This is a genomic window from Lentzea sp. NPDC051208 (assembly GCF_040682435.1).
Taxonomy (GTDB): Bacteria; Actinomycetota; Actinomycetes; order Mycobacteriales; family Pseudonocardiaceae; genus Lentzea; species Lentzea kristufekii.
Genome location: NZ_JBFBAW010000014.1, coordinates 112,310 through 169,980, shown reverse-complemented (window position 1 = coordinate 169,980; position 57,671 = coordinate 112,310). Strand labels below are relative to the sequence as shown.

Sequence of the window (57,671 nt, the reverse complement as noted above, 5' to 3'; positions counted from 1 at the left end):
ATCTGGTTCAGCGTCGGCGGGCACAGCGTGGCGGACTCGGCCGCCAGCACCAGCTTCTCGCGGACAGCGTGCGGAGCCAGCACCCAGCCGACCCGCAGACCGGCCGCGAACGTCTTCGAGAACGACCCGAGGTACACGACGTTGTCCGGGTCCATCGACCGCAGCGCCGGGTAGGTCTGCCCGTCGAACCCGAGCAGCCCGTAGGGGTTGTCCTCCACGACCAGCACGCCGTAGGTCCGGCAGATCTCCAGGATCTCGGCGCGCCGCGACACCGCCAGCGTCACGCCGGCCGGGTTGTGGAAGTTCGGGATCGTGTAGAGGAACTTGACCCGCTGACCGTTGCGCTTGCACGCCTCGAGGGCCTCTCGCAGCAACGACGGCACGAGCCCGTCGGCGTCCATCGCGACGTGCACGACCTGCGCCTGGTACGCGGTGAACGACCCCAGGGCGCCCACGTAGGAGGGTCCCTCGGCGATGACGACGTCACCGGGGTCGCAGAAGATCCGGGTGACCATGTCGAGGCCCATCTGCGAGCCCACGGTCACCACCACGTCGTCCGGGTGGCCGTTGATGCCTTCCAGTGCCATCACGTCGCAGATCTGCTCGCGCAGCATCGGGACGCCGTGCGCCGAGCCGTACTGCAGGGCCACCAGGCCCTCGGTGGCGACCAGCTGACCGATCTCCGCGGACAGCGACTCCAGGGGCAGAGCGGCCAGGTGGGGCATGCCACCGGCCAGCGATACGACCTCGGGACGGGACGCGACTGCGAAAAGTGCCCGGATCTCCGATGCCGTCATCCCTGCCGTGCGCGCTGCGTAGCGGCGGAGGTGGGGGTCAAGGCTTCTGGGGCCCTGCTTCGCGGGCTGTCCGGGCACAGTCATGTGGGACTCCTGTATAGGAAATGTCCCGAGCGAGTGTAACCGTCGTCCCGTTCAGGGCACGCGCCTTCCGGGTTCCGTCACATTCGCCTACCCTCGTATGGGTTCACTGTGTGTGTTAACGGGTGGAGGTCGGGGTGTCCCGTCGCGTCGTGGGCGTCACGCTGGACAACCTGGAGCATCTGTCCAAGCACAGCAGGACGTGCGTTTTCTGGGAGTTGGCTCCTCACCTGCGTGAACAGGCTGAGGAATACGGCGACACCGAATTCGAGAAGGAAGCCTGGGTCTCCAGCGTCCTGCTCGAGTGGGGTTCGTGCGGCCGCATCATCTACTGCGACGGCATCCCCGCTGGTTCGGTCTTCTACGCACCACCGGCCGCCGTTCCGCGCAGCTCCGCCTTCCCCACGTCTCCGGTGAGCCCGGACGCGGTCCTCATGACGTCGCTGGACGTCCTCCCGGAGTTCCGAGGGGGCGGACTCGCGCGAGTCCTCGTGCAGGCCGTGGCGAAGGATCTGACGCGTCGTGGCGTGAAGGCCATCGAGGCGTTCGGCGACATGCGCCCGGACGACGAAGGGGCCAGTTGCGTCACGCCGGCCGACTTCCTCACGAGCGTCGGCTTCAAGACCGTGCGGCCGCACCCGCGCTGGCCCCGGTTGCGGATGGAGCTCCGCAGCTCCATCACCTGGAAGGAAGACGTGGAGGCCGCTCTCGAACGGCTCCTCAACAGCGTCACAGTCTCCACCGCGGAACCCAGCTTCCGCCCGGCCTGAACCGCACGCGGGGCCCTTTCGTACTGACATGCAGTACGAAAGGGCCCCGCGTGCATTCAAGCAATCAGCCCTTGGCCATCTCGTAGCGCAGCAGGTCGTTGAACGTGAACGTGCCCGTCGGCTGGTCGTCCTTGCCGAGCAGGTAGAGACGCTTCACGGCCACGAGGATGCCCTCGGCCACGATGTCGCGGAACCCGGGAGTCGCCAGCCGGGCGCGGTCCTCCGCGTTCGTCAGGTAACCCACCTCGAGGCGGACGGCCGTGCAGCGGGTGAGCCGCAGCAGGTCCCACGTCTTCGGGTGCGAACCGCAGTTCGACATCGTCGTGCGGGCGGTGACCTCGCGCTGGATGAACCCGGCCAGCGCCTCACCGACCGTGGACGACGTGCCGTTGCCGGTGCCGTAGTGGAACGTCGCCACGCCCTGCGCGTTCGGCGACGAGTTGCCGTCGACGTGCAGGGAGAGGATCAGGTCGGCGCCTGCCTCGTTCGCGAACCGGGCGCGCTCGTTCTCGTCCGGGCAGTTGTCCGGCCCGCGCGTGAGCAGCGCCTCCATGCCGGTGGCGGCCATCTTGCCTTCGAGGCGACGGGCCAGGTCCAGCATCAGGTCGGCTTCGGACAGCCCGTCCACGACCACACCGCGGTCCTGGCCACCGTGGCCGGGGTCGATGACGATCCGCTTGCCGGACAGGCGCGAGCCCGCCCCGCGGAGCTTCTCCTGCTCGCGCAGCAGTTGCGGACGGCCGCCGCGGACCTTCGGCTGGAGCTGACGCAACGCGCGCACGGTGTCCGGACCGCACATGCCGTCCACGATCAGTCCGTAGTCGCGCTGGAAGTTCTTCAGCGCCTGTTCGGTCTGCTGGCCGAACACGCCGTTGGCGCGACCGGCGTCGTAGCCGAGCTCCAACATGCGTTCCTGCAGTGCCAGCACGTCGTCGCCGGTCGTCGGCTGCGACATCAGGAACGCGAGCGGCCGGTCCCCCAACCGGAACGTCGCGTCACGCAGCGAACGGTAGGTCGCCGGGCCGACGATGCCATCGATGATCAGCCCCCGCTGCTGCTGGAACGCGCGCACTGCGTGCTCGACCTGCTGGTCGAACACCGGCGGCGCCTGTGGGTCGGCCGGCGGAAGCAGTCCGAGCCTGGTCAGGGTCGACCGGATCTCGGCAACATCACTTCCGACGTCCCCGCGGCGGAGCAGCTGCATGCACCCTCGCTCGACTAGGGCGCCGAACTTGGTCGGCGCGTCAGTTGGGAAGCCTTCATTGTGCCCTGCTGCGCTAAGTGATCGATGCAGGGCTACTCACAGTTGTACCGAGGTCACGTTCACGGCCACGAAAACGAACGTGACCCGCCCGTCTTATCGATAGACGGGCGGGTCACGTTGCGCGTTGCAGAGAACTTCTCGTCCTCTGCAACTCCTCGGCTCAGGCCAGGACGTCCGACAGGTCCTTCAGCAGCGCGGCCTTGGGCTTCGCGCCGACGATCTGCTTCACCGGGCGACCGCCCTGGAACAGGATCAGCGTCGGCACGGACATGATCTGGTAGTCGCGGGCGATCGACGGGTTGGCGTCGATGTCGACCTTGGCGATGGTGATCTTCTCGCCGTGCTCGGCCGCGATCTCCTCCAGCACCGGGGCAACCATCTTGCACGGGCCGCACCAGGTCGCCCAGAAGTCGACCAGCACGGGCTTCTCGCTGGTCAGCACGTCGTCCGCGAACGACTTGTCGGTCACCGTGACGGTGGCGCCTGCCATGTTGATCTCCCTAAAAGACTCGCAGAAGGAACTTCAGTTGCTCTTGCCGTAGCCGCCACCGACGGCCTCGGCGGCGATCTCGGCCTGCTCGGTGCCGTGCTCGGCGAGCCACCGCTCCGCGTCGATCGCAGCGCTGCAACCGGAGCCGGCGGCGGTGATCGCCTGACGGTATTCGTGGTCGACCAGGTCGCCGGCGGCGAACACGCCGTCGAGGTTCGTGTACGAGGACTTGTCCTTGGTCAGGACGTAGCCCTCCGCGTCGAGGTCGACCTGGCCCTTGACCAGCGCCGAGCGCGGGTCGTGGCCGATCGCGAGGAAGAAACCGGTGACGGGCAGCTCGGACTCGGCGCCGGTCTGGGTGTCCTTGATCTTGATCGACGACACGGTGCCGTCACCGAGAACGTCGGTGACCTGCGTGTTCAGCTGCCACTTGATCTTCTCGTTGGCGCGGGCGCGCTCCAGCATGACCTTCGAGGCGCGGAACTCCTCGCGGCGGTGGATGACCGTCACGGACTTGGCGAAGCGCGTGAGGAACGTCGCCTCCTCCATCGCCGTGTCGCCGCCGCCGACCACGGCGATGTCGTGGTCGCGGAAGAAGAAGCCGTCGCACGTCGCACAGGCGGACACACCGCGGCCGAGCAGCTCCTGCTCGCCGGGGATGTTCAGGTACCGGGCCGCGGCACCCATCGCGAGGATGACTGCCTTGGCCTCGTACTCGACGCCGTTCGCGACGACCTTCTTGATCTCCCCGGTCAGCTCGACCGACTCGACGTCCTCGGCGCGCAGCTCCGCACCGAAGCGGGTGGCCTGCTCGCGCATCTGCTCCATGAGCTCGGGGCCCATGATGCCGTCGCGGAAGCCCGGGTAGTTCTCGACCTCGGTCGTCGTCATGAGGGCGCCGCCGTACTGCGAACCCTCGAAGACCAGGGGCTCCAGCTGCGCGCGTGCCGCGTAGACCGCCGCGGTGTACCCCGCCGGTCCCGATCCAATGATGATCACGTTGCGCACGCTCACGGCTCTGCAACTCCTCGATCTCGTCGTCTGACTGGCTCAACGGATCGTAGGTGCAGCTAATTCCGTGACTTGAGCGACTACCTCTGGCCCACGGTCGTGTCCGCGAGAACGCCCTCCGGCTTGTCCGGTCCGCAGGTCGCCGGGTCCAGCACGACCAGCCGGTACTTGCCGAGTCCGGCGGGCAGGATCGCCATGACCGCGGACTTGCCCTCTAGTTCGACCGGGCTGATGCCGAGCGGGTTGCCCGAGCTGGTGATGCCGCCGCCCTTCAGGCAGCCGGCCAGCCGGTCGGGGGTCTCCAGCGGGCCGTAGTTCTGCGCTTTGAGCACCTCACCGACCGCGGAGCCCAGTTCGTCGCGCTTGAGCGCGAGCGGAGGCGCGGCACTCGGCTTGCTCGTCTGCGCAGGCGGCGCGGCATCGTTCGCGGGCGGCTGCTGCGCGCCCGGCGACACGGCCAGCACGATGCCGAACGCGGCCGCGGCGGCGACCAGCACACCGGCGCCGCCCATGCCAAGCCGGCGGTTGCGGCGCTTGCGCGCGTCGTTCAGCGACACGACCGGTGCGAGGCCGGGACGGGCCTCCGCGGCCAGCGCGGCGTCGATCCGCGCGGCCACGTGGTCGGGCATCGGGACGGGCGGCAGCGAGTGCAGGTCCTCCAGCGTGGCGTCGAGCGCCCGCAGGATCTCACTGGCCTCGGCGTCCGCCTCGACCCTCGGACGCAGCTGTGCGGCGACCTCAGGGGGCAGCACGCCCGCGTGCAGGTCCGCGATGAGGTCAACAGACCACGGCGGACCCATCGGCACGCGCTCCATGCCGGTCATCGGCCCTCCCACTGACGTTGCTCTTGCACATTCACACCGTCAGCTGGGACGTTCGCATCTGCGATTCGGTTCCTGAGGTGCCCGAGAACTTTGGCCAGCTTGGCGCGACCTCGCGCGCACCGGCTCTTGACCGTGCCTTCCGCGATGCCGAGAAGCTTCGCCGTCTCGGCGACGGAATAGCCCTCGACGTCGACCAGCACGATGGGCGCCCGCTGCTCCTCCGGCAGCTCCATCAATGCCTGCTGCACCATCAGGCTGGTCTCGCGGTCGCTCATCGCGTCACGGGGCGCGACGGGTTCGCCGGGACCGGCCTCGGGCAACGGCACTGTGGGTCTTGTTTGTCGGCGTCTCATCCGGTCGAGACACGCGTTCACCACGATCCGGTGAAGCCAGGTGGTGACCTGTGACTCCGCGCGGAACGACGACGCCGCCCGGAAGGCCGAGATGAACGCCTCCTGCAGCGCGTCCGCGGCCTCTTCCGGGTCACGCAGCGTGCGCAACGCCACCGCCCACATCCGGTCGCGGTGCCGTTTGACCAGCTCCGAGAACGCGTAAGGGTCACCTGCGGCGTGGGCCGAGATGAGATCGGCGTCCGAGCTGGCTGCGGCGGTCACGGAACGCACTTTAGCGAGCGTGATCACAGATCACCCGGACAGGGCTACCCAGAGTGCGGCAGTAGTTCTACTCGGAGTTCTACTGCGCTCTCGTGTAGAGCACTTCGCGGATCTCCGACTGGTTCTTGCCGCCGCCGGCGCTCGTCAACTGGGTGATCCAGATCAGCACGTGACCGGTCGGTTCGTGGTCGTTGAGCTGGATCTGCGTCTGCCCGTCGGACAGGTCGGCGACCCCGATGACCTTGGTCTCCTCGAGCGGCGCGTCCAGCGCGGACGCGGACCTGATCTCGACGTGCGTGCCCTTGCTGGGCGAGGTGATGGTGATCGAGGCCAGCTTCACCGGCTCCGCGAACGAGGCCATCAGCCCGATGCCCGGCTTCAGCGTCGGGAACGGCTGGAAGTAGTTGTCGGTCCGCCAGAACGTGCCCGCGTTGTTGTCGGCCGCCCGGCTCGCCTGGTTCGGGTTGTCGGGCTTGTTGGTCACGTCGTAGACGCCGATGGCCGCCGGCTGCACCGGCCCGGCGGGTGCGGGTGGCGGCGCGCTCTGGCCGTTCGACCCCGGCTGGTTGATCACCACGGTCGGGCCGCCGCCCTTGGACGGCTCGTCGCTGAAGAACCCGACGATCTGCACGCTCAGCCAGACGATCACGGTCAGCGTGGCCACGGCGAGCACACCGACGCTGATCCACAGCTTCTTCTTCTGCTGCTTGTCCTGCCGCGGGCGCTGGGTCGTCCACACGACCTGGTCGTCGTCATCGCGGGTCGACGTCACGGGCGGGATCAGCGCGGTCTGGGCTTCCTCGGCCGCGATCTGGTCCAGCACCTGCAGGATCGCGGCGGACGTCCGGATGCCGCCCACCGAGGTGTCCTCCAGCGACCGCACCGCGACGGACGACAGGTCGTGCGGCAGGTACGGGTGCAGCGCGTTCGGGGCGACCACGGACCCGTCCGGCCCGGTCGGCGCGACCGGCACGCCCTGGGGGCCGCCCGGCAGTGCCCACCGGCCGGTGAGCAGCAGGTACAGGATCGCGCCGAGGCCCTTGACGTCGTCGCGCGCGATCGCGTCCGGCCGCGGGCCGGGGAACGCGAGGCGCAGGCGGCCGTCCGAGGTGACCCGGATGCGCTGCGGGTGGTCGGCGCCCAGCACGAGACCGGCGTGGTGCGCGCCTTCGATGGCGGCACCCAGCGGTTCGAGCAGGCGGGTCGCGGCGCCCGCGGGCAGCGGGCCCTCCGCGATGAGGTCCATCAGGTCGGTGCCCTGGGTCCACTCGGCGATGACGATGCCGAGGATGCCCTCGTCGGGACGGATGCCGGTGCCGGGAGTGAGCACGTCGATCACCCTGGACACGCCGGGGTGCGTGAACGACGACGCGTGCATCGCGCGTTCGACCGTTCGGCGGGCACGGGCGGCGGCCTCGTTGTCCGCGAGGTTGCCCAGCAGGACCGTCAGCGCCACGTCCCGGTTGAGCTGACCGTCGCGCGCTCGCCACAGCTCCGCGTTGGACCGCGCGTCCGCTCCGGACTTCGCGAGCAGCCGGTAGCGGCCGTTGCCGATGACGCCCCCGGGATTCAGGGCGGCGTGAACTCCGCTACTCACGGACACGAGGGTACGGGACGGCGCTCACGGACTGGAGTCACCTTCGCCGCACCAAACGGTTGATCTTGGCGATCACCGGCTTCATCTCGGGCACCCGGAACGCCGCCAAAAGGCCGAACGCGAGCGGCAGGCCGATCGCCGTGACCAGCACGACCTCGATCCAGGCCGCCACGATCGGGCTGATGGTTCCGAGCATGCCCAGGACCAGCCAGTTCGCGCCCTTGGCGACCGCGAAGGCCAGCGAGGAGGCGACGACGGTGAGGCAGACCGTCCAGATGGTGAAACCGGTGCGCAGACGGCCGAGGCGGATCCGCAGCCACACCTGGCCGACGATCGCGCCGAAGACGAAGCTCAGCGACATCGCGAGCGACACGCCGACGGCGAGCTGCGACGCGTCCCCCGGCGTGGCCACGGCGAGGAAGAGGTAGAGCAGCCCGATGCGCACCGCCACGATCAACGCCTGGATGAGCGTCGGTGTGCGGGCGTCCTTCATCGCGTAGAAGACCCGCAGCTGCAGCAGCGTCACGGCGTAGGGCACGAGACCGAACGCGGAGAGCGCGAGCGCGAGACCGATCCTCGTGCCGCCCTCGACGCCGGAGTTGCCCCAGGCGAAGGCGGCGAGGCCGATCGCCAGGCCGGACACCGTCATCAACGCGCTGAACGGCATCAGCAGGATCGCCGACATCCGGTTGCCGAACAGCAGGTCGCGCACGATCGACTCGTTGTCGTTGTTCGCGGCCGCCCGGCTCATCTTCGGCATCAGCGCCGTCAGCAGCGAGACCCCGAGAACGCCGTACGGCACCTGGGCGATCAGCCACTGGTAGTTGAACGCCGTCAGCGTGCCCTCTGCGCTCGTCGCCACGTTCGTCAGCACCGTCATGCTGGCCAGGCCGAGGCCGACGTAGAGCAGCACCCAGAACGCGAGGCCGCCGAACTCGGAGAGGCGCGAGTCCCAGCCGAAGCGCCACTTGAAGCGGAACCCGGTCTTCTTCAGCGCCGGGAACAGCACGGATGCCTGCACGGCCACACCGAGCGCGGTGCCGAGACCGAGCACCAGCAGGTGCGTGTCGGTCATGCGGACCGGGTTGAGCGTGAGTTCGCCGGGCAGCAGCGCGTAGACGACCAGCACGACGATCACGACGAGGTTGTTCAGCACCGGAGCCCACGTGGGGATGCCGAACACGTGCCGTGCGTTGAGCACGGCGCTGAGCAGCGCCGTCAGGCCGTAGAACACGATGCCCGGCAGCACCAGGTAGGCGAACGCGGTGACCAGCTCCGGGTTCGCGTTCTGGGAGTCGGAGATGTAGAGGTCGGTCAGCAACGGCGCGCAGGCCATCGCGATGACCGTGCCGACGCCGAGGATCAGCGTGCCCATGGTGATCAGCCACTGGGCGTACGACTCGCCGCCGTCCCCGTCCTCCTTCTCGGCCCTGACCAGCAGCGGGATCGCCACGCTGGTCAGGATGCCGCCGAGGAGGAGCTCGTTGATCATGGTCGGCAGCGTCGACGCCGCCTGGTACGAGTCGCCGAGGACCTCGGCGCCGATCACCGCGATGAGCAGCACCTTCGACAGCAGGCCGGTGCCTCGGCTGACGATCGTCGCGATCGCCATCGAGCCGCTCGCCCTGGCGACCGATGGTGCTTGGCTCTGCTGCTCTGGCTGGGTGGTCGTGGCTGACTCGCTCACGCGCTCGACTTCTCCGGTGTGACGTTCTCGATGGACGGTGCGCCGCCGTTCTCGCCGTTGCGGGCGCGGACCCGCTTGTAGATGCGCCGCCCGGAAAGCAGGACGAGCGCGATCCCGGCGATCACGGTGATGATCACCGTGATGGTGCCGTAGGCGGACGACGACACCTCCAGCTTGACAGTGTCGCCGAGCGGGACGCCCTCGGGAGTGGTCAGCCGGACGTTGACCGGGAACCGGCCGGACCGCAGCACCTCGACGGGCACCCGCACGACGCGCTCGCCGCGGGCGGGAAGCACCTGGTCGGCGAGGTCGAGCTTGCGGATGCCGGGGGTGTCGGCGAGGTTGATCCGGACCGTCACGCGGACATCGAGCTTGTTCGTGATCGTGACCGGGATCGGGCTGTCGCCGGAGCCGAGCAGGATCGGGCTGTTCGGCTGCGTCACGCCGACCATGCCGGTCAGCGAGTTCAGCTCGTTCTGGCTGACCTCGGCCGCGGACCGGGCGCCCTGCTCGTTGCCCCGCCACGCGCCGGACATCGCCCGCAGCAGCCCCAGCCACAGCGGGTCGGCCAGGTCGGCGGGCGACGCGTGCGCGGTGTCCTCCTGCTGCATGGCCGCGACGAGTCCGTTGAGCTCGACGCTCTGGTTCGTCACGGAGTCCGAGATGATCGCCGAGATCTCCCGCGCACCGGCCTCCGGCGGGTAGGCGACCTTGGCGTTCGTCACCGCGGGCGTGGCCCCGGTGAGTTCCTCGAGCCCGGTCTGGGTCGCGTAACCGCCGGTCAGCAGCTTCTGGGCGGTGGTGAGGAACTCGGTCATCTCCGAGAGCGGCGCGTGCCAGCGACGCGGCGGGGCGACCAGCACGTTGCGGCCGTCGCCCTGCCAGCCGGCGCGGAACACCAGCACCGCCAGCGCGTTCTGCACGGACACCGGCTGGCTCTCGACCGGCGTGGTCACGCCGGACAACGTGCGCGGGCGCGACTCACTGCCCTGCAGCGCGTCCGAGACCATCGAGTCGATCTTCACCGCGGTCACCGGGTTCTTGCCGGCGACGACGACGGGCGCGGTGCCCGGCGCGTCCGCGAGACCGGTCGGGTCGAGCAGCAGCGACTTCACGCCGGGGTAGCCCTTGTCCGGCTGCGGGGTGACCAGCTCGTCGAACGTCGACTGGTCGAGCACGCCGTCCTCGGGCCACACCAGGTCGGGCAGCGGCCGCACGGACAGGACGTCCTGGATGAGCTTGGGGCCGTCCGTCACCGCGAGCGTGCGCATGGTCGCGAGCTTCGCCCTGTTCAACGCCACGAGGTCGGCGTCGGCGTACGGCAGCGCGATGACGCAACGGCCGGTGACGGCGAGCTTGAGGCGGTCGAGCCACAGCTTCGCCTCGATCCTGCCCTTGCCCTCGGCGCCGCCACGCAGCCTGTAACCGGTGCTCATGGCCTGCACGGTGCGCAGCAGGTCCGGGTCGATGGCCAGGCACATGGCCGTGCTCATCGACGGAACCGCCTGCTCGTAGGCCTGCAGCAGGCCGTACAGCCGGCCGTTGACCGAGAGCGACGCCGCGAGGTCGTCGTCGATCAGTTCCGACTGGCCCTCGCCGCCGAGCCGGACCAGCCGCGGGCGGTCGGCGATCGGCCACAGCACCGTCAGCTTCGAGCCCGCGCCCGGCTTGCCCTTGGTCTCGCCGCCGGGCACGCCCAGCACCGGCAGCAGCGTCGACAGCGCCGCGAGCCGTGCCTGGCCGCCGTAGTCCGGCCTGCCGTTGACGTTCGCGAGGATCGGGTAGATGCCCGGCCGCTCGACCTCCAGCGAGGTCGGCTCGGTACCGCGCAGCGGCACCTCCAGGGTGAAGTCCTTCTGCTGGCCGGCCTCGAGCTCGCCGGTGACAGGCGTGAACTTGGGCTGCACGGCCTCGGCCGCCGCCGGCTCCCGCAACGCCTTGCGCAGGTCGTCCTCGGATTCGAGCGGCTCACCGCGCTCCAGGCGCAGCACGATGTCGGAGACCTTGCGGTCGCCGACGTTGACGATCTTGCCGGTGATCCTGACGGTCGCCGGGGAGTCGCTCGTGACGAACCTGGGGGTGAGCTGGTCGATGTCGAGCCGCAGGAACTGCGGCTGCGCCTGACCCGGCTGGGCGGAGAGCGATCTGGTCGCCCACACCTGGGTGGCGGGAGCGGGCATGAACGGCAACGCGTCGACCTCGTCCGGCTGCGCCTCCCGCGCGCCGGCGGCCGGCGCTGTGAGCACCACGAACGCGGCGACAGCGGCTGTGCAGACGAGCTTCTTCAGGCTCACGCCGACTCCGCCCCGTTGTGGCAGCGGCCGGAGAGCAGTTCGGCTGCTCGGCGGACCAGGCGGCGCTCGTCGGCATACGCGAGTCGCTCGTCCAGTTCGCCGAGTGGCACCCACGCCACCTCGGTGACCTCCACGTCTTCGTCGGAAAGCTCTCCCCCCGTCGCTTCGAGGAGGAAGTGGTGAACCGTCTTGTGCACCCGGCGGTCGTCAGCGACGAACCAGTAGTCGATCGACCCCAACGGGCGCAGCACCCTGCTATGAATACCGGTCTCCTCGGCGACCTCGCGCACCGCGGTCTGCTCCGCGGTCTCGCCGGCCTCTATGTGACCCTTGGGCAAAGACCACAGCAACCGGCCGCGCCGGTCAAGTCTGCCGATCACCGCGGCCCGCCGCTCTCCGTCGAGCACCAGGCCACCTGCCGACGTCTCGTCGACGGTCTCGAGCCTCCGGCCCCGGCGCCGCTTCCGGCGCCCCGGCTTGGGACTCCCGGAACGTGCGGCTGACGGGGGCATACGGCCGATCGTACTTACGAACCTTAAGTACGCTGGTTTCTCGTGTCTCGATCGCTCCAGCAGAATGCGGTGGTGGAACCACCCGCCATCACACCCGTCGTCGCCGAACTCGCCGCTCGGTTCGCCACCGCCGGCAAGCGCCTCTACCTCGTCGGTGGAAGTGTGCGCGACGCCGTGCTGGGGCGCCCGACGAACGACTTCGACTTCACCACGGACGCGCGACCTGCGGAGATCCAGAAGCTGCTGAGCGGCTGGGCCGACGCGCAGTGGGACACCGGCATCGCCTTCGGGACGGTCGGCGCGTCGAAGAAGGGCGAGATCATCGAGATCACGACCTTCCGCGCGGACGTCTACGACGGCGTGACCCGCAACCCCGAGGTGACCTTCGGCGACTCCATCGACGGCGACCTGGTCCGGCGCGACTTCACGGTCAACGCGATGGCGTTCGACATCGCCGCCGGTGAGTTCGTGGACCCGACCGGCGGTCTGCAGGCGGCGCGCGACGGCGTGCTGGACACCCCGGCGACCCCGCAGGAGTCGTTCGGCGACGACCCGCTGCGGATGCTGCGCGCCGCCCGGTTCGTCTCCCAGCTCGGCTTCACGGCCGCACCTCGGGTGATCGAGGCGATGCGGTCGATGGCAGGCCAGCTCACCCGCATCACGCCGGAGCGCGTGCAGGTGGAGCTCTCGAAGCTCCTGTGCGGCGCGCACCCGCGCCGCGGCATCGAGCTCATGGTGGAGACCGGGCTGGCCGACATCGTGCTGCCCGAGCTCACGGCCATGAAGCTGGAGATCGACGAACATCATCAGCACAAGGACGTCTTCGACCACTCGCTGGTTGTGCTGGAACAGGCAATTGATCTTGAAGAAGTTGATCAATCACCCGATCTGGTGCTGAGGATCGCCGCGCTCCTGCACGACATCGGCAAGCCGGCGACCCGGAAGTTCGAACCAGGCGGCGGCGTCTCGTTCCACCACCACGAGGTCGTGGGCGCGAAGATGGTCCGCAAGCGCTTGCGAGCCCTGCGGTACTCGAAGGAGATCACCGAGGACGTCGCGAAGCTCGTCTACCTGCACCTGCGCTTCCACGGGTACGGCAACGGCGAGTGGACCGACTCGGCCGTGCGCCGGTACGTGACGGACGCCGGTGATCTGCTGACGCGGTTGCACAAGCTCGTCCGTGCCGACTGCACGACGCGGAACAAGCGCAAGGCGAACCTGCTGCGCAAGACCTACGACTCTCTTGAGGAACGCATCGCGCGCATCGCAGCCGAGGAAGACCTCGCGCGCGTGCGTCCGGACCTCGACGGCAACGAGATCATGAAGCTCCTCGGCCTGCCGCCGGGCCGCGAGGTCGGCGCCGCGTGGAAGTTCCTCAAGGAACTCAGGCTCGACCGCGGGCCGCTGGACCGCGACGAGGCCGAGGCCGCGTTGCTCGACTGGGCTCGTGAGCAGGGCATCACACCGCCCGCTCCGTAACGCATCGTGAGCGAATGGAATCCCCGCGTTAGCGAAGTGTCAGCGGGGGGATGCACCATGGTCAGTGCGCCAGGGGGGCGCATGGGGGTGGTGCAGATGTTCACTTGGGGACTTTCCGCACGTCCTGCGGTGCGGGACCTGGACGTGCTGACCGATGACCAACGAGCCGTGCTGAGGTGTCTCGCGCGTGGTCACGCCGACCACGAGATCGCGCGCGTGCTCGGCATCGGGCAACAGCGGGTGGCCGACGAGGTGGCCGAGATCCTGAGGCGCCTGGATCTAACCGATCGGGTGGCGGCCGTCGTCTTCGCTCACGAGGCCGGGATGCTGCACCTGCCGTTTCCGCGCTGACAGGAGCAGGAACGCGCCGAGCCCGACCAGGTAGAGGCTCGCGGCGACGAGGAGGAGGCCGGGCGAACGCCCGTCCAGGGGGACCACCATCGCCGTGATCGACACCGCGGTGACCTGCGCGATGTTGAAGAGGGTGTCGTAGAGGGCGAACACACGCCCGCGCACCTCGTCACCGACGTCGTGCTGCACCGCGGTGTCCACGCAGAGCTTGACGATCTGACCGGCGAAGATGATCACGAAGCTGGCCAGCAGGATGGACGGCAGCGTCATCGGCAGCCCGAGCCCGACCTGGGCCGCGGCCGTGAGCAGCAACGCGCCGCAGATCGTGCGCTTGACGCCGTACCTGTCGACGATGCGGTCCGTCAGGATCCCGGCGAGCAGCACACCGGCGCCGCCGGCGACCGCGACCTCGCCGAGCCCGCCGATGCCCGCCTTGAGGATGCCGAAGTCCTCCAGGCTGTAGCGCATCAGCAGCAGCGTGATCATGAGGCTCATGCCGAACGCGGCCCGGTGCGCGAGCAACGCCGCCAGCCCGGCCGTGACGCTCGGCGTGCGCCAGGTGGCCTTCGCGCCGTCCAGCAGACCGCGGGCGACGGCTGTGATGGCGTTGTGCGGCTCGTCGACCTCGTCCGGCCCGAGCACGCCCGCCTTGAACCGGCTGGCGATGAACGCGCTGAGCAGCAACCCGACCACGGCGATGCTGGTGGTCCACGCCGAACCGCCGTCCCCGGCGCCGAGCAGCGTGCGGAACCCGATCGCGCAGGCCGCACCGATCACGGCCATGACCGCGCCGGCCGTCGTGGTCAGCGCGTTCGCCTCGACCAGGTGATCTTCGTCGACGACGTGCGGCAGTGACGCGCTCAGGCCGGACCCGACGAATCTGCCGATGCCCATGACGACGAGCGCGGAGACGTAGAGAGGCAGCCCGCTCAGCCCCGCACCCACCGCCAGTGCGGTGAGCAGGACGAACACGGCCCGCGTGACGTTCGCGACGACGATGACCTTCTTGCGGTCCCACCGGTCGAGCAACGCACCCGTGAACGGTCCGATCAGCGAGTACGGCAGCAGCAACACCGCGAACCCGGCCGCGATCGCCGCGGGATCGGCCTGGCGCTCGGGGTTGAACAGCACGGCACCGGCGAGCCCGGCCTGGAAGAGACCGTCACCCCACTGGGAGGCGAGCCGGGTGGCGAGGAGCCTGCGGTAGGCGGGGATGCCGAGGAACCGGCGTGATCCCCAGTGGTGCTTCTCCACCGCAAGCGTTGTCACCGTTGCACTCTATGCGCGTCTCGGTGAAAACCACGAAAGCCGGACCTCGCGGTCCGGCTCCCCTGGTGCCGGATGCCAGGTCGCCTCACGGCGCGGTGCACTACGCGGCTCCAGCCGAACGGTATTCCGCGAAGGCGGTTGTCTGTTGAGCCCGGGGGACACAAAGACATCCGACACCTCAGTCTAACGGGACGCGGGCCTGAGTTGTTCCGGCGATCACGGGTGATTTCATGGTGACGTGCGTCCCGATGACGAAGTCGAAGTCGAGCCAGGCTCCCTGTTGGTTGCCGCTCCGAGCCTGAACGACCCGAACTTCACGCGCACAGTGGTCTACATCATCGACCAACGTCCAGAGGGGACCCTCGGCGTCGTGCTGAACCGCCCCTCCGACGTGGCGGTGCACGACGTGCTGCCGCCGTGGGGTTCGCAGGTCACCAAGCCGCAGTGCATCTACATAGGCGGCCCGGTCGAGCAGAAGACGGCGTTGTGCCTGGCAGCCCTCAAGGCGGGCACCGACCCCGCCGCCGTGGAGGGTCTGGTCAGCGTGCAGGGCCCGGTCGCGCTGGTCGACCTCGACGCCGAGCCGGACGACCTGATGCCGCTGGTGCGCGGCCTGCGGGTGTTCGCGGGCTACGCGGGCTGGGGCGAGGGCCAGTTGCAGGGCGAGATCGATCGCGGCGACTGGATCGTCGTGACCGGACTGCCCGACGACGTGCTGGCCGGCGCGAACGCCGACCTGTGGGGCAGGGTGCTGCGCCGGCAGGGCATGCCGCTGGCGCTGCTGTCGACCTACCCGAAGGACGTCCGAGACAACTGATTCACGTGAAACTTCGGATTACAGCCCTGCGAGCGGGGAGCAACCGCCACCGCCGCAAGCGCAGCCGCCGCAGCCCTTGGGCTTGACCGGCTCCGGCACGAGAGCGGCCGCCCGGCTGCCCATCACGCCACCGGCGAGAGCGATCGTCAGCGCACCGACCAGTCCGATGATCCCAGCGGTCACCGCCAGGTCGGCCATGACGAACGCCATCGCGCCCGACACGACGGCGACCACACCCGCAGCGACGTTCGGCACGCCCGCGACCCGGTTGGCCAGTGCGAACGTCTCCTCGTCACGCAGGGCGGCAGTCGTGCGCACGCCGACGAAGCGGTTGCGGCGCAGCCTGCCCTGCAGACCCAGCAGACCGACCGCGCCGAGAGCGACGCCGAGCACACCCAGGACGACCGACAGCACGATGTTCACTCCATGAGGGTAGGACGAATCCTCAGTTCACCCGGCAGTCACCCCGGTCAGATGTGCTGTGCGCCATGCTCAGACGACTCCTGCTCGTGCCCGTGCTGCTCGCCCTGTTCGCGGTTCCCGCTCAGGCGCACGGCGCTGATGTCCGTTTCCTCACCACGTTCGTCGTGCCGAAAGGCCTGGTCGTGGGCGGCACGACGGTCGGCGGCATCTCCGGCCTCGACTACGACCGGCGCACGAAGAAGTGGATCCTGATCAGCGACGACCGGGTCGCGCCCCGGTTCTACGAGGGCAGGCTCGACCGCGAGGCCGTCGAGTTCACGGCCGTCCGCTCGCTGCTGGGTCCCGGCGGCCCGTACGCGCCCGGCACCGTCGACCCCGAGGACGTCCGCGTCGACAAGTGGACCGGCGACCTGCTGTGGAGCCAGGAGGGTGACCGCACGCCGACCACGCTCATCGACCCGTCCGTCCAGTTCAGCAGGAAGGACGGCAGCTTCAGGCAGGCACTGCCGACGCCGGACGCGCTGAAGATGAAGCCCGAGTCCGGCCCGAGGCAGAACCAGGCGTTCGAAGGCCTCACGTTCGCTCTGAACGGCACCCTGGTCGTCACCGCGCTCGAAGGCCCGCTCCTGCAGGACGGCCCGCCGGCGACCGAGGCGAAGGGCGCGACCAGCAGGGTGGTCGTCCAGACCCGTACCGGCCGACCGGTCGCCCAGTACCGCTACCAGCAGGAACCGCTGTTCGCACCGGACGCGAGCACCGGCGTCACGGCGATCCTGGAGAAGTCGCCCGGCGTCTACCTGACCCTCGAACGGTCCTACAGCCCGACGCTCGGCAACAAGGTCCGCCTGTTCGAGTACCGCCCGCTGCAGAACAAGAAGCGCCTGCTCGCCGACATCGGTCAGTTCACGAAGCCGGACAACCTCGAAGGCATGGCGTGGGGGCCCGACGGCACGTTGTGGCTGGTCTCGGACGACAACTTCTCTCCCACGCAGGTCACCCAGTTCATCGCGCTTGCGCTGCGCTGATACCGTTGACGACATGAGCACGGCCCGCCTGCTCCTTATCTAGCCGCGACGACCTCTTCGGAAGACGGTCGGCGCGGCCACCCTCCATGCCCGTCTGGGCTGGGGGGTTTCGTCATGTCAGGGGCAGGAACAGACGTGAGAGGGACCTTGAAATGAGCACGGACGCGGCGGAGATTCCCGCCTACCGCTACACCGCCGAGCTGGCGAACCAGATCGAGGAGCGGTGGCAGCGGTACTGGGAGAACCACGGCACCTACCACGCGCCCAACCCCGTTGGCGCGCTCAAGGGTGACGTGCCCGCCGACAAGCTGTTCGTGCAGGACATGTTCCCGTACCCGAGCGGTGCCGGCCTGCACGTCGGCCACCCGCTGGGCTTCATCGGCACGGACGTCTTCGCGCGGTACCACCGCATGAACGGCCGCAACGTGCTGCACACCATGGGCTTCGACGCGTTCGGCCTGCCCGCGGAGCAGTACGCGGTGCAGACGGGTCAGCACCCGCGCAAGACCACTGAAGACAACATCAACACCTACCTGCGCCAGATCCGCAGGCTGGGTCTGGGCCACGACGAGCGCCGCCGCATCTCGACGATCGACCCCGAGTACTACAAGTGGACCCAGTGGATCTTCCTGCAGATCTTCAACTCCTGGTACGACCCGGACGCGCGCAAGGCTCGCCCGATCGCCGAGTTGATCTCGCAGTTCGAGTCTGGTGAGCGCGACGTCGAGGGCGGCCGCACGTGGTCTGAGCTGTCTTTTGCCGACCAGCAAAGGATCTTGGGCGAATATCGTCTGGCCTACATGTCGGAGGCGCCCGTCAACTGGTGTCCCGGACTGGGTACTGTCTTGGCGAACGAAGAGGTCACCGCGGACGGTCGCAGTGAGCGTGGCAACTTCCCGGTGTTCAGGAAAAGCCTGCGCCAGTGGATGATGCGCATCACCGCGTACTCGGACCGGCTGATCGACGACTTGGACCGGCTGGACTGGCCGGACAAGGTCAAGGCCATGCAGCGCAACTGGATCGGGCGCTCGCATGGTGCCCGTGTCCGATTTGCGGTGGGAGACGAGAACATTGAGGTCTTCACGACCCGTCCGGACACGTTGTTCGGCGCGACCTACATGGTCCTGGCACCGGAACACGAGCTGGTGGACCAGATTGCGGCGCCCGATCGCGTGGCAGACATCGCCGCGTACCGGCGCGCCGCGTCCCTGAAGTCCGAACTGGACCGTCAGGAGAACAAGGAGAAGACCGGCGTCTTCATCGGGGCGTACGCCACGAACCCGGTGAACGGCAAGGAAATCCCCGTCTACATCGCCGACTACGTGCTGATGGGCTACGGCACGGGCGCGATCATGGCCGTGCCCGGCCAGGACCAGCGCGACTGGGACTTCGCGAAGAAGTTCGACCTGCCGATCATCCGCACGGTCCAGCCGTCGGAGGGCTTCGAGGGCGAGGCCTACACCGGCGACGGTCCGGCCGTGAACAGCGGCTTCCTGGACGGCATGGCGATCGACGACGCCAAGAAGACGATGATCGGCTGGCTGGAGGAGAACGGCCACGGTCACGGCACCGTCCAGTTCAAGCTGCGCGACTGGCTGTTCAGCCGCCAGCGCTACTGGGGCGAGCCGTTCCCGGTCGTCTACGACGAGTCCGGCACCGCCATCGCGCTGCCCGAGTCGATGCTGCCGATCGAGCTGCCCGAGGTCGACGACTACTCGCCGCGCACCTTCGACCCGGAGGACGCGGACACCGAGCCGTCGCCGCCGCTGTCGCGCGCGACCGAGTGGATGACGGTCGAGCTGGACCTGGGCGACGGCCTGAAGACGTACCGCCGCGACACGAACACCATGCCGAACTGGGCGGGTTCGTGCTGGTACCAGCTGCGCTACGTCGACCCGGTCGAGACCGAGCGGTTCGTCAACCCGGAGAACGAGCAGTACTGGCTGGGCCCGCGCACGGCCGAGCACGGCTCGACCGACCCCGGTGGTGTCGACCTGTACATCGGCGGCGTCGAGCACGCGGTGCTGCACCTGCTGTACTCGCGCTTCTGGCAGAAGGTCCTGTTCGACCTGGGCCACCTGTCCGGTGACGAGCCGTACCGCCGCCTGTTCAACCAGGGCTACATCCAGGCGTACGCCTACCGCGACCCGCGTGGCGTGCACGTGCCCGCGGACGAGGTCGTCGAGGCCGACGGCAAGTACCTGTACAACGGCGAGGAAGTCACTCGTGAGTACGGGAAGATGGGCAAGAGCCTGAAGAACGTCGTCACGCCGGACGAGATGTGCGAACGGTACGGCGCCGACACCTTCCGGTTCTACGAGATGTCCATGGGCCCGATGGATGTGTCACGGCCGTGGGCGACCAAGGACGTCGTGGGCGCGCAGCGGTTCATGCAGCGTCTGTGGCGCAACCTGGTCGACGAGACCGACGGCTCGCTGCGCGTCACGGACGAAGAGCCGTCCGTCGAGGCGCTGCGGCTGCTGCACAAGACGATCGCCGGCGTCCACGACGACTACGCGAACCTGCGCTACAACACGGCGGGCGCGAAGCTGATCGAGCTGAACAACTACGTCACCAAGCACTACTCGTCCGGCACGCCCCGCGCGCTGGCCGAGGCCCTGGTGCTGATGCTGGCTCCGCAGGCCCCGCACGTGGCCGAGGAGCTGTGGTCGAAGCTGGGCAACGAGGGCTCGCTGGCGCACGGCCCGTTCCCGAAGGCCGACGAGCAGTACCTGGTCGAGGACACGGTCGAGTACCCGATCCAGGTCAACGGCAAGGTCCGCTCGCGGGTGGTCGTGTCGGCGTCCGCGGCGCAGGACGAGATCAAGGCCGCCGCGCTGGCCGAGGAGAAGATCGCCGAGCTGGTCGCCGGTGGCGAACCGCGCAAGGTGATCGTCGTTCCCGGCCGCCTGGTGAACATCGTCCTGTAGCGACGAGCAGAGCTGGCGCGGTCACGGCCGCGCCAGCTCTTCCAGCACCTGCTCCACATCCAGCGACGGGTCGGCCACGCCGGCCGCCCGCAACGCTCCCGCGAGCACGGTCATGAGCATCTCCACGACGAGGTCCACGCCGAACGGGTGTGCGCTCGTCAGGTAGTCGCGAGCCAACTGGTCGGCCGCTGTCGTGTACATCCGCAGCACGGCCCGCACCGCCGGCCGCTCGAAGTCCAGTCCCAGGTTCTCGCACAGCCGGCGGTTTCCGTCGTCCCGCACCTGGTCGAACGGCTCCTCCGCGCCCCACGGCCGCAACACCAGGTTCAGCGCCAGGTCGCGATGCGCCGCCAGATACGTCAGGTGCGCCGCGTGCGACTGGCGGATCCGCTTCCCCAGCGGCACGTCCGGGTCGTCGACGTGCAGGTCCAGCACCTCGCGTCCGATCGAGCACAGCACCTCGTTGTAGAGCCCCTGCTTGCTGCCGAAGTGGTGGAACACCAGCCCGTGCGCGACTCCGGCCGCTCGGGCGATGTCGGCTGCCTTCACGTCCTCGTACTTCGACGTGATGAACAGCTCTCGGGCCGCTGCCAGGACTTTCTCCTTGGTGGCGGCTGCGGTCGCGGCACGGGTCATGGCATCACGCTAACAGTTCGTTGACTCCGAGTCAGTGAAGGAGTAGTTCTTGATTAAGAGTCATTGACTCAAAGTCAACGAGGGGATTCGGGATGACGAAGACACTGATCATCGGCGCGACCGGCACCGTGGGCGGCCTGGTGCTCGCGGAAGCCGTGCGCCGAGGTGTGGACGTGCGCGCGCTGGTGCGGAACAAGGAACGGGCGAACCTGCCCGACACCGTCGAGCTGGTCGAAGGAGACCTGGCCGATCGCGACGCCGTGACCGGTGCGTTGAGGGGCGTCGACTCGGCGTTCTACGTGTCGCCGCACGAGACCAACGAGGTCGAGATCGCGACGATCTTCGGTCAGGAGGCTGAACGAGCCGGCGCACGCCTGGTGTTCGGCGGCTTCCACATCGAGGACGACGACGCGCGCGAGGCGGCGGGCAGCGCGATCCCCGCCTACATCCCGAAGCTGAAGCTGGCGGCGTTCCTCGCGAGCACCGACACCAGGCCCGCGATGGTCAGCATCACCAACTTCGCCCAGAACGACGAGGTCTTCCGCGCCGACATCGAGGCGGGGACGTTCCCGACGCCCCTGCACCCCGGCGGGGTCAACCGGATCGACCTGCGCGACGCGGCTGAGGTGCTCACCAACGCGCTGGTCGACGTGAGTTTCTCGGCTGGCTCCTACCAGCTCGTGGGCCCCGAGTCGTTGAACGGCGAGCAGTCGGCGCAGATCTGGGCGGAGGAGCTCGGCCGGCCGGTCGTCTACACCGGTGGCGACCCCGAGTGGCGCAAGGCGTTCGAGCGCAGGTTGTCAGGCCAGAAGCTGGTGGACTGGATCCGCAGCTTCGAGCTGCTCAGCGCCGCGCCGATCCCCACGACCGAGGCCGAGGTCGCGACCATGACGAAGCTGCTCGGGCACGCGCCGCGCACGTTGCGCGACTACGTGCGCGATTCCGTCAGCTGATCTCGGAGTCCTCGAAGCCGATGTCCGTGAGCATCTGGTCGAGCATGCTGTCGAACATCGGCTCCGGGTTGCTCACCGCGAACGGGAACCGCCCGAACACCTCCAGCGCCACGTGCCCGTACAGCCGCACCCACGACTGGACGACGTGGTAGATCTTGCCCAGGTTCAGGACGTCGTCACCGACCGTCACACCGTGCTCCGACACCGCGTCCACCAGGACCTGCTGGAACCTGACCAGGTCCTCGTGCAGCACCTCGGGCACGGCGTCGTCCGCGTGGGTGGCGACCAGGTTCGACGCGATCAGCTGCCCGGCCAGCTGCAGGAACACCGAGCCGAACTGGTCGGCGCCGATCGGGTCGCGCGGCGAGGCGAAGACCAGCGCGAACTCCTGCGGGTGGGCCAGGGCCCAGCGGCGGAAGGCGTGGCACACCGCCCTGACCTGGCATCCCACCTGGCCTGAGGTGTCCGCGGCGAGGTTCGCGTAGAGCGCTGCCGCCATGTCCGCGCAGATGTCGTCGCAGAGCTGCCGCAAGAGCGCGTCGTGCGAGTCGTAGTAGCGGTAGAGCGCCGGCGCGGTGATGCCGAGTTTGCGTGCAATGGCACGCAGGGTAACCGCATCGCGGCCGCTTTCCACCAATAGGGCGCGGGCCGCCTGCCGAATCTCACGCTCGGTCTCGGCGCGGAGCCGTTCTCGGCGAGTGGCCTCGGTCATATGTCACTCCATCGGGTTGTAGACCCCGTCCACGGCCCCGTACGGTTTTAGTGAACGGTGTTTACAAGAGTTCACGGGATTAACAGCACGGTAACCCAGGAGGCCGTCGTCGATGTTCGCGAAGTGGGGATCCATCGCTTATCGCCGCCGGTGGGTGGTGCTGATCGCGACCGTACTGCTCGCGGTCGTCGGCGGTGTGTGGGGCATCGGCGTGTTCGACAAGCTCAGCCAGGGTGGGTACGAGGCTCCTTCCAGTGAGGCGGCGCGGGCCGACAAGGTAGCCGAGGAGGCGTTCGGGCGGCAGAACGGTGACGTGATCGTCATTTATCGCGGCGACTTCGCGAACCCGCTCGAGCTGAAGAAGGTCGCCGACCACATCAGCGGCTTCCCCAAGGACGACGTGCTCAAGGCCGTCGGGCCGGTGCCGTCGGACGACCAGCAGCAGGCTCTTGTCGCGATCACGCTGAACAGCGGTGACTCGAACGAGCAGATCAAGCAGCTCCAGGACATCCAGCCGCAGCTGAAGGTCGACGGCTTCACCGAGCAGATCGGTGGGCTCGTGCCCACCCAGAAGGCCATCAACGACATGTCCCAGGAGGACCTGACGCGCGCCGAGATGTTCTCGCTGCCGCTGGTCCTGCTGCTGCTCGTGATCATCTTCGGTGGTCTGGTGGCGGCGTCCCTGCCGGTCGTCGTCGGCGGTCTCGCGATCATGGGCTCGCTCGGCGTGCTGCACGGCGTCGCCCTCGTCACCGAGGTCAACTCGTTCGCGGTCAACGTCGCCTCGCTGCTCGGCCTGGGCATGGCGATCGACTACGGCCTGTTCATGGTCGGCCGGTTCCGCGAGGAGCTCGCACAAGGCCGCACGACCGAACAGGCCGTCGCCCGCACCGTTGCCTCCGCCGGCCGCACTGTCGTGTTCAGCGCGACGCTGCTGGTCATCGCGCTGGCCGGGCTGCTGCTCTTCCCGCACGGCTTCCTGAAGTCCCTCGCGTACGGCGGCGTGTCGGCGGTCGCGATCGCGGCACTGGTCTCGGTCACGTTGCTGCCCGCGCTGCTCGGCGTGCTCGGCCACCGGGTCGACAAGCTCGCGATGCCGTGGCGCAAGAAGGAGCCGAGCGAACGCGGCTGGCGCAAGCTCAGCGGCAAGGTCATGAAGCGGCCCGTGCTGATCGCCGTGCCGATCGTCGGCGTGCTGCTGGCGCTCGGCTCGCCGTTCCTCGGCGTCCAGTTCGGCCAGGTCACCGAGAAGGTCCTGCCCGAGGGCAACACCGTGCGCGTGGCCACCGAGAACATCAACCAGAACTTCTCGGCGCTCTCCGACACCGGCTTCAAGATCGTCGTCAAGGGCGGTGACGAGGCCGCGGTCCAGGCCTACCTGGGCAAGGTCAAGGACGTCCCCGGTGTCGGCGAGGTCCAGCCGACAGGTGCGGACAAGGGCGTCACGGCCGCGATGGCCGGGCTGGAGAACGACGCGCTGAGCGAGGAGTCGAAGCAGGCGCTCAAGGACGTCCGCGCGCTGCAGCCCCCGGCCGGCGCCGAGGTGCTCGTCGGCGGCAACACCGCGGTGGTCAGCGACTCGCTCGACGCCATCGCGGACGGTCTGCCGCTGATGGTCACGCTGCTGGTGGGCGCGACGCTGATCCTGATGTTCCTCGCGTTCGGCTCGGTCGTGCTGCCGATCAAGGCCGTGGTCATGAGCGCGCTGTCGCTGTCCGCGACGTTCGGCGTGCTGGTGTGGATCTTCCAGGACGGCCACGGCGCCGACCTGCTGGGCGTCACGCCAGGCCCGCTGGAGTCCGGCATCGTCGTGCTGATGGCGGCCATCGTGTTCGGTCTGTCGACGGACTACGAGGTCTTCCTGCTCTCCCGCATGGTCGAGGCCCGCGGTCAGGGCGCGACGACCGAGGAGGCGGTGACCACCGGCCTGGCCAAGACGGGCCGGGTGATCACGTCGGCCGCGCTGCTGCTGATCGTGGTGACCGGTGCGTTCGCGTTCTCGCAGGTCGCGATGATGCGGTTCGTCGGCGTCGGCATGATCCTCGCGCTGGCGCTCGACGCCACCGTGGTCCGGATGCTGCTCGTGCCGGCCGTGCTCAAGCTGCTCGGCAACGCCGCGTGGTGGGCGCCCGGTCCGCTCAAGAAGATCCAGGAACGCCTCGCGCTTCACGACGAGCCGGTGGACGACCTGGACGACTTCGACGACGAGGTCCGCAGGCCGGTCCCCGTCGGCTGACCGGGCGGGAAGGCGATCATGGCCGCGTCGAAGTGGCGCGGCCTCGCCTCCAGCTCGCCCAGCTTCATCCGGTACGTGGTGAGCACCGCGTTCGTGCTGTCCAGGACCGTCGTCGTCGCGCCGGTGGCGAGGAAGACCCTCGTGTCACCCGGCGCGATGGCGACGCTCGGCGAGTCGATGCGCAAGCGTTCGCGCACTGCCATGGTCGCTGCGTCGACGACCAGGACCGACCGTTCCTTGGGCAGCGTCAGGTAGATCGTGGCGCCGTCCGGGGTGACGGCGATGCTGCCCGCTCCCCTGCCGACCTCGGCCGCGCCGACGACCTGGTTCGTGGTCGTGTCGATCACCGACAACGTGCCGGGCGTGGAGTCCCCGAGGCGCATGCTGCTCACGTACAAACGCTTGCCGTCCGGTGAGATCGCCAGGTGCTGCGGCAGTCCGCCGACCTGCACCGTCGACGTCTGGAACGCCGTCGCCGTGTCGACCAGGCCGACCGTGCCGTCCTGGGAGTTGGCGACGTAGAGGATCTTGTTGTCCGGGTGGACGGCGAGGCCCTGCGGCTGCCCGCCGGCCTTGATCACCGCGACCATCCGGAAGGTCTCCGGGTTCACCACCGCGACGCCGCCGCTGGCCGAGACGTAGAGCCGCCGACCGTCCGGGCGCATGACCGCGTGCGAAAGCTGGACCTGTGTGAAGAGCCGGTCGAGGATCTCGCCGGTGCTCGGGTCGACGACGGTGATCGCGCCGGTCCACCCGTTGATCACGTAGAGCCGGCGCGCGTCGGGTGACACCGCGACGCCGGTCGCGCGGCCTGCGGTGTCGGCCTGCACGAGAACGGCACCGTTGCGGGTGTCCACGACCTGGACGAGACCGGTCTTCCCCACCACGTACGCAAGCGGCGCCGCTGAAGCGGAGGAAGTGGTCGTGTACTCGTGCCCCTGGTGGACACCCGTCGCCGCGAAGGCCGCTGAGAGCGCTAGAACCGCGGCCACGAGGCGTGGCTTTGCCATACGCCCGATGGGAACACTTCCGGGTGCTTTCGATCCACTTCAGTCACTCGGCCGAGTGAAAGCTTTGCCCGGACGTAGTACGGCTGTCGTCCGCGACGGCGGTGCGGACGACAGCCGTCCCACTAGTAAGAGGGCGGAACCACTGGTTTGGATTCATATGACTGAGGATTCTTCGCGGATGTCACCAGTTTGGCGTAACGGGTGCCCGCGGTGAGCAGGACCAGACCGGCCCCCAGGAACGCCAGCACGCGGGCGACACCGTCGAGCGCGGAGAGGTCGAACAGCACCAGCTTCACAACCGCGGCACCGACCAGGATCAGGCCGGAGATCCGCAGCGCCTTGTTGTTGATCCCCCTGACCAGCAGGAACAACGCGGCGACCGTCCACGACACCGTCACCATCGAGTGCCCGAAGAGGAACCCGGTCTCGTTCGGCGACATCAGCAGCGCCGCGCACAGCACCGCGCCCGCCGCGCCGTAGAGCAGCACGAGCCCGGAGACGATCCACGGGAACGGGTGCCTGGCCGGCTCGCGCAGCACCTGCATCTTCAGCGCGGCCCACGGCAGCATCGCGGCGAAGACGCCCAGCACGACCGCCGTCACCAGGCCGGCCGCGTAGTCACCGGGCTTGACGTAGGTGAAGTAGCGCGGCTCGTCGACCAGCCACGTGATCGGCACGGCGATGCCGACGGTCATGATGAACCCGACGAAGCCGAACGCGATCGAGCCCACGAGGGCGCTCTTCTTGTTCAGGCGCGCCGCCAGGAACGCCAGCAGCACCGCCTCGGCCAGCACGATCGCCGTGCGGACGTTGCTGTCGAGCGCGACCACCGTGGTCTGGAACAACGCGAGCATGCCCGCCGCACCGGCCGCCGCCGTGAACCCGCGCGGCAGGTCGGGCACCATCCAGATCGCCAGCAGCACGGCCGCGACCGCACCGGCGAGGATCGAGTTGGCCGGGTTCTCCAGCAGCGTGGTCGCGAACAACGCCGGCAGTGCCGACCCCGCGATCAACGCGATCGCGACGATGTCCTCGGGACGCTTGCGGATCGTCAGCAGGGCGACCGCGATGCCGACGACGGTCGTGGCCGCGGCGATGCCGACCACCGTCCACTCGTAGGAGCGCGGGATGGCGTTCGCGGTGGTGAGCAGCGAGGCGAGGATCGGCGGGAAGCCGCCGGCGATGGCGAGGCCCGGCCAGTCGCGCTTGATCTGGACCGGCGTGCTGGCCATCTTGAGCACCAGCAGGAAGCCGACGAGCAGGACCGTGAAGCCCTCGGTGATGATCGGCGAGCACAGCGCACAAGCTGCGACGACGGTGACCGCGAGCGCTTGCGACTCCCACTTCAGCGCGAGCAGGACACCGACCGCGGCGACGGCCAGCCCGACGACTAGTCCCACGCTCTCGGGCAGGTATCCGTACAGGCTCGTGGCGGCGATGACGTCGAGGTAGAGCCCGGCGAAACCGGTGAAGGCCAGCGCCATCGCCCCGGTGCGCCCGGCGGGGTTGCGGTGCAGCCACATGCCGATGCCGACCAGCGCGCCGCTGAACACCGCGCCGCCGATGACGCGCGGCAGCGGGCCGAGCCAGCCGCGCTGGACGGCCAGGACCAGCAGCAGCACGAAGCCGAGCACGGTGATCGCGCCACCGACCCACGCCAGCAGCTTCGCGCCGGCACCGTCCTTGCCGAGCTTCTCGAACAGGGTCTCGCGCGGCTGCGGCGCGGGCCACTGCTGCTGTTGCTGCGGGTGGGGCCACTGCCCCTGGCCGGGAGGCGGCAACTGCGGACCGGGAGGCGGCATCTGTGATCCCGCGGACGGCGGCATCTGCGGTCCTGCGGAAGGCGGCACCTGGCCCGACGCGGCCTGCTGCGACCACGGATTCGGCTGCTGCGGCACACCCAAGTGCTGCTGCTGATGAGTACGCGGGGCGCTTTCGTACTCTCCTGGGGTACGCGGCGTCCCCGCGTGCGGCTGCGAAACGGCGGCCGGAGGCGTCGGGACGGTCGTGGCCGGCGGCTGCGGCACCTCGCCGGGCCGCGCCACCTCAGGTGCCTCGATCACCGCGGTCGCGGTCGAGGCGGAGCGCTCGCGCATCTCCGTGCTGATCGTCGTCAGCCGCTGCCCGATGGCCGCGAGCTCCAGCGCGAGACGCTGCTCGTCTCCGAGGCGATCCTGTCCGTCCATGCGATCAGCGTGAGGCAGAGCACGCCCAGTTACATCCGTACACCTACTCATCCGCTTGACTGGATACATGTGTAATCGATTAACTACTGCTCCGTGACGACCATGAAGGACGTCGCGCAGCACGCCGGCGTCTCCACGGCCACCGTGTCGCGCGTGCTCAACGGCCATGCCGCGCCGACGCCCGAGACCCGTGAGCGAGTGCTCGCCGCGATCGAGGAACTCGGCTACCGGCCCAACGCCCTGGCGCGATCCCTCAGGACCACCAGCACCCAGACCCTCGGTCTGGTCATCAGCGATCTGCTGAACCCGTTCTTCGCCGAGATCGCGCGAGCGGTCGAGGACGAAGCCCGGTCACACGGCTACTGCGTCGTGATCGGGAACGCCGACGAGAGCGCCGAGCAGGAAGCGACCTACGTGCGCACCCTGCTCGACCGCCGGGTGGACGGCCTCCTGCTGTGCCCCGCGACCGACGACCCGAGTCTGGTTCGCGAAGTGAGCGCAGGCGGCGTACCGCTAGTTCTGCTCGACCGGACGGTCAGGGGCGCCACATGCCCCGTCGTCCGCGCTGACGGCAGCGAGGCGTTGACCGCGCTCGCCCGGCGGCTCGTCGGCGCCGGCCACACCCGCATCGGAGTGATCGCGGGTCCGCCGAACACCTCCACTGGAAGAGAACGAACCGACGTGCTCACGGGGTCGCTCGGCGGCCTCGCGCAGGTCGTGCACGGCGACTTCCGCCAGGAGAGCGGCAGTCAGGCCGCCGCGAGGCTCATCGACGACGGCGCCACCGCGCTCGTGGCGATGGACAACCTGATGGGTCTCGGCGCGCTGGGCGAGGTCCGGGCGCGCGGCCTGCAGATCCCGCACGACATCGCGTTCGCGGTGTTCGACGACCAGCCGTGGTTCCCGCTGCTCGACCCGCCGATCACGGTCATCGCGCAGCCGACCGTCGAGATGGGCAAGGCCGCCGCCCGCAGCCTGCTCGCCCTGATCGACGGCCGCCAGCCCGACGACGTCCGCCTCACCGCGAAGCTCGTGCTGCGCGGTTCGCTCGGGGAGGCCGAGCTGTGAAGACCCTCATCACCGCCCGCGGCATCACCAAGCACTTCGGTGCCACCAAGGCGTTGGACGGCGTCGACCTCGACATCTTCGCGGGCGAGGTCCACGTCCTGCTCGGCGAGAACGGTGCCGGCAAGTCCACGCTGGTCAAGGTCCTCGCGGGCATCCACGGCCACGACGCCGGCACGATCGAGGGCCACGCCAGCCTCGCCGTCATCCACCAGGAACTGGCGCTGGTGCCCGAGCTCAGCGTCGCGGAGAACCTGTTCCTCAACCGCCTCCCGCGCCGGTTCGGCTTCGTCGACCGGGCCGAGATGCGCCGCAGGGCACCGGAACTGCTGGACCGCGTAGGCCTCAATGTCGACCCGGACGCCAAGGTCCGCGACCTCGGCATCGCCCAGCAGCAGATGATCGAGATCGCCCGCGCGCTCGACAAGGACGCCGGCGTGCTGATCCTCGACGAACCGACCGCGGTCCTCACCGAGACCGAGACCGACCGGTTGCTGCAGATCATGGCCCAGCTGCGCCAGAACGGCGTCGGGCTCGTCTTCATCACCCACCACCTCGACGAGATCCAGCGCATCGCCGACCGCATCACGGTCCTGCGCGACGGCCGGAGCGTCGGCGTCCTCGGACCCAAGGCCACCACCCGGCACATGATCGAGCTGATGGTCGGCCGCCCGATCGACGAGCAGTACCCACGCGCGCAACAACGTCCTGGTCAGCCGCTGCTCAGCATCGAGGGCCTGACCAAGCGCGGTGTCTTCGAGGACATCACCATCGAGGTCCACGCGGGCGAGGTCGTCGGCATCGCCGGCCTGGTCGGCGCGGGCCGGACGGAGGTCGCGCGGGCCGCGTTCGGCGTCGACGGCTACGACCACGGCACGGTCGAGGTCGACGGCAAGCCGTTGCGCCGGGGCGACGTGCAGGCCGCCATCAAGGCAGGACTGGGCCTGGTGCCCGAGGACCGCAAGGGCCAGGGCCTCGTCCTCACCGCCACCGTCGGCCAGAACCTCGAACTCGTCACGCTCGACGACCGCGACCAGAAGCGCCTGCACGACATCGCGGGCAAGCTCCGGATCAAGGGCCGCGTCGAGCAGCCGGTGAAGGAACTCTCCGGCGGCAACCAGCAGAAGGTCGTCATCGGCAAGTGGCTGCTGGCCGACCCGAAGGTGCTGATCCTCGACGAACCGACCAGGGGCGTCGACGTCGGCGCCAAGGTCGAGATCTACGAGCTCATCAACCGCATGACCGCGCAGGGCCGGGCCGTGCTGCTCGTGTCCAGCGACCTGCCCGAGGTGATCGGGATGAGCGACCGCGTCGTCGTGATGGCACACGGCCGGGTGGCCGGTGAGCTGCCCAGGGGCGCGACCCAAGACCAGGTGATGGCACTCGCCGTGCAGGAGATCTCAGCGTGAGCACGATCAGCATTCGCAAGTACGCCAGTGAGAACGGCGCCCTCGCGGGCCTTCTCCTCCTCGCGCTGGTCATCGCGATCATGCAGCCGGCGTTCCTCAACGCGCAGAACCTGCTCAACGTCGGCGTGCAGGCCGCGGTCATCGCGATCATGGCGTTCGGCATGACGTTCGTGGTGGTCGCGGGCGGCATCGACCTGTCGGTGGGCAGCATCGCCGCGCTGGCCGCGATGGTCGGCGCACTCACCGCCGGGCCGATCGGCCTGGTCGTCGGCGCGCTGTGCGGTCTCGTCAACGGTGCGCTGGTCAGCTACGGCAAGCTGCCGCCGTTCATCGCGACGCTGGCCATGCTCAGCGTCGCCCGCGGTCTCACGCTGGTGTTCTCCGAGGGCCAGCCGCACGAGACCGACGCGCTGGTCACGTTCCTCGGCTCGAACCTCGCGCCGATGGTTCCGCTGCCGCTGCTGCTGATGCTGGCGTTTTTCGGCATCACCGGCCTGATCCTCACCCGCACCAACCTCGGCCGCCGCATGTACGCGATCGGCGGCAACGAGGAAGCGGCCAAGCTCAGCGGCATCGACGTCCGGAGGCAGAAGCTCTGGATCTACGCGCTGAGCGGCCTCTTCGCCGCCGCCGCGGGCCTCGTGCTCGCGGGACGGCTCGGGTCCGCCGGTCCGCAGGCAGCGGCCGGTTACGAGCTCGACGCCATCGCCGCGGTCGTCATCGGCGGTGCGTCGCTGTCCGGTGGCGTCGGCCGCGCCACCGGGACGTTGGTCGGCGCACTTGTGCTCGCCGTCCTGCGCAACGGCCTCAACCTGCTGCAGGTGCCGCCGTTCTGGCAGCAGGTCGTCATCGGCGTGGTGATCGCTCTCGCCGCGCTGCTCGACTCACTTCGCCGTCGCTGAGAACAACCCGCAACAGGTAAGGAAGACACCAATGAAGGTGACCCGACGGATCGCGCTGACGCTCGGCGCCGCTGCTCTGCTGGCGACCGGGTGCAGCGGAACAGGGGCGTCCGGGGGCCAGATCACCATCGGCCTTGCGGTGTCCACTTTGAACAACCCGTTCTTCGTGGAACTGCAGCAGGGTGCGCAGGAGATGGCGGACCAGCTCGGCGCCAAGCTGACCGTGGTCGACGCGCAGAACGACGCGACGAACCAGGTCAACCAGGTGCAGACGCTGGTGACGCAGGGCGTGAAGGTGATCATCCTCAACCCGGTCGACTCCAAGCAGTCCGGGCCCGCCGCGAAGGCCGCCGAGACGGCGAACATCCCGCTGATCTCGGTCGACCGCGCGGTGGAGGGCAAGGTCGCCGCCGAGGTCGCGTCGAACAACGTCTCGGGCGGCAGCCTCGCGGCCATCGAGCTCGGCCGCGCCACCTCCGGCGAGGTCGCGCACCTCAAGGGCATCCCGGGCGCGTCGGCGTCGCGTGACCGCGGCCAGGGCTTCGAGCAGGGCCTGAACAGCGGCAACATCAAGGTCGTCGCCTCGGCCGTCGCCGACTTCGACCGCGCCAAGGCCCTCAACGAGACCACGAACCTGCTGCAGGGCCACCCCGGTCTCAAGGGCGTCTTCGCCGAGAACGACGAGATGGCGCTCGGCGCGATCAAGGCTCTCGGCGCCCGTGCCGGCAAGGACGTGCAGGTCGTCGGCTTCGACGGCACGCCGGACGGCCTGAAGGCGATCCAGGACGGCACGCTCGCCGCGACCGTCGCGCAGCAGCCGAAGCTCCTCGGTTCCAAGGCCGTCGAGCAGGCCGTGCACGCCGCCAAGGGCGAGCCCGTTCAGCAGGTCGTGGACGTCGAGGTCAAGGTCATCACCGCGAAGAACGTGGCAGAGTTCGTCAAGTGACGCAGACTTTGCTCGTTCTCGGGTCCGCCAACGCCGACCTCGTGGTCGAGGTCGGCAGGCGGCCCGCCGGCGGTGAGACCGTGCTCGGCGGCGACACCGTCGTGCTGCCCGGCGGCAAGGGCGCGAACACCGCCGTTGCCGCCGCACGCGTCGGTGCCTCCGTCGCGTTGGTCGGTGCCGTCGGTGGCGACGGGTACGGCTCGCTGCTGCGCGAGTCGCTGGAGTCGTCCGGCGTCGACACGGCGCTGGTGAAGACCTCCTCCCGTCCCACCGGGATCGCGTACATCACCGTGACCCCGGACGGCGAGAACTCCATCGTGGTGTCCCCCGGCGCCAACGCCGACGTGTCACCGTCCGATGTGGACGCTCTCTCGTTCGACGGCGCGGCCGTGCTGACGTGCTCGCTGGAAGTGCCGCTGGAGACCGTGATCCACGCGATCGGCGCTGCTTCCCGTGCCGGAGTCCGGACCGTGCTCAACCTGTCGCCGGTCGCGGAACTGCCCGCGGAGACGTTGCGGCAGCTCACCGTGCTGATCGTGAACGAGCACGAGGCCGCACAGCTCGCGTCGGACTGGCGTTCCCTGCTCGAACTCGGCCCCAGTTCGGCCATCGTGACGCTGGGCTCGCGCGGCGCCGCCGTGGTGGAGGAGTCCGGCGTCGTCGAGGTGCCGGCGATCGAGGTCGCCGAGGTGGTCGACACGACCGGTGCCGGTGACGCGTTCGCCGGTGCGCTGTCCGCGCGGCTGGCCGAGGGCGACGACCTGGTGCAGGCCGCCCGCTACGCCGCGAAGGTCGCCGCGCTGTCCGTCACGAAGGCGGGCGCGCAGCCGTCCTACCCGACCGCCGCCGAGGTCGGCTAGGCCCGCACCGCCGCGCGGTCGTCGAACAGGTCTTCGTTCGGCAGCGAGTACTTCTCGACGTCCGGTGCCCTGTCCGGCAACGGGTCCAACGGCATCTCCGGTTGCAGCGGCGGGGCGGCGACCTGGTTGAACGGGATTCCGCGCGGCGCCCTGACCTTCTTCCGCGGCGCGGGCTCGTCGTACCGCACGTCCTGGCCGTTGCCGGCGATCACGTTGCCGGCCAGGTCCGTCGGCGCCGGGTCCTGGCCGCGGCTCAGCACCAGCCCGGTGCCGGGGTTACCGGTGATCAGGTTGCGGGACACCAGGTTCTTCGTGCTGGCCAGGAGGCTCATGCCGAGCCCGAACGCGCCGTCGGCCTGCTCGGGCGAGAAGGTCTCGTCGTTGTCGGAGACGAGGTTGCCGACGAGCACGACGTCCTCCTGGCGCTCGGCGGCCGAGGTCATGCCCACCCGGTTGCCGCTGAACCTGTTGCCCAGCACGAACATCCGGCCGGACGCGTTCGTGCCCTGGTAGCCCACGGCGTTGCGTTCGGCGACGTTGCCGCGCACGACGACGTCGCACGGCTTGCACCGGCTGACGGAGAACCCGGAGTCCGCGCTGCCGCTCGCGTAGCTCTGCTCGATCACGCCGTGCTGGGAGTTGAGGGCGTGGACGCCGAACTGCGCGTTGTTGCTGGCCGTCACGTAGGAGACGCGAAAGCCACGCTGCTCGGAGATCAGCACACCGTCCGAGGTGTGGTTGCGGACCGTCAGGTTCTGCACGGACACGTCCGCGGCGGCGACCACGATCCCGTTGGCGCGCTCGGTCTCGCCGTCGATGATCACGCTGCCGCGGCTGGCTCCCCTGATCGTGAGGCCCTTGGTCCTGACCTGCACCGACTCCTCGTAGACGCCCGGTGACACGAGGATCGTCGCGCCCTCCTGCGCCACGTCGACGGCGTCCTGGATGGTGCTCAGCTGCGCCGGGACGTTGATCTCGGGGCCGAGGCCCGGTTGCGCCGACGAGCATCCGGCGACCAGTAAGACTGCGGCGAAGACGTACTGAAGGCGCACGGCTGGCACCGTACTGCTCCGAATGGCCTAGGGTCACATCGCGGTCGGCTGTGCGTGTTAAGCCGTGATGACGAACTGGGCGTCGCAACGCGTTCCGCCGCTCAATTGGTCACACTGAGCTGTCCTGGGTTTCCCGTCGGAGGGTATGGTCTAGACCATGTCGAGCGCGCGGCTGAGCGGTGTCGGTGTGAGCAGCGGTCGGGCAACCGGCCCCGTGGTGAGGATCGCCGAGGCCCTGCCGGAACCTCCTGCGGGCCAGCGAACAGCGGATACGAAGATGGAAGCCTCCCTCATCCGTCCCGCGACGGAGGTCGTGGCGCAGCGCCTGATGGAGCGCGCGAAGACGGTCGAGGGTGATGCCCGCGCCGTGCTGGAGACGACGGCGGCGATGGCCGGCGACCCGTCCCTCATCAAGGCCGCCGAGAAGCTGGTCGTCGACCAGTCGCTGACCGCCGCCCGTGCCGTGCACGAGGCCGCGCAGAAGTTCATCTCCGCACTGCAGGCCGCCGGTGGCTACATGGCCGAACGGGCCCGCGACGTCCAGGACGTCCGCGACCGCGTGGTGGCCGAACTCCTCGGCCAGCCCGCGCCGGGAGTCCCCGACCTGACCTCGCCGTCCGTGCTGGTGGCGCGCGACCTCGCGCCCGCCGACACCGCGGGCCTCGACCCGGCGAAGGTCCTCGCCCTGGTCACGGAGGAGGGCGGCCCCACCTCCCACACGGCGATCCTCGCCCGTTCGCTCGGCATCCCGGCCGTCGTCGCGTGCCGCGGCATCCTGGCGTTCGAGGGCACCTCTCTCGACGTTGACGGCGACACGGGTCAGGTCCGCGAGTCGGACGGCAAGGTCCGCGCCGCCGGCACCGGCAAGAAGGCCGAGTGGAACGGCGTCGGCGTGCTCAAGGACGGCCTGCGGGTGAAGGTCCTGGGCAACGTCGGCTCGCCCGCCGACGCCCTGGCCGCTGCTCAGGCTGGTGCGGAGGGAGTGGGCCTCTTCCGCACGGAGTTCTGCTTCCTGGACGCAGCTGAGGAACCGACCGTTGCTGAGCAGACTGCTGCTTACGAGGCTGTGCTGGCGCCGTTCAAGGGCAAGCCGGTTGTGGTGCGCACGCTCGACGCGGGTGCGGACAAGCCGCTGGCGTTTCTGAACCCGGACCCCGAGCCGAACCCGGCCATGGGCGTCCGCGGCCTGCGCGTCGCCTTCGACCGCCCCGAGATCCTCGACCGCCAGCTCGAAGCCATCGCCCTGGCCGCGGCGTCGTCCGGCGCCGACGTCTCGGTCATGGCCCCGATGGTCGCCACCGCCGCCGAAGCCGCCTGGTTCGTCGAGCGCGCCCGCAAGGCCGGCATCCCTCGCGTCGGCGTGATGGTCGAGGTCCCGTCCGCGGCCCTGTCAGCTCGCGAAATCCTGCAGGTCGTCGACTTCATCTCCATCGGCACCAACGACCTGGCCCAGTACGTCTTCGCCGCCGACCGCCAGCTCGGCGGCGTGGCAGCGCTGAACGACCCGTGGCAGCCCGCGCTGCTGCGCCTGATCGCCCTGGTCGGCGAGGCGGCGACCGCCACCGGCAAGCCCGTCGGCGTCTGCGGCGAGGCGGCGGCCGACCCGCTGCTCGCGTGCGTGCTGATCGGCCTCGGCGTCACGTCGCTGTCGATGAACCACACGGCGCTCGCCGGCGTCGGCGCGCGGCTCGCGACGTCCAGCATGGACATCTGCCAGCTCGCGGCCCGTGGCGCACTGGCCGCGGGCGACCCCGCCTCGGCGAAGCTGGCGGCCCGCGCTCCGCACTAACCGACCGCTGTCACGCGGATCTCGATGCGCATCTTCGGGTGACCGAGGGCGGTGACCCCGCTCTCGGTCCAGATCGGCGCACGATCACCCATGCGTGAGCGGAACTGCTCGACCATCACGCGGTTGTGGTCGTCGAACGAGTCGTCGCCGAGCACGTGGTACGAGTTCACGTGCACGACGTCGGCCCAGGACGAGCCCGCGGTCGCGAGAGTCCGCTCGACGTTGTCGAACGCGCGCACGATCTCGTCCTCGAGCGACTCGGGGAACTCGAACTCGTCGTCCCAGCCGCCCTGCCCGGACGTCTCGACGCGGTCGCCGATGCGCACGGCCTGGCTGTACCGCATGTTCTTCAGCTGCGTCTCGCCGTATCCGGGGGTGGCGAAGAACTCCGGCTTGTCCACGATTGCCTCCAATGACTTCACGCTTGAAGTCAACCGTACACGACTTCAAGCGTGAAGTAAGCTCCGCGGCGTGGAGTGGCTGAACGCGGACGAGAAGGAAGCCTGGACCGGGCTGATCTCGATGGTGCTGCTGCTGCCGGGCCGGCTCGAGGCGCCGCTGCAACAGGAGTCGGGCCTGAGCCTCTTCGACTACCTGGTGCTCAGCCACGTCTCGGAGGCGCCGGACCGCAGGATCCGGATGAGCGAACTGGCGCACCTCGCGAACGGCTCGCTGTCGAGGCTGTCCAACGTGGTCAAGCGCTTCGAGCAACGCGGCTGGGTGGTGCGCTTCCCAGACCCCGACGACGGCCGGTACACCCTCGCCTCCCTGACCGACGAGGGCTACGAGGTGGTCGCGGCCGCCGCGCCCACGCACCTGCGCACGGTCCGGCAGTTCGTGCTCGACCCGCTCACCGCCGCCGACCGCCAGGCGTTGACGCGCATCGCGGCCAAGCTCAGCGTGACGATCCCGCCGCCCTAGCTCGGGCGCAGTTCGTCGAGAACCGCCCTGATCAGCGGGTGGTCCTCCGAACCGGTGCGCACCGCCGCGACGACCCGCCGCAGCGGCGCCACCCCGGCCACCGGCACCCCGCGCACGGCGTTCCGCGGTGCCAGCGCCACACCGGCACCGGCCGCGACGAGGGCCTGAATCGCGCGGAAGTCGTCAGACGTGTGCCTGATACGCGGCGTGAACCCGGCCTGCGCGCACGCCATCTCCACGACGTCACGCAACGGGTTGCCGGGCAGCGTCACCACCCAGTCCTCGTCGGCGAGCGCCGCCAGGTCCACCGGCCCGGTGGCCGGGTGCCCCGGCGGCAGCACGACGTCGAAAGGCTCCGTGTACAGCGGAAACCGGGTGAAGCGGTCCGTCGTGCGGTGTTCCTCGGTGATCGCCACGTCGATCTCGCCGTCCAGCAGCAAGCGCACGCTCTCGTGCCCCTCGGCGTCGCGCACGGACAGTTCGATCGACCGTTCCTTCAGCGCGGCCAGCGCGGGCGCCACCACCTGCGTGATCGCCGACGCGAACGCCGCCACCCCCACCCGCCCGGCCGAGCCGGAGGCGAGAGCGTCCAAAGTGGCCTGTGCGCGTTCCAGTTCGGCGGCGACGACGTGGGCGTGCGTGACGAGCAGGTCGCCCGCCGGCGTCAGCGACACCCGTCGCCCTTTGCGCAGCAGCAACGGATGCCCTGCCTCGGACTCCAGCGCCGCGAGCTGCTGCGACACCGCCGACGGCGTGAGGTGCAGTGCGGCGGCTGCGGCCGTCACGGTGCCGTGGTCAGCGAGCGCGCGCAGCACGCGGAGCCGTCTTGGGTCGATCACCGCTCAATGATGGGGGATTCCACTTCGCCGTTCACGGGGACGTCCTGAGGCACGATCGGCTCGAAACCGACCTGCTCCAGCAGGAGGTACTCCACCTCCGAGATGGTCATCCTCTCGGGCAGGCCGAACTGGGGCGTGGTGATCACGTCCCGCTTGACGATCGGCAGGCCGGTCTCCTGGTCGATCACCAGCTGCGTCTCGACGTCGGCGAACTGGAACGTCGGCGGCGCGGCGATCGCCACACCGATCCCCCGGCGCTCGTTGAGCACGGTCACCTCACCGAGGAACCGCGCCCCGTCGAGCGTCTTGATCAACTCGAACGCCGCCCGCCGCTGGTCATCCCGCACGTTCGAGCTGATCAGCTCCATCGCGAGCGACCCGATCCGGTAGGCGTCCTTCCCCACGATGGTCTCCAGCGCCTTCCTCAACTCCCGCGGGTCGGCGGGCAGCGAGTCGAGCGAGTCGAAACGCGCCTGGCTGTGCAGCGACATCTGGAACCCGGACACGGCGGTCTTCTGCACCGCCGGCTTCATCGGTCCGATGCGCACCAGGTGGGTCCCACCGACCTGCGGCACCGTCTCCGGCCTGCCCGCGGCCTCCCACGGGTTGCCGTCGCGGTCCAACGGGAAGGGCCGCACGTCGCCGTCCTTCTGCAGGACCGTGACCTGCTGGTTGGCGGCCATCCACCGGTCGGTCTTGGAGTCGATGCGCACGGCGTACGGGTCCGCCGGGTCGCCGACGATCATCAACGACCACTGCCGCGTCAGCTCGTGCCACCACTTCGGAGGAGCGGCGGGCTGCACGGGCTGAGGAGGCGCGGGCAGCAACACGACCGCGAGCACGATCACGGCGGCGATGACCAGCAAGGGAGCGAACCGCCGGACGAACTGCTTCCTGACCGGCCTCTCCTGCGGCAACGTGACGATGCGCGCGAGATCGCGCTCCATCCGGTCGCGGTCGACCTCGGGCACGGGCGGCTTGGCCTGCGCCAGGTCCTTCATGAGGTCTTCCATGACTCCCTCGCACTGTCGAATTTCGGCGTCCAGAGAGCAGCCTGCAGACGCCTCCGAGCCCGATGCAGCCGCACGAAGAACGTCGCCGTCGTGCACCCGAGCACCTGCGCGGCCTCGGCCGCGGCCAGCCCGTGCCACGCGATCAGCGTGAGAACCTCCTGGTCGGCCTCGGACAGGCTCGACAGCGCCGCCCGCAGCTCGATCACCGCGAAGTCGTCGTCGGCGGGGAAGTCGGTGAGCTCGTAGGTCGTCGTCTGGCGATGGGACGCGCGCACGAGGTTGCGGGCGATGCCGAGCAGCCACGGCAGCGCGTTCGACGGCATCTGCCCGGACTTGCGCCAGGCGATCGTGAAGGTCTCGCTGGTGATGTCCTCAGCGAGCCGCGGCCCCGCGTGGCTCGCCGCGTAGGCGAGCACCCGCGGGTAGCACTCGCGGTAGACGCTCGAGAATTCCTCCACGTCAGGTAGTGCGCCGACCCCGCCGATTCTTACTCCTGAGTGACGCGGGTCACACCTCGGAGGAACGCCGACCACGCCTCGCCCGACACGGGCAGGTGCGTTGCGGGCGCCTTGCTGTCCCGGATGCCGATGCCACGTCCGACCTCGACGCAGTCGCTTGAGTCTGCGCTGTACGAGCTCTTGCGCCACGTCGACATGGGAACGTCTCCTCAGATCAGGATGCCGTTGATCAGCTCCCTCGATTGTTCCGGATCCAGAGCCTGAGCGTCGAGCGCCTTCAGCACGGAGGCGTAGATGGCCAGCGACTTCGTGTCTTCCAGGAACAAGCCGGAGTTCTTGCCTTCGAGGAAGATGGCCGGCTCGAACTTCTCGTAGCCGAGCCGGAGAAACGATCCGGAAACACCCGCGTGGGCGCGAATGGCGATGGGCACGACTCGTACGGTGATGTAGTCGCGCTGTGCCATCGCCAAGATGTGGATGTACTGATCTTTCATCACGTCCGGCCCACCCACTGGCAGGCGCAAAGCCTGCTCGTGGATGTAGAACGCGAACGTGCGGCTCCAGTGAAAGAGCTTGTGGCGTTCAAGCTTTGCCGCGATGACCTTCTCGTAGTCGACCGACGCCTTGCGCGCTTCTCCTTCGAGGACGGCCCGCATGTAGTCGGAAGTCTGGAGATGGCCGGGGACGAGATTCGTCGACCAGACGGTGATCTCGTTGGCGAGGCGTTCCTGGGTGAGCAGAGTGGGCAGCTGATCTGGCGGCCCGTCGGGGAGCTTGAGATAGCCGCTCTCGCGCGTCTCGCGGAACAGCGCGAGCAGGTACCGGGCCTCGAGCGGCTTGACGCGGCAGTAGCCGAGCAACCGCTCCAGGTCGGCCTCGGTCACGCCGCCCTTGCCGCGGACCAGGTCGGAAAGTTTGGCTTCGTCCCAGCCGAGTTCTTCGGCGAGCTTGCGATGGGTCAGCCCGGTCTGCTCGATGGCGTTGCGAACGGCATCACCGAACTCGCGTCCGACCACACTGGACTTTCGTCGTGGCATGCCGACGAAACTAGAAGGAAGTCTCGTACCGGCTCCATTGTTTCCTTCCGAATATCCCCGAAGGAAGTAGTTTTTGGAGCCGGTACAAGTCCTACCTCTACATCTTTGCGCGTGCGGCTACAAACGCGTCCACGGCGCGATTGACGTCATCGGTCGTGTGTGCGGCAGACATCTGCGTACGGATACGAGCCTTGCCATGCGGCACGACCGGGTACGAGAAGCCGATGACGTAAATGCCCTGCTCCAGCAGCAGATCCGCCAACCTGCCCGCCTCGGCCGCGTCACCGATCATCACCGGGATGATCGGGTGCTCGCCGGGCAGCAGGTCGAAGCCCTCCTCGGTCATCCGCCGGCGGAACAGCTCGGTGTTCTCCCGGAGCCGGACGAGCAGGTCGGACGAATTCGACAGCATGTCGAGGGTGGCAATCGCGGCGGCCGTGATCGACGGCGCGAGGGAGTTCGAGAACAGGTACGGGCGCGAGCGCTGGCGCAGCAGTTCGACGATCTCCCTGCGGCCGGACGTGTAGCCGCCGGACGCGCCGCCCAGCGCCTTGCCGAGCGTCCCCGTGACGATGTCGACGCGGTCCTGCACGCCGAACAGTTCCGGGGTGCCGCGGCCAGTCGGGCCGGTGAAGCCGACGGCGTGCGAGTCGTCGACCATGACCAGCGCGTTGTAGCGCTCGGCCAGGTCGCAGATCTCGTCGAGCGGCGCGAGGTAGCCGTCCATCGAGAACACGCCGTCGGTCGCGATCAGCCGGTAGCGCGCATCGGCCGAGTCCTTGAGCTGGCGCTCCAGGTCGTCCATGTCGCGGTTCTTGTAGCGGAACCGGCGAGCCTTCGACAGGCGGACGCCGTCGATGATCGACGCGTGGTTCAGCTCGTCGGAGATGATCGCGTCCTCGGCGCCGAGCAGCGTCTCGAACAGGCCGCCGTTCGCGTCGAAGCACGAGCTGTAGAGGATCGTGTCCTCGGTGCCGAGGAACTCGCTGAGCTTGCGCTCCAGTTCCTTGTGCGGCTCCTGGGTGCCGCAGATGAACCGCACCGAGGCCATGCCGAAGCCCCAGTCGTCCAGCGCCTTCTTCGCGGCCTCGATCAGCTGCGGGTGGTCGGCGAGTCCGAGGTAGTTGTTGGCGCAGAAGTTCAGGACCTCTTCGCCGGAACCAACGCGCACGGCGGCGTTCTGCGGGGTGCCGATGACGCGTTCGGACTTGTAGAGACCGGCCTCCCTGATCTCCCCGATCGTCTTGAGGAGGTCGTTCTTCAGCTCGCCGTACATCAGGCTCCCGTCCAGTCGAGGATGACCTTGCCGCACTTGCCTTCGCGCGCGGTGGCGAACGCCTCCGCGTGCTGCGTGTGGTCGTACCGGTGCGTGATGACCGGCGCGAGGTCGAGGCCGCGCTGCAACAGCACGGTCATCGAATACCAGGTCTCGAACATCTCGCGGCCGTAGATCCCCTTGATGTGCAGCATCTTCAGCACGACGCTGCTCCAGTCGACGGAGAACTCGTCCGCGGGCAGCCCCAGCATCGCGATGCGACCGCCGTGCGCCATGTTCGCGATCATGTCCCGCATCGCCGTCGGCTTGCCGGACATCTCCATGCCGACGTCGAAGCCCTCGGCCATGCCGAGTTCGCGCTGGGCGTCCGCGATCGTCTTCTCGGCGACGTTCACCGCGAGGTCGACGCCGACCTTGCGCGCGAGGTCGAGGCGGTGCTCGGAGATGTCGGTGATCACGACGTTGCGCGCGCCCGCGTGCTTGGCGACGGCGGCGGCCATGATGCCGATCGGGCCGGCGCCCGTGATGATCACGTCCTCGCCGATGACGGGGAAGCTCAGCGCGGTGTGCACGGCGTTGCCGAACGGGTCGAAGATCGCGGCCACGTCCAGGTCGACGGCCGTGCGGTGCACCCACGCGTTCTGCTCGGGCAGCACGACGTACTGCGCGAACGCGCCGTCGGAGTGCACGCCCAGACCGCGCGTGTTGGCGCAGAGGTGGCGGCGGCCGGCCTTGCAGTTGCGGCAGGTCCCGCAGACGAGGTGACCCTCGCCGCTGACCAGGTCGCCGACCTTGACGCCGGTGACGCTGCCGCCGATCTCGACGACCTCGCCGACGAACTCGTGGCCGAGGACGAGCGGCGCCTTGATGTTCTGCGCGGCCCAGTCGTCCCACGAGTCAATGTGCAGATCGGTGCCGCAGATGCCGGTGCGCAGCACCCTGACCAGCACGTCCGTCGGTCCCGGAGTGGGGTCCGGGACGTCGGTCAGTTCGAGGCCAGGCCCTGCGGCGACCTTGACGAGAGCCTTCATGCGGGAAGTTTCACCCTTTGCTGCTTGTGCAGTCCATCAGGACTTTCTGAAGTTCTTGTGCAGCTCAGCTTCATTGGCGATGTTGCGCACCATGCCGCCGAACACGATGCCGTGAAACGGCCAGACAGCCGCCCAGTAGAGGTGTCCGGCGAGCCCTTTGGGCACGAACACGGCGCGTTGGCGGTAAGTGGACCCGTGTCCCTCGTCGCCCGCCACTCGAAGCTCCAGCCACGCCTTCCCCGGCACCTTCATCTCGGCCCGCAGCCTCAGCAACTTCCCGCGTTCGATCTCCTCGACCCGCCAGAAGTCGAGCGCCTCGCCCACGTACAGCCGCTGCGGATCACGCCGTCCGCGCCGCAGCCCGACGCCGCCGACCAGCCGGTCCAGCCAGCCCCTGATCGCCCAGGCCAGCGGGAACGAGTACCAACCGCGCTCGCCGCCGATGCCTTCGACGACCTCCCACAACCGTTCGGGCGTGGCGTTCGTGCGCCGCTCGCGTTCGTCGGTGTAGACCGAACCGCCGGACCAGCCGGGGTCGGTCGGCAGCGGCTCGCTCGGCGAACCCGGCAGCGTCGCCCCCGACCAGCGCGTCTCCACGTCGGCGTCGCGGATCTTGCTCAGCGCCAGCTCGACGGCCTTGTCGTAGCCGGTGTTCTCGCCCGGCAGCACCTCGCGGATGTCGTTCTCCCGGCACACCACCTCGTGCACCAGCGACTCGATCAACGGCCTCGCGATCGACCGCGGCACCGGCGTGACGACGTTGACCCAGTGCGAGGACAGGCCCGGCGTCAGCAGCGGCACGGGCAGCACGCGACGCTTGGGCAGCCCGGCGACCTCGGCGTACCGGAGCATCATCTGCAGGTACGTCAGCACGTCCGGCCCGCCGATGTCGAACGTCCGGTTCTGGTTCTCGAGCGTGGTGGCCTCGACCAGGTAGCGCAGCACGTCCCGCACGGCGATCGGCTGGATCCGGTTGTGCACCCAGCGCGGCGTGACCATGACCGGCAGCCGTTCGGTGAGGTAGCGCAGCATCTCGAAGCTCGCCGACCCGGAACCGATGATCACGGCGGCCTGCAGCACCACGGCCTGCACGTCCGAGCGCAGGAAGACCTCGCCGACCTCCTTGCGGGAGGCGAGGTGCGGCGACAGCTCGACACCGGCCGGGTGCAGGCCGCCCAGGTAGACGATCCGCTGCACACCGGCCCGTTCGGCGGCCTTCGCCGTGTTCTCCGCGGCCTTGCGGTCGGCGTCGGCGAAGTCCTTCGACTGCAGCGAGTGCACGAGGTAGTGGACGACCTCGACGTCCCGCATCGCCTCGCCGAGATCACCGAGCACGTCCCCGCGCACGATCTCGACGTCAGCGGCCCACGGGACGTCGCGCAACTTCTCCGGCGAACGCACGAGGCAGCGGACCTCGTGCCCTTCGGCCAGCAGCCTGGGCACGAGTCGTCCGCCGAGGTACCCGGTCGCGCCGGTCACGAGACACCGCATGCCTCGATCCTGCGTGCTCTGGCACGTTCGTGCTGATCAGGGCTTCCGCGGCCTAGTGACCTCAGGCCTCCGGAGCGACGATCTTGGCCTCGATGCCCGCGTGCTCGGCGAGCAGGTAGAGCAGGTTGGCGCCGTCGATCAGTTCGAGCGGCTTGTCCGCGGCGAAGTCGTGGCTCGCTCTGCCGTACCTGGAGGTGGTGACCAGGATTCCCTTAGAGGCGCGCTCGTTCTGCATCGTGCCGTAGAGGTCACGGACGGCCGAGACGTCGACCGTGTTGCGGTATCGCTTGGCCTGGATCACGACCTTTCCACCCAGGACTGGTCGGGAGTCGAACGCCACGCAGTCGACTCCACCGTCACGAGACGCCCTCGTCTGCTTGGTGTCGAGGCCCATCTTCGTGAAGAGGTTCTGGATGAGGCTCTCGAACTCGGTCGGTGACAACTCGAGCAGGTTGGTACGTGAGTCGAGGCTGGACAACACGTCCGTCTCCTCGATGAAGCGCTTGTCCACCATGTCGAACTCGAGCACCGGCCGAACGGGAGCCAACTCGTCCGGTTTCTTAGACACGGCGGCGTTGAGGCGGTTGAGGCACTCGAGCGGTTCGACCATGCTCAGGTTGAAGTTGTCGAAGACGTCGTTCGTCGTGCGGAGCGTCACGAGGCACGGGCTGATCTCGGTGCCGGTGCCCTTGTCGATCGTCGACACCACGGCGTTGAAGACGAGGCTGTCGACCAGCTTGAGCCGATCGGCCTCGAACACCTCGTGCACCGTCCGGAGCGTCACCTGGGCGACGACGCTTGCGTACAGAGATTTGATGTCCTTGGCGGGGCGAGCGACCGATGTGATCTCGTCCTTGGATTTGACGTAGCGGAACTCGCGTTCGGTGGGAACGCAATCGATCGTCGGCAGCTCGTACTCGACGACCAGTTGCTTCGACCCCGGCACGTAGGCGATCCGGTAGCGCTGGGGAAACGACTCCGGGTAGTCGGAGTTGGCGAGCACCAACGTGAAGTAGTCGACGATCGCCTGCGGTTCACCTGCTTGGAACGCCTCGGCGAACCTGTCGACCTCGGCGTTGTGCTCCTCTGCCTCGTCAACCCTCGCTTGGCATTCCTGCTGGTACACCCGCTCCGCGGCGGCGAGCCCGGCCAACCGTTCCTGCTCGGCGAGCTGATGGCGCTGGTCGGCTTCCGCATGCCGTTGCCGCGCGCCGGCCAGCTGCTGGTGCCACTGCTGGTCTGCGAAGGCGAACTGCTGCTGGGCCCCGGCGAGGTCGCGCTCGTACGCCTTGCCGTTGAACAGCTTGCTCAGCCCAGTCGGCGCCTGCGGTGCGAACTGCTCGAAGATCGGCCGGGAAGGAAGTCGTTCCATCACCGGACGGGCCGTGGCCTGGGCGAGCGAACCCGGCTGGAACGGCGGGTGCACGGCCTTCCGCTTTAACGACCTGAAGTCGACGTAGTCATCGACTTCGAGTGTTGAGGAGAGAAGGTTCTCCAAATCCGTGACCGAGGCCGTCAAGTCTGCGTTGTACTGGTCTGCCAACGCTTGCTGCGCTTCCAGGTGAGCCAGCTTCTGCTGCTTTTCCATTTCGGCTCGGGCTCGCGCGTCCGCCTTGACCAATTGCTCGGCGTAGCGGCGCTCTGCCGCGGCGGTGCGCAGCGCCTCGCGATGTGCCTGCTGCTGTTGCCTCACGTAGGCGGCTTCAGCACGCTGACGCTCGCGTTGCTGACGAGCGAGGTCTCGCTGCATCTGCACGAAGATGCCGGTGCGACGTGCCATTCCCACCCCAGTGCCCGACGACGATAGCTACGGAGGAATCGCCAGATCCCTCCGATTCGCTACACGTCGTCACTGGAACGGATGAACGCAGGTCAGCGCTTGCTCCGCTTGATCACCACGGTTCCGCCGCGCACCGAGCCCTTGAGCTGGAAGTGCGGGTTGCCCGCGGTGTGCTGGACCTTGTCCTTGAGTTCGCCCGCCGTGACCTCGACGGCGTCGGCGTTGACCGACGACCCCGCCGGCAGCAGGAGCTTCACCGTGCCCAGCGACACGTCCAGGTCGACGTTGACGACCGGCGGCACCTCGGCGGCGGTGAAGTCGAGGTTCGTGGTGCCGAGGGTGTTGCGGATGACGAGCTCGTTCGGCACGACCCAGTGACCCTTGCGGGTCGTGGTGCTCATCGTGTTCTTCAGCTCGGTCCGCTCGCGGGCCAGCTCGTTGTTGACCATGCCGGGCAGGTCGAGCAGCACCACGTTCAGGTCGGCGCGGGTCTTCGCGCCGAGTGCGGTGTCCGTGCGGACGGTGAACTCGTCGAGCGTGATCATGCCGCGGCCCACCGCCTTGTTCAGGAGGGTGACGACGTGCTCGCGTTCCGCGTCGGACACGCGTAAGTCTCTGGGGTCTGTCATTTCTCTGCCTCCGGTTCGGCGTCGAGACCGTGCTCGATGGCATAACGCGCCAACTCCACCCGGTTGTGCAGTTGGAGTTTGCGCAATGTCGACTGAACGTGGTTTTCGACCGTGCGGTGGGAGATCACCAGGCGGTTCGCGATCTGTCGTGCGGTCAGGCCCTTGGCCACCAGCCGCAGCACCTCGGTCTCCCGGTCGGTGAGCTGAGGCTTCTCCTCCGAGTCGTCGGGCGCGGCGGCCATGCGCCGGTACTCGCCCAGCACCAGGCCCGCGAGCCCCGCCGTGAACACGGCGTCGCCCGCGGCCGTGCGGGACACGGCCTCGACCAGTTCCTCGGAGGACGCGGACTTCACCAGGTAACCGGACGCCCCCGCCTTGACGGCCTGCAGCACGTCGTCGTGCTCGCCGGACGCGGACAGCACGAGCACGCGCGTCTCGGGCAGCTCGCTGGTGATCATCGCGGTGGCGTCGACCCCGGAGAGTTCGCCGAGGTTGAGGTCCATCAGCACCACGTTGGGCCGCACGGCCTTCGCGATCCGCACCGCCGAGGGCGCGTCACCCGCGGTCGCCACGACCTCGAAGCCGCGTTCCTGCAGATCGCGCGCCACGCCTTCGCGCCACATCGGATGGTCGTCCACGACCATCACCGAGACCGTCATCTTGCCGCCCCCTTCCTGAACACCCGAACCTCCCATTCCGTGCCCTCCCCCGGCCCGGTCTGGAGCTCCAGCGTTCCGCCGAGCGACTCCACCCGGCCTTTGATCGACTTCTCGATCCCCATCCTGCCTTCCGCGGCGGCCGACGCGATCCGGCCTTCGGGGATGCCAGGCCCATCGTCCCTGACGCTCAGCACGATCTCTTCCCCGAGATCTTCCAGCAGCACCCAGGCCCGCGCGTCCTCACCGCAGTGCTTGTCCACGTTGGACAGCGCCTCGCGCACCAGCGACGTGAGTTCGCCCGCCGCCGGTGCCTCGAACATCACCTGGGTGGCTGGCGTCGACACCTGGATCCTCGGCGTGGCGAGCATCTGCAGGCCGGGGCGCAGGTCGATCTCTCCATCCACTGTGGAGTCGGTCGGCGCGGCGGCCACCAGGTTCCGCAGCGCCACCTCCTGCTCGCCCGCCATCTTGGCCAGTTCGGCGGCCTCGCCACCGACCTCCAGGCCGCGCTTGCGCACGCGGGCAAGCACTTGCAGCACGCTGTCGTGGATCGACCGGGCAAGCCTCTCGCGTTCGGCCGTTGCGGCTTCGGCTCTCAGAGCTTGTGCGAGGAGCACCGCCGAACGCCGTGCCGTGGCCGATGCCATGCCGACGATCATGCCCGCACCGGCCAGCAGCACGACGTCGCGCAGCAGGTCGAGGCTCGGCACGCCCTTGGCCAGGTAGGTGGAGAGGCCGATCGCCAGTCCGCCCGCCAAGCCCGCATAGGCCCCGCCGAGCGCGCCCAACGCCACCGCCGGCACGCACGCCCAGATCGTCGTGATCAACGGGACGTTCAGCGTCAGCAGCTGGTGGTCGGACATGATCACCTGCGACAGCGACATCAACCCGCAGGTCAGAGCGAGGTCGACCAGCACGATCGGCCACCGCCTGCCCCACGTCGTGCTGTAGGCGCGGCTCGTGAAGACGGACCACAGCGCCATCACCCCGAGCGTGGTCCACGCGAGCCACGGCCGTACGTAACCAGATTGGTTCGCGATGACGTTGGCCGCCGCGAAGAGGAATGTGACTATGCGTAGCGCAATCGTCCCGCGCCACAGGGGCGTGGCCGGGTCGTCGATCACCTTTGTCACACGTTCGGCAGGCTCTTTGGGCACGCTGTGCTCCTTTCGGGCACCATCCTGCCGCTTGAACGTGTGCTGGCTAACCCCCAGGTGGCCGTCTTCTGCCGAACGGAGGAATGTGCGACGCTCTCCGGGTTCGGGGGAGGGCGATGCGGGTGCGGGACTGGCCGGTGTGGAGTTTGCGGCAGCCTGCGCTCTACTACTGGTTGTTCATCGACATCGCCGCCCTCGCCACCGTCACCTACGCGATCGTTTCCTCCGAAACACCGTCACCCTCCGAAATCGCCAAGTTCGCGGCGATCGCGGGCACGGCGGGCGCGGTGATCATCGGTAGCACCATCTACAGCCACCGCCTGGGCGAGACCGAGCGCAACCCGTGGGCAGCCCACCTCTGCTACCTGACGGCGGGCATCCTCGCCCTCCCGCCGAACCTGATGGTGCTGCTCCTCTTCGGCCCGGCCCTGCACTGCCTGCTGACCCAGCGCCCGGAAACGCACCGCTGGCTCTTCACGCTGAGCGCCACGACCCTGGCCGTCTTCACCACCCGCTACGTCCTCGGCTGGGCCGACCCGCACGCCAACCTCGTGATCCTCACCCTGGCCGCGACGCTGCTGCTGCTCCTGCGAGCGGGCCTGATCGCGCTGGGCCTGAAGCTGCGCAGCCCGTCCGCCACCTTCGAGGAGAACGTCGGCGAACCCATCGACGCCATCCTCGGCGTGGTAGCCGTGTCGATCGGCGGCCTCATGGGCTGCGTGGCGGAGTCGAACGCGATCCACGTCCTCATCGCCGGCCCGTCCCTGGCCCTGCTGGAACGAGCAGCCCAACTCCCGCAGTGGCGCCGCTCGGCCCAGCGCGACGCCAAGACCGGCCTCGCCAACGCGGTGCACTGGGACACCCGAGCCCGTTACGAACTGGCCAAGGGCGCGAGCCGCGTCCGCCCGATGGCCGTGATGCTCCTCGACCTCGACCACTTCAAAAGGGTCAACGACGAGGTGGGCCACCTCGCAGGCGACGCGGCACTGGCCGCGATCTCGTTGCTCCTGCGCGGCACCGTCCGCCGGGGAGACCTCGTCGGCCGGTTCGGAGGCGAGGAGTTCGTGGTGCTCCTGCCCGAGGCCACGCCGGACGAGGCCGAGCACGTCGCCGAACGCGTGCGCAAGGCCGTGGCGGCCCTACGCGTGCCCACGATGGCCACGGACGGCAAGCCGCACGAGCTGCACGGGCTGACAGTGTCCATAGGGGTGTCGACGACGACTCGGTTCGGGTACGAGCTGCCGGACCTGTTGGTGGCGGCCGACGCGGCGTTGCTGGCGGCCAAGGCCTACGGCCGCAATCTCGTGTCGATGGCTTAGAGCTCTTTGACCCGTTCGCTCTTGTCGTCCTTCGGCGCCGTGTCCTGAGGATTCAGCACGTCCACCTTCTCCGGGTTCTGCGCGGAGTCCGAATCGGACACCAGCGACCGGATCCCGGAGTTCAGCACCGCCAGCAACGGCACGGCCAGCAACGCCCCGGCGATGCCGCCGGTCACCAGCCCGCCGGCGATAGCCAGCACCACGGCCAACGGGTGCAACTTGACCGCACGCCCCAGCAACAACGGCTGCAGAACGTGCGACTCCAGCTGCATCACACCGATGAGCACGGCCAGCACGACCAAAGCAGCAATGGGCCCGTTGGTCACCAACGCGATCAACACCGCCACGGCACCGGTGAACACCGCACCGATGATGGGGATGAACGCACCGAGGAACACCAACGCGGACAGCGGCACCACGAGCGGCACACCGATGATCGCCAGGCCGACACCAACGCCGACGGCGTCCACGATCGCGACCACGGCCGTAGCGCGCACATAAGAAACGAGAGAGCTGAACCCCCGCCGCCCCGCCACGTCGAGACGCTGACGCACGTCGCGGGGCACCGCACGAGTGACGAAACGCCAGATGCCGTCACCGTCGTGCAGGAAGAAGATCAGCGTGAACAGCGCCAGCAGCAACCCGGTGAGGAGCTCGCCCAGGGTCGCGGCGGTCGTCAGGGCACCGGACGTGATCTCCGCCTGGTTCTCCTTGATCGTCTTCACGATCTCGTTGACGTAGTTCTGCAGCTGCTGGTCCGACAGGTGCGCGGGACCGTCCTTCAGCCACGTCTGGATCGTGTCGAGCGACGCCGCCACCTGCGACTGCAGCTCGGGCAGACCCCGGGAGAACTCGCTGATCACGAACGTCAGCACGCCGCCGAGGACACCGAGGCCGATGATCATCATCACGGTCACGGCCACGCCGCGCGGCACCCGCCACTCGACGAGCTTCGAGACGCCCGGCGACAGCAGTGCGGCGAGCAGCAGCGCGATAGCGACGGGGATCACTATCGACGCGAGGAAGCCGAACACGTAGGCGACCACGTACAACGCGGCCACCACGACGACGAACCGCCAGCTCAGCGCGGCACTCACCCGCAGCAGCTTCGGAACGCGGCCGCTGATCTCCGACTCCGGCGTGCTCATGGACCTCACGTTAACTGTTCAGACCCTCGCCAAGGCGCAACCTCAGCAGGGATGATCCGATTCGTCAGGGGAGGACGAACGTGATCAAGCCCGAAGACTTGACCGAGCTCGAACGCCAGGTCGCCGGGGCCTATGCGGGTGGCACCGAGATCGACCTGACCGGGCAGAGCGTGCGGGGTGAGGTGCTCACCGGTCTGCTGACCGGCATGTACCGCGTGCCGCGCAAGGGACTACCCGCTCTGCGCCTCCGCAACGCGCGGATCACCGGCCGGTTCGAACTGGAGGGCACCCGCGTCACGCGGGTCATCGACCTCACCCACTGCACGTTCGAGGAGTCGCTCGACCTCCGCATGGCCCGCCTCATCGGGCTGCGGTTGCGCGGCACCCGCGTTCCCGGCCTCCAGGGCCGCAACCTCAGGGTCTTCAGCGACCTGGTCCTCGAGGCCGGCTTCACCTGCACCGGCACCGTCGACCTCACCGACGCCGCGGTGGACGGAACGCTCCGCCTCGCCGGCGCGGTGCTGCGGTCGACCACCGACCACGCACTGCTCGGCGCCCGGCTCAGGGTCAGCGGTTCCATCCAGGCCATCGCGATGCGCGCGAACGGCGAGGTGCGCTTCCGCGGCGCGTCGATCGGCGGCAGCGTCCACCTCGGTGGCGCGCGGCTGCTCAACACCGGCAAGGACGCGCTCGACGCGTCCGGGATCGTCGTCGCGGGCAACGTCTTCTGCAACGCCGAGGGCGGCCGCTTCACCGCCGACGGCCGCGTGCTGTTCGACGGTGCGCGCGTCAACGGGAACGTCGAGTTCACCGGAGCCCGCCTCAACTCCGCCCACCGCGTCGACAACCAGGTGCTGGTCCTGCCGCACGGATCGGCTGACGAGGCCGCGACGCTCGTGGCCGACCGCATCCGGGTCGAGGGCAACGTCGAACTCGACGACGGCTTCATCAGCGAGGGCACGGTCCGGCTGCCGAACGCGAGCATCGGCGGGTACCTCCGGCTGTCCGGCGCGGTGATCGGGCCGCGGGAGATCGCCGAGGAGCTCGCCGGTGACGTCACGAACCGCATCCCGGTCGCCCTGCACGCCGACGGCATGCAGATCCGCGGCGACGTCGAGGCCCGCAGTGCCGTCAACGGCGCGGGCATCCGGTCCAAGCCGCTGCACACCTACGGGCAGGTCCGGCTGTCCAACGCGACCATCAACGGCAGCGCCAGCATGTCCGGCGTCTCGTTGCACGGGCCCGGCATCGACGTCCTGTTCGCCGACCGCCTCCAGGTCGGCGGCACGCTCTTCCTGCGCGAGCTGAAGGCCAAGGGCTCGGTCCGCCTGCAGAACGCGAACATCGGCTCCACGCTCGACCTCTCCGGCGCCGAGCTCACCCTCCCGAGGCTCCGCGCGAACGGCACGCAGAAGCCGTCACTGGACGCCCGCGCCATCACGATCGGCAAGGACCTCCTGTGCAGCCGCGGGTTCACCGCGGTCGGCGGTGTGCGGATCCGGCTGGGCGAGGTCGGCAAGATGGCGACGTTCAGCGACTCGCACCTCGGCTCGACCGCCGCGGACATCGCGCTCAACGCCTACGGCCTGACCGTCCACCAGTTCCGCCTGCACATCCCCGCGGGTCAGCAGCCCAAGGGGAAGATAGTGCTGAGCCGCCTGAAGGCGGTGTCGGTGACCGACGGGCCGGGGCTGTGGGACGCCGAGGGCGGCGTCGCCGTGGACGACTTCGAGTTCGCCGGCATCACCGCCGACCCGGACGTGCCGGTGCAGACGCGGCTGAAGTGGTTGCTCAAGGTGCAGCCGGACTTCGCGCCCGGACCGTACGAACAGCTCGCCGCCGTCTACCAGCAGGGCGGCGAGGAGGAGCTCGCGCAGAAGGTCCAGCTGGAGAAGCAACGCCGCCGCTACTCCGAACTCGGCCGCGCCGGCCGGGTGTGGGGCGTCGTGCAGCGGTGGACGGTCGGCTACGGCTACCGGCCGTGGCTCGCGATCTGCTGGCTCGCCGTGTTCTGGCTCTTCGGCGCGCTGTGGTTCACCTGGCACCCGATGGTCAAGCTCAACTCCGACGAGGACCCGGTGTGGAACGCCGCGCTGCTCGCCCTCGACCTGCTGATCCCGATCATCGACTTCGGCCACGACGGCAAATGGCAGTTCACCGGTGCGTCGCAATGGATATCTTCGCTGCTCGTGGCCGTGGGCTGGGTGCTCGCGTCGACCGCGGCCGCCGGCGCGGCGCGGGTGCTGAAGCGGGTCTGAGCCAAGGAAAGCCGTTCACACGATGTAGTTAACCGAGCGCTGAGAGCGTGCATTCGGGGTGGATGGACTGGCAGAGTCGCCGACGTCGACTTGATCACGTTGATCGTCGGCGATTCCCTTGAGCGCCACCGAGTAGCGAGGTTTCCTGCGTTGTTCTCCACTGAGCCGCGAGCGAAGACGGGAGCGAACGGCATCCGCCGGTTCGCCACCCGAGCGCTGCTCGCCGTCGGTGGAGCGATCGCGGGAACGGCCGTTGCCTGGGTGCTCACCACGACGTCGGCCAGCGCGGCCGACACCGTGCCCGCTGCCGACGCGCAGCAGCTCGACGCCATCAGCAAGCTCGTCGCCAAGACGGACGAGAAGCTGCCGGTCGTCGTTCCCGCTGCCAAGGCAGTGCACAAGATCGACGAGACCTTGCGCGCCGAGCAGGAGAAGGCTCGCGCCGCTCTGCCGGACGTGCAGGTCTCCCAGGCGGTCGAGCAGATCGCCGCTCGAATCGTGCCGCAGGTCACCAGGACCGGTCAGTCCAGCAGCCCCGCCAGCGAGCGGGCCATGGACGTGACGTTCCCGGAGACCCCGGCCCCCACCACCGATGCCGGACAGTCGCCGGCACCGGTGGTCTCGCAGTTCACCGGCTCGTCCGGTGGCAGCTGGACGGATCTGTTGGAGCACAACGACTTCGTCGTGCCCTCCGAGCAGCGTCCGTCCCTGCCCAGCACCCCGTTCCCGAAGCTGCCCGTCCCGGCCCCCGCGCCGGTGCAGTGCTCTTCGTGCAGCGACGGTTCTGGTTCTGCCAAGGGCAGCGTGTTCGCTGCTCACGCTGCACCCGGTGACGCTCACGGCATCTCGTCGACGCGCGCTCTCGCGCCGTCCACCGACGAGGTCACCGTGACGCCGGGCAAGCAGCCCGGTATCAACCCCGACTGATTCAAGCGCGCGGTCCGCGGCAGCCTTCTCCCCTGGCTGTTCCGGAAGTCGACCGTCGCGCTTTTTTCTTGCGCTCAAACAGGTCGATCACCGCGTGCGACTCCCCCGGTGATGACGCGCCTTCCCCTGCGCGTTTCGGCCCCACCCCTTTGAGCCCCCGTCGCTTGGACGGGAAATCGATGAAGGAGATCTAATGCAGACCTGGGCAAAGCGCGGACTTCAGACCGCGTTTGTCACTGGTGGTTTGCTGATGCTCGGTACGGGCATCGCTTCTGCTCAGGAGAACGTCGACCCGGACGCTGCGCCTTCGGCTGTCGACGTCGCGGCCGGTGTTCCGATCAAGGCCGACCAGAACAAGCTGGCCACCCCGGTCCGTGAGGTCACGGTCCCCAAGGTCGACCGGACGATCAGCACGGACCGCGTCACCAGCGTGGTGCCCACCCGCACGGCCGCACCCGTCATGAACCCGCTGGTTCGTCAGGCCGGGGATCGCCTGCAGGGCACCGCCTTCCAGAACGTGGTGCGCGGCAACAGGATCCAGGGGCACCTCGATGTGCCGTTCAACATCTGCGGCAACGCGATCGCGGTTCTCGCCGACACCGAGGCGACCGGCGACTGCACGCAGACCACGCACCGCGACGGCACCATCGTCACCGATGGCGCGGGCCAGGCTCTCGCCGGCAACGTCGTCGCCGTCAACCACGTGCTCCCGGTCCAGGCCACCGGCAACGCGGTCGGGGCAGGCGGCAACGCCGCCACCAAGACCGACAACGCCAAGCAGGTCTCGACGACCGGCGGCGACATCACCACCAGTGGCCAAAAGGGCACCATGTCCGGCAACGTCGTGGCCGAGCGCGGTGCGACCCCGGTTCAGGTCACCGGCAACGGCGTGGGCGCGGCGGGCATCGCCGAGGGCAACTCCTCCGCCGACACGTTCGCCTCCTCCGAGGGCGACATCGTCACGAGCGGCAAGAACGGCTCGATCTCCGGCAACGCGGCGCCGGTCCCGATGGCGCCGCTGTTCGAGGTGAACGGCAACTCGGCCGCCGCCGCGGGCAACGCCGCCACGGACTCGACGCAGACCGGTGCCGCGTACGCCGGCGGCAAGACCATCACCAACGGCGACCCCGCCACGCTCGCCGGCAACATCGCCGAGCCCGCGCTCGCCGGCCCGATCACGGTCGACGACAACGCCGGCGCCGCCGGTGGCAACGCCGCCGCCGTCAGCGACACGGTCAACGACTCGCGCGCCGGTGGCTCGCACCACACCACGGGCCACGGCTCCACGGGGTCCGGCAACGTCGCCGGCGCGCCCGTCTCGCTGCCCGTCGCCGCCGGCGGCAACGGCGCGTCCCTGGTCGGCAACGCGCTGACCGACCACGCGAACGAGGCGAACTCGACCGCTGGTGGCCAGTCCTTCACCGTGGGCGACAAGTCGGTCCTCTCCGGCAACATCGCCGACGTTCCGCCGGCCACCGCCGTGGACGTGTGCGGCAACGGTGCCACGCTCGCCGGTCAGGCCGCTGGTACCTGCGAGAACGACGTCAGGTCGGTCACCTCGGGCTACCAGGGCACGACGGGCAACGACTCGGTCCTCGCGGGCAACATCGCGTCGACCCCGGTCGCCACGCCCGCCGAGGTCTACGGTCTCGCCGCCGCTGTCGGTGGCCAGGCTGCCGGCTCGGCCGACGAGGTCAAGCTGGTCCAGTCCGGTGGCACCCCGAACACCAAGGACGACCGCGGCACGGTCTCCAGCAACGTCGTGACCGCGCCGACCTCGGCCGCCCCGCAGGTCTTCGCCGTCACCGCCGGTCTCGTGGGCAACACCACGTCGGACGCGGCGAACGACACCACGGTCGTTGCGGGCGACGCGCCCCGCGCGACCGGCAAGAAGAGCTCGGCTTCCGGCAACATCGTCCAGGTCCCGACCTCGACGCCGGCCCAGGTCTTCGCTGACGGCGTCACCCTGGTGGGCAACAACGACACCACGGCCGCCAACGCCACCGACATGAAGGCCGGCGGCGACGCCATCACCACCGGCGAGCAGGGCTCCATCGCGGGCAACGCCATCTCGGCTCCGGTCGCGACCGGCACCCAGGTGCTCGGCTGGTCGGTCGGCGGCGGCGGCAACGTCAACTCGACGGCCACCAACGACCTCAGCTCGGTCGCCGGCGGCGACGTCAACAGCAACGGTGACAAGGGTTCCGTCGCCGGCAACCTGGTCGGCGCGCAGCCGGCAGTGCTCCCGGCCGTTCCGGGCAACACGGTCTCCGCGGCCGGCATCACCAACTCCGACGCGGTGTCCGCCACCAACGTCGTGTCCGGTGACGACAGCAACTCCTCGGCCGACGACGCCTCGGTGTCCGGCAACCTGGTCAACGTCCCCGCCAACGCCTTCGCCGGCGTGTACGCGGACGCGGTCGCGGTTGCGGGCAACGCGACGACGGTCACCGACAAGGCCTCGAACACCGAGGCCGGCGGCGAGACCCTCACCGAGGGCAGCGGCCCGCTGACCGCCCGCGACATGCACGTCCCGGCCGAGGCGGCCGCCAAGTTCGCGCGCATCCCCGTCGAGGTCGTCGGCCAGGCGACCACGCTGGGCACGAGCGACGACACGCAGCTCACCGGCGAGGACACCGACGGCACCCTGCGCGCCACGCAGCTCAAGGGCCTCGAGCTCCCCAAGGGCGTCGACAGCCTGCTGAAGGCCAACCAGGTTCCGACGTTCCACGGTCTCGACAGCAAGCTGCCGATCAACCAGATCCCGAACCCGGCTGACCTGGCGGCCCTGGTCGGCCAGCTGCCCATCCAGGGTCTGCCCACGTCGGGTCTGCCCATCCAGGGTCTGACCAAGGGTCTGCCCACGAAGGGTGTGACCAAGGGTGTGCCCACGAAGGGTGTGACCAAGGGTGTGCCCACGAAGGGTGTGACCAAGGGTGCGCCCACCCAGGCTCTGACCAAGGGTGTGCCCACCCAGGCTCTGACCAAGGGTCTGCCCACGCAGGGCCTGACCAAGGCTCTGCCCACCCAGGCTCTCACCCAGGGCACCGAGAAGCTGGCCCAGGGCCTCACCAAGGGTCTGACCCAGGGCTTGGCCCAGGGCATGGCCAAGGCGCCCATCCAGGGTCTGCCCGGTCTGCCCGGTGCGCCGAAGGAGCGCTCCGAACTGCCGCTGAACGGTGGCACCGGCAACATCACGCCGAACATCCAGGGCCTGCCCCTGGGCCAGCTGCTCGACGCCGCGAAGGGCCTGGTTCCGGCCGGCGCCACCGGGCGTTCGCTGCCGTCCCTCCCGGTGACCGCCCCGGCCCTGCCCGTGCCGGTGCAGCTGCCCGCGCTGCCCACCGAGCGCTCGCTGCCCACGCTGCCCGTCGACGGCCCGGCCTCCCTCTCGGGTCTCAGCCTGAACCCGACCCAGGGTCTGGCCCCGCAGGCCGGCGAGCGCGCGCTGCCGTTCGACGCTCCGGCGCTCGCCATGATCGACCCGGCCAACCCGTTCCAGAAGGTGACCGGCTCGCTGTAACACCCGCACCACGTAACACCCCGCAGTACGAAACACCCTCCCTCCGGTAAGAAGCTGAGCCCCAGCGACACGACGGTGTCGCTGGGGCTCAGTGCCGTCCGGGGGGAATTCGTGCTGTGGCGAGCACTTCCTGCGGCGCGGCATCGCCGTCACTCGTCACCCAGTGGACCAGCGGAATCTCCCCGACCAGCCCCCTGACCAGCTCGGCGACGGG

Annotated in this window: 51 protein-coding genes (2 of these 51 running past the window's edge); 19 read left to right on the top strand and 32 right to left on the bottom strand. The window is 69.0% G+C overall.

The window, feature by feature from the left end; all coding sequences use genetic code 11:
- Positions 1-881, bottom strand: partial view of a PLP-dependent aminotransferase family protein gene (locus AB0M48_RS31130; protein WP_363848837.1) — the 5' portion only. The gene continues 436 nt to the left of window position 1, outside the view; 881 of the gene's 1,317 nt are visible here — the first part of the coding sequence; the start codon lies at positions 879-881; the stop codon falls past the left edge of the window.
- Positions 882-1,015: 134 nt separating this feature from the next.
- Here AB0M48_RS31130 and AB0M48_RS31125 point away from each other — a divergent pair, with 134 nt between their 5' ends.
- Positions 1,016-1,648 (top strand): GNAT family N-acetyltransferase, encoded by a 633-nt coding sequence (locus tag AB0M48_RS31125; RefSeq protein WP_363848835.1) that lies wholly within the window; start codon positions 1,016-1,018, stop codon positions 1,646-1,648.
- 64 nt (positions 1,649-1,712) lie between these two features.
- Here the strand turns inward: AB0M48_RS31125 and AB0M48_RS31120 are convergent, their stop codons facing one another.
- The 9 genes from AB0M48_RS31120 to AB0M48_RS31080 form a co-directional block, all read right to left on the bottom strand.
- The gene (locus tag AB0M48_RS31120; RefSeq protein WP_363848833.1) at positions 1,713-2,852 is read right to left on the bottom strand and encodes an N-acetylmuramoyl-L-alanine amidase; all 1,140 of its coding nucleotides are present in this window, start codon (positions 2,850-2,852) and stop codon (positions 1,713-1,715) included.
- A 220-nt stretch (positions 2,853-3,072) separates the two neighbouring features.
- Positions 3,073-3,402 (bottom strand): thioredoxin, encoded by a 330-nt coding sequence (gene trxA, locus AB0M48_RS31115; protein ID WP_363848831.1) that lies wholly within the window; start codon positions 3,400-3,402, stop codon positions 3,073-3,075.
- Between the two features lie 33 nt (positions 3,403-3,435).
- Positions 3,436-4,416 carry a thioredoxin-disulfide reductase gene (gene trxB / locus AB0M48_RS31110; protein WP_363848829.1) on the bottom strand — a complete coding sequence of 327 codons (981 nt, stop codon included), beginning with the start codon at positions 4,414-4,416 and terminating at the stop codon, positions 3,436-3,438.
- Between the two features lie 77 nt (positions 4,417-4,493).
- A complete protein-coding gene (locus AB0M48_RS31105; RefSeq protein WP_363848827.1) occupies positions 4,494-5,237 on the bottom strand; it encodes a hypothetical protein in 744 nt (247 codons plus the stop codon).
- Positions 5,234-5,851 carry an RNA polymerase sigma factor SigM gene (sigM, locus tag AB0M48_RS31100; protein WP_089927514.1) on the bottom strand — a complete coding sequence of 206 codons (618 nt, stop codon included), beginning with the start codon at positions 5,849-5,851 and terminating at the stop codon, positions 5,234-5,236. Before sigM ends, AB0M48_RS31105 begins: the two co-directional genes overlap by 4 nt.
- A gap of 79 nt (positions 5,852-5,930) precedes the next feature.
- The gene (locus tag AB0M48_RS31095) at positions 5,931-7,448 is read right to left on the bottom strand and encodes a protein kinase family protein (RefSeq protein ID WP_363848825.1); all 1,518 of its coding nucleotides are present in this window, start codon (positions 7,446-7,448) and stop codon (positions 5,931-5,933) included.
- A gap of 37 nt (positions 7,449-7,485) precedes the next feature.
- Positions 7,486-9,135, bottom strand: coding sequence for a murein biosynthesis integral membrane protein MurJ (gene murJ, locus AB0M48_RS31090; RefSeq protein ID WP_363848824.1), 1,650 nt, complete (start codon positions 9,133-9,135; stop codon positions 7,486-7,488).
- Complete coding sequence (locus AB0M48_RS31085; RefSeq protein WP_363848822.1) at positions 9,132-11,429, bottom strand: DUF6049 family protein; 2,298 nt, start codon at positions 11,427-11,429, stop codon at positions 9,132-9,134. Before AB0M48_RS31085 ends, murJ begins: the two co-directional genes overlap by 4 nt.
- Entirely contained in the window at positions 11,426-11,941 is a 516-nt protein-coding gene (locus tag AB0M48_RS31080; protein WP_363848820.1) for an NUDIX hydrolase, read from the bottom strand. The genes AB0M48_RS31085 and AB0M48_RS31080 overlap by 4 nt, the downstream gene beginning before the upstream one ends.
- A 42-nt stretch (positions 11,942-11,983) precedes the next feature.
- On the opposite strand from AB0M48_RS31080, the gene AB0M48_RS31075 reads away from it, so the two are divergent.
- Together AB0M48_RS31075 and AB0M48_RS31070 are read left to right on the top strand one after the other, a co-directional pair.
- Positions 11,984-13,420, top strand: a complete 1,437-nt coding sequence (locus tag AB0M48_RS31075) for a CCA tRNA nucleotidyltransferase (protein ID WP_363848818.1) — start codon at positions 11,984-11,986, stop codon at positions 13,418-13,420.
- A gap of 96 nt (positions 13,421-13,516) precedes the next feature.
- The gene (locus AB0M48_RS31070; RefSeq protein ID WP_363848817.1) at positions 13,517-13,771 is read left to right on the top strand and encodes a LuxR C-terminal-related transcriptional regulator; all 255 of its coding nucleotides are present in this window, start codon (positions 13,517-13,519) and stop codon (positions 13,769-13,771) included.
- Here the strand turns inward: AB0M48_RS31070 and AB0M48_RS31065 are convergent.
- Positions 13,700-15,040, bottom strand: coding sequence for an MFS transporter (locus AB0M48_RS31065; protein ID WP_363848815.1), 1,341 nt, complete (start codon positions 15,038-15,040; stop codon positions 13,700-13,702). The genes AB0M48_RS31070 and AB0M48_RS31065 overlap by 72 nt on opposite strands.
- Positions 15,041-15,278: 238 nt before the next feature.
- Between AB0M48_RS31065 and AB0M48_RS31060 the strand changes: the two genes are divergently transcribed.
- Positions 15,279-15,857, top strand: coding sequence for a YqgE/AlgH family protein (locus AB0M48_RS31060; protein ID WP_363848813.1), 579 nt, complete (start codon positions 15,279-15,281; stop codon positions 15,855-15,857).
- An 18-nt stretch (positions 15,858-15,875) separates the two neighbouring features.
- Here AB0M48_RS31060 and AB0M48_RS31055 read toward each other — a convergent pair whose 3' ends face one another.
- A complete protein-coding gene (locus AB0M48_RS31055; protein ID WP_363848811.1) occupies positions 15,876-16,280 on the bottom strand; it encodes an SdpI family protein in 405 nt (134 codons plus the stop codon).
- 65 nt (positions 16,281-16,345) lie between these two features.
- Here AB0M48_RS31055 and AB0M48_RS31050 point away from each other — a divergent pair, with 65 nt between their 5' ends.
- Together AB0M48_RS31050 and leuS are read left to right on the top strand one after the other, a co-directional pair.
- Entirely contained in the window at positions 16,346-17,305 is a 960-nt protein-coding gene (locus AB0M48_RS31050) for an esterase-like activity of phytase family protein (protein ID WP_363848809.1), read from the top strand.
- A 152-nt stretch (positions 17,306-17,457) separates the two neighbouring features.
- Positions 17,458-20,235, top strand: a complete 2,778-nt coding sequence (gene leuS, locus AB0M48_RS31045) for a leucine--tRNA ligase (protein WP_363848807.1) — start codon at positions 17,458-17,460, stop codon at positions 20,233-20,235.
- A 21-nt stretch (positions 20,236-20,256) separates the two neighbouring features.
- Here leuS and AB0M48_RS31040 read toward each other — a convergent pair whose 3' ends face one another.
- A complete protein-coding gene (locus AB0M48_RS31040; RefSeq protein WP_363848805.1) occupies positions 20,257-20,871 on the bottom strand; it encodes a helix-turn-helix domain-containing protein in 615 nt (204 codons plus the stop codon).
- Positions 20,872-20,963: 92 nt separating this feature from the next.
- Between AB0M48_RS31040 and AB0M48_RS31035 the strand changes: the two genes are divergently transcribed.
- Positions 20,964-21,824 (top strand): NmrA family NAD(P)-binding protein, encoded by an 861-nt coding sequence (locus AB0M48_RS31035; protein ID WP_363848803.1) that lies wholly within the window; start codon positions 20,964-20,966, stop codon positions 21,822-21,824.
- Here the strand turns inward: AB0M48_RS31035 and AB0M48_RS31030 are convergent.
- Positions 21,817-22,536, bottom strand: coding sequence for a TetR/AcrR family transcriptional regulator (locus tag AB0M48_RS31030; RefSeq protein WP_363848801.1), 720 nt, complete (start codon positions 22,534-22,536; stop codon positions 21,817-21,819). The two genes, AB0M48_RS31035 and AB0M48_RS31030, sit on opposite strands and share 8 nt — an antisense overlap.
- Positions 22,537-22,648: 112 nt before the next feature.
- On the opposite strand from AB0M48_RS31030, the gene AB0M48_RS31025 reads away from it, so the two are divergent.
- Positions 22,649-24,772, top strand: a complete 2,124-nt coding sequence (locus AB0M48_RS31025; RefSeq protein ID WP_363848799.1) for an MMPL family transporter — start codon at positions 22,649-22,651, stop codon at positions 24,770-24,772.
- On the opposite strand, the gene AB0M48_RS31020 is transcribed toward AB0M48_RS31025, so the two are convergent.
- Together AB0M48_RS31020 and AB0M48_RS31015 are read right to left on the bottom strand one after the other, a co-directional pair.
- Positions 24,703-25,782 carry a hypothetical protein gene (locus AB0M48_RS31020; RefSeq protein ID WP_363848797.1) on the bottom strand — a complete coding sequence of 360 codons (1,080 nt, stop codon included), beginning with the start codon at positions 25,780-25,782 and terminating at the stop codon, positions 24,703-24,705. The genes AB0M48_RS31025 and AB0M48_RS31020 overlap by 70 nt on opposite strands.
- 122 nt (positions 25,783-25,904) lie before the next feature.
- Positions 25,905-27,968 (bottom strand): DUF2339 domain-containing protein, encoded by a 2,064-nt coding sequence (locus tag AB0M48_RS31015; protein ID WP_363848795.1) that lies wholly within the window; start codon positions 27,966-27,968, stop codon positions 25,905-25,907.
- A gap of 102 nt (positions 27,969-28,070) precedes the next feature.
- On the opposite strand from AB0M48_RS31015, the gene AB0M48_RS31010 reads away from it, so the two are divergent.
- From AB0M48_RS31010 to AB0M48_RS30990, 5 genes are read left to right on the top strand one after another with little or no spacing between them, the layout of a single operon-like run.
- The gene (locus AB0M48_RS31010) at positions 28,071-29,036 is read left to right on the top strand and encodes a LacI family DNA-binding transcriptional regulator (protein ID WP_036016338.1); all 966 of its coding nucleotides are present in this window, start codon (positions 28,071-28,073) and stop codon (positions 29,034-29,036) included.
- Positions 29,033-30,442, top strand: a complete 1,410-nt coding sequence (locus tag AB0M48_RS31005; protein ID WP_363848794.1) for a sugar ABC transporter ATP-binding protein — start codon at positions 29,033-29,035, stop codon at positions 30,440-30,442. The genes AB0M48_RS31010 and AB0M48_RS31005 overlap by 4 nt, the downstream gene beginning before the upstream one ends.
- Complete coding sequence (locus AB0M48_RS31000; protein ID WP_363848793.1) at positions 30,439-31,344, top strand: ABC transporter permease; 906 nt, start codon at positions 30,439-30,441, stop codon at positions 31,342-31,344. The genes AB0M48_RS31005 and AB0M48_RS31000 overlap by 4 nt, the downstream gene beginning before the upstream one ends.
- Before the next feature lie 31 nt (positions 31,345-31,375).
- Complete coding sequence (locus AB0M48_RS30995; RefSeq protein ID WP_266036274.1) at positions 31,376-32,290, top strand: substrate-binding domain-containing protein; 915 nt, start codon at positions 31,376-31,378, stop codon at positions 32,288-32,290.
- Entirely contained in the window at positions 32,287-33,150 is an 864-nt protein-coding gene (locus AB0M48_RS30990) for a ribokinase (RefSeq protein WP_363848790.1), read from the top strand. Before AB0M48_RS30995 ends, AB0M48_RS30990 begins: the two co-directional genes overlap by 4 nt.
- Here AB0M48_RS30990 and AB0M48_RS30985 read toward each other — a convergent pair.
- The gene (locus tag AB0M48_RS30985; protein WP_363848788.1) at positions 33,147-34,202 is read right to left on the bottom strand and encodes a right-handed parallel beta-helix repeat-containing protein; all 1,056 of its coding nucleotides are present in this window, start codon (positions 34,200-34,202) and stop codon (positions 33,147-33,149) included. The two genes, AB0M48_RS30990 and AB0M48_RS30985, sit on opposite strands and share 4 nt — an antisense overlap.
- Positions 34,203-34,359: 157 nt before the next feature.
- Between AB0M48_RS30985 and ptsP the strand changes: the two genes are divergently transcribed.
- Positions 34,360-35,991, top strand: coding sequence for a phosphoenolpyruvate--protein phosphotransferase (gene ptsP / locus AB0M48_RS30980; protein WP_363848786.1), 1,632 nt, complete (start codon positions 34,360-34,362; stop codon positions 35,989-35,991).
- On the opposite strand, the gene AB0M48_RS30975 is transcribed toward ptsP, so the two are convergent.
- Positions 35,988-36,392 carry a RidA family protein gene (locus tag AB0M48_RS30975; RefSeq protein ID WP_363848978.1) on the bottom strand — a complete coding sequence of 135 codons (405 nt, stop codon included), beginning with the start codon at positions 36,390-36,392 and terminating at the stop codon, positions 35,988-35,990. The genes ptsP and AB0M48_RS30975 overlap by 4 nt on opposite strands.
- Before the next feature lie 121 nt (positions 36,393-36,513).
- On the opposite strand from AB0M48_RS30975, the gene AB0M48_RS30970 reads away from it, so the two are divergent.
- Positions 36,514-36,912: a MarR family transcriptional regulator gene (locus AB0M48_RS30970; RefSeq protein WP_363848976.1), complete on the top strand. Its 399-nt coding sequence runs from the start codon at positions 36,514-36,516 to the stop codon at positions 36,910-36,912.
- On the opposite strand, the gene AB0M48_RS30965 is transcribed toward AB0M48_RS30970, so the two are convergent.
- The 12 genes from AB0M48_RS30965 to AB0M48_RS30910 form a co-directional block, all read right to left on the bottom strand.
- A complete protein-coding gene (locus AB0M48_RS30965) occupies positions 36,909-37,751 on the bottom strand; it encodes a LysR family transcriptional regulator (protein WP_363848785.1) in 843 nt (280 codons plus the stop codon). The genes AB0M48_RS30970 and AB0M48_RS30965 overlap by 4 nt on opposite strands.
- Positions 37,748-38,764 carry a hypothetical protein gene (locus AB0M48_RS30960; RefSeq protein ID WP_363848784.1) on the bottom strand — a complete coding sequence of 339 codons (1,017 nt, stop codon included), beginning with the start codon at positions 38,762-38,764 and terminating at the stop codon, positions 37,748-37,750. The genes AB0M48_RS30965 and AB0M48_RS30960 overlap by 4 nt, the downstream gene beginning before the upstream one ends.
- Positions 38,749-39,222 (bottom strand): sigma-70 family RNA polymerase sigma factor, encoded by a 474-nt coding sequence (locus tag AB0M48_RS30955; RefSeq protein ID WP_363848782.1) that lies wholly within the window; start codon positions 39,220-39,222, stop codon positions 38,749-38,751. The genes AB0M48_RS30960 and AB0M48_RS30955 overlap by 16 nt, the downstream gene beginning before the upstream one ends.
- A 29-nt stretch (positions 39,223-39,251) precedes the next feature.
- A complete protein-coding gene (locus tag AB0M48_RS30950) occupies positions 39,252-39,419 on the bottom strand; it encodes a DUF397 domain-containing protein (RefSeq protein ID WP_363848780.1) in 168 nt (55 codons plus the stop codon).
- 12 nt (positions 39,420-39,431) lie between these two features.
- Complete coding sequence (locus AB0M48_RS30945; protein WP_363848779.1) at positions 39,432-40,259, bottom strand: helix-turn-helix transcriptional regulator; 828 nt, start codon at positions 40,257-40,259, stop codon at positions 39,432-39,434.
- Between the two features lie 97 nt (positions 40,260-40,356).
- Positions 40,357-41,535 (bottom strand): glycine C-acetyltransferase, encoded by a 1,179-nt coding sequence (locus AB0M48_RS30940; RefSeq protein ID WP_363848777.1) that lies wholly within the window; start codon positions 41,533-41,535, stop codon positions 40,357-40,359.
- Positions 41,535-42,566 (bottom strand): L-threonine 3-dehydrogenase, encoded by a 1,032-nt coding sequence (gene tdh, locus AB0M48_RS30935; protein WP_363848776.1) that lies wholly within the window; start codon positions 42,564-42,566, stop codon positions 41,535-41,537. Before tdh ends, AB0M48_RS30940 begins: the two co-directional genes overlap by 1 nt.
- Before the next feature lie 36 nt (positions 42,567-42,602).
- Complete coding sequence (locus AB0M48_RS30930) at positions 42,603-44,057, bottom strand: SDR family oxidoreductase (protein ID WP_363848774.1); 1,455 nt, start codon at positions 44,055-44,057, stop codon at positions 42,603-42,605.
- 61 nt (positions 44,058-44,118) lie between these two features.
- Positions 44,119-45,837 (bottom strand): restriction endonuclease, encoded by a 1,719-nt coding sequence (locus tag AB0M48_RS30925; protein ID WP_363848773.1) that lies wholly within the window; start codon positions 45,835-45,837, stop codon positions 44,119-44,121.
- A 92-nt stretch (positions 45,838-45,929) separates the two neighbouring features.
- Positions 45,930-46,442: a DUF1707 domain-containing protein gene (locus AB0M48_RS30920; RefSeq protein WP_363848771.1), complete on the bottom strand. Its 513-nt coding sequence runs from the start codon at positions 46,440-46,442 to the stop codon at positions 45,930-45,932.
- Between the two features lie 20 nt (positions 46,443-46,462).
- Complete coding sequence (locus tag AB0M48_RS30915; protein WP_319983429.1) at positions 46,463-47,125, bottom strand: response regulator transcription factor; 663 nt, start codon at positions 47,123-47,125, stop codon at positions 46,463-46,465.
- Complete coding sequence (locus tag AB0M48_RS30910) at positions 47,122-48,282, bottom strand: DUF5931 domain-containing protein (RefSeq protein ID WP_363848769.1); 1,161 nt, start codon at positions 48,280-48,282, stop codon at positions 47,122-47,124. The genes AB0M48_RS30915 and AB0M48_RS30910 overlap by 4 nt, the downstream gene beginning before the upstream one ends.
- 116 nt (positions 48,283-48,398) lie before the next feature.
- On the opposite strand from AB0M48_RS30910, the gene AB0M48_RS30905 reads away from it, so the two are divergent.
- Positions 48,399-49,601, top strand: a complete 1,203-nt coding sequence (locus AB0M48_RS30905; RefSeq protein WP_363848768.1) for a diguanylate cyclase — start codon at positions 48,399-48,401, stop codon at positions 49,599-49,601.
- Here the strand turns inward: AB0M48_RS30905 and AB0M48_RS30900 are convergent.
- Positions 49,598-50,749, bottom strand: a complete 1,152-nt coding sequence (locus tag AB0M48_RS30900; protein ID WP_363848766.1) for an AI-2E family transporter — start codon at positions 50,747-50,749, stop codon at positions 49,598-49,600. The genes AB0M48_RS30905 and AB0M48_RS30900 overlap by 4 nt on opposite strands.
- A gap of 80 nt (positions 50,750-50,829) precedes the next feature.
- On the opposite strand from AB0M48_RS30900, the gene AB0M48_RS30895 reads away from it, so the two are divergent.
- The 3 genes from AB0M48_RS30895 (at position 50,830) to AB0M48_RS30885 (ending at position 57,457) form a co-directional block, all read left to right on the top strand.
- Complete coding sequence (locus tag AB0M48_RS30895) at positions 50,830-53,007, top strand: hypothetical protein (protein ID WP_363848764.1); 2,178 nt, start codon at positions 50,830-50,832, stop codon at positions 53,005-53,007.
- A gap of 150 nt (positions 53,008-53,157) precedes the next feature.
- A complete protein-coding gene (locus AB0M48_RS30890; RefSeq protein ID WP_363848763.1) occupies positions 53,158-53,934 on the top strand; it encodes a hypothetical protein in 777 nt (258 codons plus the stop codon).
- 193 nt (positions 53,935-54,127) lie between these two features.
- On the top strand, positions 54,128-57,457 hold the full coding sequence (locus tag AB0M48_RS30885; protein WP_363848761.1) for a chaplin family protein: 3,330 nt from the start codon (positions 54,128-54,130) through the stop codon (positions 57,455-57,457).
- 88 nt (positions 57,458-57,545) lie between these two features.
- On the opposite strand, the gene AB0M48_RS30880 is transcribed toward AB0M48_RS30885, so the two are convergent.
- On the bottom strand, positions 57,546-57,671 hold the 3' portion of the coding sequence (locus AB0M48_RS30880) for a hypothetical protein (protein ID WP_363848759.1). It continues 243 nt past the right edge of the window; only the last 126 of its 369 coding nucleotides appear in the window; the start codon falls outside the window, past its right edge — the gene reads right to left on this strand; its stop codon occupies positions 57,546-57,548.

Coding starts and splice junctions, on each gene's coding strand:
- AB0M48_RS31120 (WP_363848833.1), bottom strand. CDS start 2,852: ATGCAGCTGCTCCGCCGCGGGGACGTCGGAAGTGATGTTGCCGAGATC.
- trxA (WP_363848831.1), bottom strand. CDS start 3,402: ATGGCAGGCGCCACCGTCACGGTGACCGACAAGTCGTTCGCGGACGAC.
- AB0M48_RS31105 (WP_363848827.1), bottom strand. CDS start 5,237: ATGACCGGCATGGAGCGCGTGCCGATGGGTCCGCCGTGGTCTGTTGAC.
- AB0M48_RS31080 (WP_363848820.1), bottom strand. CDS start 11,941: ATGCCCCCGTCAGCCGCACGTTCCGGGAGTCCCAAGCCGGGGCGCCGG.
- AB0M48_RS31070 (WP_363848817.1), top strand. CDS start 13,517: ATGTTCACTTGGGGACTTTCCGCACGTCCTGCGGTGCGGGACCTGGAC.
- AB0M48_RS31050 (WP_363848809.1), top strand. CDS start 16,346: ATGCTCAGACGACTCCTGCTCGTGCCCGTGCTGCTCGCCCTGTTCGCG.
- leuS (WP_363848807.1), top strand. CDS start 17,458: ATGAGCACGGACGCGGCGGAGATTCCCGCCTACCGCTACACCGCCGAG.
- AB0M48_RS31040 (WP_363848805.1), bottom strand. CDS start 20,871: ATGACCCGTGCCGCGACCGCAGCCGCCACCAAGGAGAAAGTCCTGGCA.
- AB0M48_RS31035 (WP_363848803.1), top strand. CDS start 20,964: ATGACGAAGACACTGATCATCGGCGCGACCGGCACCGTGGGCGGCCTG.
- AB0M48_RS31030 (WP_363848801.1), bottom strand. CDS start 22,536: ATGACCGAGGCCACTCGCCGAGAACGGCTCCGCGCCGAGACCGAGCGT.
- AB0M48_RS31025 (WP_363848799.1), top strand. CDS start 22,649: ATGTTCGCGAAGTGGGGATCCATCGCTTATCGCCGCCGGTGGGTGGTG.
- AB0M48_RS31020 (WP_363848797.1), bottom strand. CDS start 25,782: ATGGCAAAGCCACGCCTCGTGGCCGCGGTTCTAGCGCTCTCAGCGGCC.
- AB0M48_RS31015 (WP_363848795.1), bottom strand. CDS start 27,968: ATGGACGGACAGGATCGCCTCGGAGACGAGCAGCGTCTCGCGCTGGAG.
- AB0M48_RS31010 (WP_036016338.1), top strand. CDS start 28,071: ATGAAGGACGTCGCGCAGCACGCCGGCGTCTCCACGGCCACCGTGTCG.
- AB0M48_RS30995 (WP_266036274.1), top strand. CDS start 31,376: ATGAAGGTGACCCGACGGATCGCGCTGACGCTCGGCGCCGCTGCTCTG.
- ptsP (WP_363848786.1), top strand. CDS start 34,360: ATGTCGAGCGCGCGGCTGAGCGGTGTCGGTGTGAGCAGCGGTCGGGCA.
- AB0M48_RS30970 (WP_363848976.1), top strand. CDS start 36,514: ATGGTGCTGCTGCTGCCGGGCCGGCTCGAGGCGCCGCTGCAACAGGAG.
- AB0M48_RS30960 (WP_363848784.1), bottom strand. CDS start 38,764: ATGGAAGACCTCATGAAGGACCTGGCGCAGGCCAAGCCGCCCGTGCCC.
- AB0M48_RS30950 (WP_363848780.1), bottom strand. CDS start 39,419: ATGTCGACGTGGCGCAAGAGCTCGTACAGCGCAGACTCAAGCGACTGC.
- AB0M48_RS30945 (WP_363848779.1), bottom strand. CDS start 40,259: ATGCCACGACGAAAGTCCAGTGTGGTCGGACGCGAGTTCGGTGATGCC.
- AB0M48_RS30940 (WP_363848777.1), bottom strand. CDS start 41,535: ATGTACGGCGAGCTGAAGAACGACCTCCTCAAGACGATCGGGGAGATC.
- tdh (WP_363848776.1), bottom strand. CDS start 42,566: ATGAAGGCTCTCGTCAAGGTCGCCGCAGGGCCTGGCCTCGAACTGACC.
- AB0M48_RS30930 (WP_363848774.1), bottom strand. CDS start 44,057: ATGCGGTGTCTCGTGACCGGCGCGACCGGGTACCTCGGCGGACGACTC.
- AB0M48_RS30925 (WP_363848773.1), bottom strand. CDS start 45,837: ATGGCACGTCGCACCGGCATCTTCGTGCAGATGCAGCGAGACCTCGCT.
- AB0M48_RS30915 (WP_319983429.1), bottom strand. CDS start 47,125: ATGACGGTCTCGGTGATGGTCGTGGACGACCATCCGATGTGGCGCGAA.
- AB0M48_RS30905 (WP_363848768.1), top strand. CDS start 48,399: ATGCGGGTGCGGGACTGGCCGGTGTGGAGTTTGCGGCAGCCTGCGCTC.
- AB0M48_RS30900 (WP_363848766.1), bottom strand. CDS start 50,749: ATGAGCACGCCGGAGTCGGAGATCAGCGGCCGCGTTCCGAAGCTGCTG.
- AB0M48_RS30885 (WP_363848761.1), top strand. CDS start 54,128: ATGCAGACCTGGGCAAAGCGCGGACTTCAGACCGCGTTTGTCACTGGT.